Below are 57,671 nucleotides of genomic sequence, written 5' to 3' on the forward strand. Positions count from 1 at the left end.
TCGGTGATCGTGGTCACCGCTGGCGTCGGATTCGGCACCAGGTTTTCGAAATTGCCACCGGTGGCCCCAGTGATCGTCGTCGTAACGGTGCTGCCATTGTTATAGACGTCATTGGCCGCAGTCGGCACGTTGACCGTGCCGACGGTTTCGCCAGCCGCAATGGTGATGGTCGAGCCGTTCGACAGGGTGACGGTTACCGGGGTTTGCGCCGGGTTGGTCAGCGTCGCGGTGTAGGTGATCTGCCCGCCTTCAACGATGTTGTTGGTGGCGGTCAGAGTCAGGCCGGTGTTGTCGACCGAGTCGGTGATCGTAGTGACCGCTGGCGTCGGATTCGGCACCAGGTTTTCGAAATTGCCACCGGTGGCCCCAGTGATCGTCGTCGTAACGGTGCTGCCATTGTTATAGACGTCATTGGCCGCAGTCGGCACGTTGACCGTGCCGCTAGTCTGGCCAGCGCCAATGGTAATGGTCGAGCCATTCGACAGCGTGACGGTTACCGGCGTCTGCGCCGGATTGGTCAACGTCGCGGTATAAGTGATCTGCCCGCCTTCGGTCACGTTCGAGCCAGCCGTCAACGTGACGGTGGTGGTGTCGACGGTGTCGGTGACTTGCGTGGTGGCCGGGGCGGTCGGCGGGGTCACTGTGATGCCGTTGCCGCCGGTGGTGCCGGTGACGGTCACGTCGATCTGCGTCGGGTCGTTATATACAGTGTCGTTTGGCGCCAGCGGCACGTTGACGGTGCCAGTAGTGGAACCGGCCGGGATGACGATCACCGCACCGTTGGACAAGGTGATGGTCAGGTCGCTCAGCGGTGCCTGGGTCAGGGTCGCGGTGTATACCAGCACGCCACCGGCTTCGGTGATGGTCGGTGTGGCGCTGAGGCTCAGGGTCGAGTCACGCAGCGCGTTGGTAGTGGTATCGGTGGTCAGGCCACCCGTGGTGTCCTGGGTAATTTGCCCGGCGGAATTGATGCCTGCCGTGGGAAAGCCAATGGTCGGATCGACGCGGCCAGCGGTGGCATCGAGCATTACGAAGCTGTGACCGCCACCGGCAGCACCGCCGGTACCTGCGGCGGTCGGGCCGGCAGCGGTTGACTCAAGGGCGGTGGTCGGGTCGACACCGGCGGCGATGGCTTGCTGCAGTTCTTCAACCGACGGCGCAGCCTGTGCAGTGGCTTCGGCCAGATCGGTGCTGGAGTCAGGAGTGCTGGCGCTCCACTGGGTGTCGCGGCCCAGATCGAGCATGCGGCCATCGGCCAATTCCAGCGACACCGCGCCGGACAGACCGGTATCGATCTGATCACCCACATACAGGCGATCGCCTTCAACGAGTACGCGACGCACGCCCTCTGGGGACACCACGAAAACCTGACCGACAATGCTTTTGACGATGGCAACAACACTGCTCATTGAAGACTCTCCGGGTGTCGCATTCAGTTGACTTCCATGGACCTGACGGGCGTCGGCGCCACTTCAGTCTGGACGTATATCTATAAAATGGATAACTTGTTGACGCTGCATTTCGTCAATAATCTGGCTTGATATTTTCGCGATTAACTTTATGCCAAACTATTGACCTTATGGGTGCCATCCTAAACAATCGCCCCACTAATGTCACATTGATATTTCCGCGGCGACCTGTCCTTCAGCGTGTCATCCAGTTCCTTTTTTGAACTTTCCGACATACGGTCTTTCGGGTTGCCATCATCCGACGCAGCGCCACGTTTCTGCTGTGATTCAAGACAAGAAGTTCCGGGAAAATTCCAACCATGCGTTCGCTTTTGCTCCTTGCCGCCCCCTTCGCTCTCGCCGCCTCTTTTGTACAAGCACAATCCTTACCAGAAGCCATGCAACAAGCGATGGATGTCCATCCGGAGATCCAGGCGGGGGTCAACAGTCGATTGGCCGCGGATTATCAATTAAAGGCTGCGAAAGGGGGATACCTGCCCAAGGTCGATCTGCTGGGCGGATATGGACGCGAAGGCACCGACAGCGTGACGACCCGCGCGAACGGCGGCGGCAATCACTGGGAGACACTGAACCGCAGTGAGTCAAGTTTACGTCTCTCGCAAATGGTTTTTGACGGTTTTGCGACGTCCAACGAAGTTGCGCGTCAACAAGCCAACGTCAGTTCCCGAGCTTATTCTTTGCTTGGCACCTCCGAACGCACCGCGCTGACCGTTGCTCAGGTCTATCTCGATGTACTGACCCGTCGCGAATTCGTACGTCTGGCCGAGGAAAACCTCAAGAGCCACCAGCGCATTTACGATCAGATCCAGTTGCGCACCCAGCGCGGCGTCGGCAGCGGTGCCGACCTCGATCAGGCCGAAGCGCGCATGGCCCAGGCCCGCAACAATCTGATCACCGAGCAGACCAACCTCGCCGACGCCGAAACCAACTTCCTCAGTGCCGTCGGCCAGATGCCCGATCAACTCGAACCCCCGGCGCCGTTCATGGCGATGATGCCGGCCAACCTCAACGAAGCCCGCGCGCAGATGCTGGAAAACAGCCCGATCCTGCGCTCGGCCGAGTCGGATATCGCCGCTGCCGAAAAACAGTACTCCACCGCCAAATCAACGTTCTACCCGCGCTTCGACGCCGAACTGGGTCGTACCGCCGACAACGATCTTGACGGCCAGAACGGCCACAACAACGAATGGCAGGCCATGCTGCGCATGCGCTTCAACCTCTATTCCGGTGGCAGCAACAAGGCCGACCTGGAATCCAAGTCGTACCTGGCCAACCAAGCGCTGGACATCCGCAACAACGCCCTGCGTCAGTTGAACGAAGAGCTTGGCCTGGCCTGGAACGCCCTGAACAACGCCAACGCTCAGGTGCCTATCGCCCAGCAATACGTTGATCACAGCACCTCGGTGCGCACCGCCTACCAGCGTCAATTCAGTCTTGGCGAGCGGACGCTGCTGGACTTGCTCGACAGCGAAAACGAACTGTTCACCGCCTCGCGGCGTCTGGCGGAAATCAAGAACATTCAGTTATTTACTCAATACCGAATCAAGGCGACCATGGGCCAATTGCTCAAAAGCCAGGGAGTGGTCGCACCGTTGGCATCCGTTGTGCAGAACGACGTGAAGCCCAAGGTCCAGCTGCCTGGGATGAATTGAGATTATCCCTTTCAACTGTTGAAGAGTGCCGAGCGTGGAATCAGAAGTCAGTCGAGTTCAACTCAGCCATGATCCACGCGCGTTGCATGACGACCCGTTGCTCGATGGCCTGCTCGCTTTGTGCATGCTGCACCAGAAGCCTGCCAGCGCGGCGATGCTGACCACCGGTCTGCCGCTGCCCAAACAACGCTTGAGTGTCGAGTTGCTGCCACGTGCAGCGGCCCGCGCCGGGCTGCAAGGTCGGGTGCTGCAGCGCAAGCTCGAAGAAATTCCGGCGATCGCCATGCCCGCGCTGTTGCTGCTCAAGGATGGCCGCAGTGCCGTCCTGCTTGGCTGGCAGGGCGATAACGATGCGCGATTGCTGCTCAGCGAAAGCGACGGTGGCGAATCGGTAGTCAGCCGGGAACTGCTGACCGACGATTACACCGGCAAAGTGTTCTTCGCCCAGCCGCAGCACAAATTCGACGTCAACCACGGCACACTGATCCCGCGTGCGCGTTCATGGTTTCGCGACACCCTCAAGCGTTCGCGCTGGCTCTACGCCGATGCGATCGCCGCCAGTTTTCTGATCAACATCATCGCCATGGCCGCGCCGCTGTTCGTGATGAACGTCTACGACCGCGTGGTGCCGAACCAGGCCGAAGCGACTCTATGGGTGCTGGCGCTGGGCATCACGGGCGCCTACATCTTCGACCTGATTCTCAAGAGTCTGCGCAGCTTGTGCCTGGACCTGGCCGGGAAGAAAACCGACCTGATCATCTCCGCCACGCTGTTCGAGCGCATCGTCGGCATGGCGATGAAATACCGCCCGGCGCGGGTCGGCAGCTTTGCCCAGAACATCCATGAGTTTCAGAGCCTGCGCGACTTCCTCGCCTCGCTGACCCTGACCAGTCTGATCGACCTGCCGTTCACCATCCTGATTTTCATCGTTATCGCCATCCTCGGCGGGCATCTGGTATGGATTCCGGTACTGGCGTTCCCGATTGCCCTGCTGATCGGCTACGCCTTGCAGAAGCCGCTGATCGCGACCATGGAACGCACCATGGCGCTGGGCGCCGAGCGCCAGTCGAGCCTGATCGAAACCCTTGCCGGGCTCGACGCGGTCAAGGTCAACAACGCCGAAAGCGAGCGCCAGTATCAGTGGGAGCAGACCATCGGCACCCTCAGCCGCCTCGAGCTGCGGGTGAAAATGCTCTCTGGCCTGGCGATGAACATCACCTTGCTGATCCAGCAACTGGCCGGGGTGATCATGATCGTCTTCGGCGTGTACCAGATCATTGCCGGCAACCTGAGCATGGGCGGGCTGATCGCCTGCTACATGCTCAGTGGCCGCGCGCTGAGTCCGCTTGCTTCGCTGTCCGGCCTGCTGACGCGTTACCAACAGGCGCGAGTCACCATGACCTCGGTCGACCAGATGATGGAGCTGCCGCAGGAGCGCAATTTCGAAGAGCGCCCGCTGAGCCGCAAGGTTCTGCAGGGCGCCATCGAATGCCGCCAGCTCAGTTTCACCTATCCGGATCAGCAGAACCCGGCACTGAAGAACATCAACCTGGTGATTCGTCCCGGGGAAAAGATCGGCATCATCGGTCGCAGCGGCTCGGGCAAGAGTTCCCTGGCAAAACTGCTGGTCGGCCTGTATCAACCGGACGACGGCGCATTGCTGGTCGACGGCGTGGATATTCGCCAGATCGACGTCAGCGAACTGCGCTACAACATCGGCTACGTGCCACAGGATATTCAACTATTGTCCGGCACCCTGCGTGACAACCTGGTGTCTGGCGCGCGTTATGTCGAAGACGAGCTTGTCCTGCAAGCCGCCGAACTGGCTGGCGTCCACGAATTCGCCCGTCTGCACCCGCAAGGCTATGAACTGCAAGTCGGCGAGCGCGGGCAGAACCTCTCCGGCGGTCAACGGCAGAACGTCGCGCTGGCCCGGGCGCTGTTGCTCAATCCGCCGATTCTGCTGATGGATGAGCCGACCAGTGCGATGGACAACACCGGCGAAGAACGCCTCAAGCAACGCCTCGCGGCGGTGATTGAAAACAAGACCGTGGTGCTGGTCACGCACCGGGCATCGCTGTTGTCGCTGGTCGATCGCCTGCTGGTGATTGATCGCGGGCAGATTCTCGCCGACGGCCCGAAAGCCGCCGTGATGGAAGCGTTGAAGAAGGGGCAGATCAGTGTTGCTTAAGTCCGGTGTCAAGGAGTCGATCCGTCGCTACTTCAAGGGCTCTGCCTCGCTGCAGGGCCAGCCGCTGCCGGAGGTCAACAAGGCGCTGATCGAAGACGCCCCGCGCGTCGTGCGCCTGACTATCTGGGCGATCATCGGCTTCTTCGTGTTCCTCATGCTCTGGGCCAACTTCGCGGTGATCGATGAGGTGACCAAGGGCGACGGCAAGGCGATTCCGTCGTCGAAGATCCAGAAAATCCAGAACCTGGAGGGCGGTATCGTCTCCGAGCTGTTCGTCAAGGAAGGCCAGATCGTCGAGGCCGGCGCGCCGCTGATTCGTCTCGACGACACACGATTTGCCTCAAACGTCGGCGAAACCGAGGCCGATCGCCTGTCGATGTTGTTGAGGGTCGAGCGTCTGAGCGCGGAAGTCGATGACCGGCCGCTGAATTTCCCTGAGGACGTACTCAAAGCGGTGCCGGGTCAGGCGAAAAGCGAAGAGTCGCTGTACATCAGCCGCCGTCAGCAACTGCACGACGAGATCGGCGGCTTGCAGGAGCAGTTGATCCAGCGTCAGCAAGAGCTGCGTGAGTTCAGCTCCAAGCAGGCGCAATATCGTCAGCAACTCGGCTTGCAGCGTCAGGAAATCAACATGTCCGAGCCACTGGTGGCGCAGGGCGCGGTCTCGCCGGTGGAAGTGTTGCGGCTCAAGCGTGCCGAAGTGGAAACCCGTGGTCAGCTCGACGCTACAACGCTGGCGATCCCGCGTGCCGAGTCGGCGATCAAGGAAGTGCAGCGCAAGATCGACGAGACCCGTGGCAAATTCCGTAGCGAAGCGCTGACCCAGCTCAACGAAGCACGCACCGATCTGAACAAGGCCCAGGCCACCGGCAAGGCGCTGGAAGACCGCGTCAGCCGTACGCTGGTCACTTCGCCAGTGCGCGGTATCGTCAATAAATTACTGGTCAACACCATCGGCGGGGTGATCCAGCCGGGCAGCGACATGGTCGAAATCGTGCCGCTGGACGACACGCTGCTGGTCGAAGCCAAGATTCGCCCGCAGGACATTGCCTTTCTGCACCCGGGGCAGGAGGCGATCGTCAAATTCACCGCCTATGACTACACCATTTACGGCGGGCTCAAGGCGCAGTTGGAGCAGATTGGCGCCGACACCATCACCGACGAAGACAAGAAAACCACCTACTACGTGATCAAGGTACGCACCGAGCGCAGCCATTTGGGCACGGATGAAAAGCCACTACTGATCATCCCGGGGATGGTCGCGTCGGTGGATATCATTACCGGCAAGAAGTCGGTGTTGAGCTATTTGCTCAAGCCAATCATCCGAGCGCGGGCTGAGGCGTTGCACGAGCGCTAGATCTTCAGCGCTGCTGATGGCCCCTTCGCGAGCAAGCTCGCTCCCACAGTTTTTTGCGCCGAACACACAACAGTGTTCCAACCCAAAATTCTGTGGGAGCGAGCTTGCTCGCGAAGGCGTCAGTGAAATCGCCACTTCCGGCCAATTTGTGACACAAAACGTCACTCGCCGCGCAAATCCATCCCTCACCATTCGCCATATCGTTATTCATTAACGGTATTTAATTTCAGATTCTTATAGCTATAAAGTCACCCTCCTGCGTACCTGCCGACCAATCGGCGCGCCGCACGACCTGAACCGACACGCAATTGGCGTGAGTGTCTGATCGACGTGCGCGCCCGTGAGCGCGCCGTGCGTGGGAGATGATTGATGTCCGCTGCTACTGCCACCGAAAGCGCCGCAACTGCCGCGCCACAAGTTTTCGAAATCCGCCCGTTCAGCGGTGCCGTTGGCGCCGAGATCATTGGCCTCGACCTCAGTCGGCCGGTCAATGATCAGGACTTTGCGCGCATTCACCGCGCGCACCTGGATCACCATGTCGTGGTCTTTCGCGACCAGCAGATCACCCCGCAACAGCAAATCGACTTCAGCCGCCTCTTCGGCGTGTTGCAGATCCACGTGCTCAAGCAGTTTCTGTTGGCCAATCACCCGGAAATCCTCATCGTTTCCAACATCATCGAGAACGGCCAGAACATTGGTCTCGGTGACGCCGGCAAGTTCTGGCATTCGGATCTTTCCTATAAAGAACTGCCGAGTCTCGGCTCGATGCTGCACGCCCAAGAGTTGCCCTCCGAGGGCGGCGACACGCTGTTTGCCGACATGCACAAAGCCTGGGACGACCTGCCCGCTGCGTTGCGCAATGCGGTTGAAGGACGCTTCGCTGCGCACTCCTACACGGCGCGCTACAGCGAGACAAAATTCGAAGGCAACTGGCGCCCGACCCTGACCCCGGAGCAACTGGCCCAGGTCGCCGAAGTGGTGCATCCGGTGGTGCGTACCCATCCGGAAAACGGCCGCAAGGCACTGTTCGTCAGCGAAGGCTTTACCACGCGCATCATCGGCCTGCCGGAGGACGAGAGCCGTCAGTTGCTCGCCGAACTGTTTGCCCACAGCGTGTTGCCGCAAAACATCTACCGCCATCAGTGGGAGCCCCACGATCTGGTGTTCTGGGATAACCGCTCGCTGATCCACCTCGCCGCTGGCTGCCCAGCGCACCTGCGCCGCAAGTTGTATCGCACGACCATCCAGGGCGACGCGCCTTTCTGATTTGCCGGAGATCGACCATGAACGCCCCTTTGCCAGGCCACGCGGCCAGCAACCCGATCGCCGCTGCCCAAGCGCTGCTTGCGGTCGATCACGTCAGCCTTGAGTACCGCACGCCGCAGCGTGTGGTGCGCGCCACCCATCAAGTCAGTTTCGCCGTCGACCCGGCCGATCGTTTTGTCCTGCTTGGCCCGTCCGGTTGCGGTAAATCGACCCTGCTCAAAGCCGTCGCAGGGTTCATCCAGCCTTGCGAAGGCGAGATCCGTCTGCAAGGTCAACGGGTCGAGGCGCCGGGGCCAGACCGGATCGTGGTGTTCCAGGAATTCGATCAATTGCCGCCGTGGAAAACCGTGAAGCAGAACGTGATGTTCCCGTTGCTCGCCTCGCGCACCTTGAACAAGAAAGACGCTGAAGAACGTGCGCTGCACTACCTGGAAAAGGTCGGCCTGGCGGCATTCGCCGATGCCTACCCACACACCCTGTCCGGCGGCATGAAAGCGCGGGTAGCGATCGCCCGGGCCTTGGCAATGCAGCCAAAAATCCTGTTGATGGATGAACCCTTCGCCGCACTCGATGCACTGACCCGCCGCAAGATGCAGGAGGAATTGCTGCTGCTATGGGAAGAGGTGCGTTTCACCCTGTTGTTCGTCACCCATTCGATTGAAGAAGCACTGGTGGTGGGCAATCGCATCCTCTTGCTGTCGCCGCATCCGGGCCGGGTGCGCGCCGAAGTGCACAGCCATCAATACGATCTGCACAGTCTCGGTGGCGTGGCGTTTCAGGAATCGGCGCGGCGTATTCATCGTCTGCTGTTCGATGAAGGTCAGGCGCTGGAGACCGAGCGTGAACATGACTTCAACGATATTCGCATCGCCTATTGAGCGGCCAGGAGGATGACCCGATGAGCCATTCATCATCTGTGCGTGAAGAATTCGAAACCGTGCTTGAGCCACTGACCGAAGTACCGGTCGAGCGTGAATTGCCGCTCGGCACGCGGCTGTGGCAACAGAGCTGGCTGCGCAAAAGCCTGATCCTGATCGTCCTGGCGATCGTCTGGGAAGTGGTCGCGCGGATTCAGAACAACGACCTGATGCTGCCGGGTTTTTTGCAGACGACGCAGGCCCTGTTCGACGGCCTGCTCAGCGGCGAGCTGTTGGCCAAGGTGTGGATCTCGCTGGTCGTGCTGATCAAGGGTTACCTGATCGGTATCGTCCTGGCCTTTGCTCTGACCACGTTGGCTGTCTCGACCCAGCTGGGCCGCGATCTGTTGAGCACGATGACTTCGATGTTCAACCCGTTGCCGGCGATTGCCCTTCTGCCACTGGCGCTGCTGTGGTTCGGGCTGGGGCAGAACAGTCTGATTTTCGTGTTGGTGCATTCGGTGTTATGGGCGCTGGCACTGAACACCTATGCCGGATTTCTCGGCGTGTCCGAGACGCTGCGCATGGCCGGGCGCAACTATGGTCTGAAGGGGTTGCGTCTGGTGTTGTTCATCCTGATCCCGGCGGCGCTGCCTTCGATTCTCGCCGGTTTGAAGATTGGCTGGGCGTTTGCCTGGCGCACGTTGATCGCGGCCGAACTGGTGTTTGGCGCGACCAGTGGCAAGGGCGGGTTGGGCTGGTACATCTTTCAGAATCGCAATGAGCTGTACACCGACAAGGTGTTTGCCGGGTTGGCAGTGGTGATTCTGATTGGCTTGCTGGTGGAGAATCTGGTGTTTGACACCCTCGAGCGTGTGACCGTCAAGCGTTGGGGTATGCAGCGCTGACCTGAAAAGATCGCAGCCTTCGGCAGCTCCTACATGCAAATGCAATCCCTGTAGGAGCTGCCGAAGGCTGCGATCTTTTGATCTGCTAGCATTGCGCGCAGATCAATCCAGATCAGCCAAGAGTGCTCAGCATGCAACTCCCGGACATGAACCTTCTGGTCGCCCTTGATGCCTTGCTCGACGAGGGCAGTGTGGTCGGCGCTGCACGGCGCATGAACCTCAGCCCGGCAGCCATGAGCCGCACGCTGACGCGGATCCGCGAAGCCATCGGCGATCCCGTTCTGGTACGCGCCGGACGCGGTCTGGTGCCGACGCCCAAAGCCCTCGAACTGCGTGAACAGGTTCGTGACGTAGTCGAACAGGCGGCGCTGCTGTTCCGCTCTGCTGACACTGTGGAGTTGGGCACCTTGCGGCGGCGCTTCAGCATTCGCGCCAATGACTTCTTCGTCGGCGTCTACGGCGGCAAGTTGTTCGATACGCTCGACCAGCTCGCCCCGCACTGCGAGCTGCGCTTTGTCCCGGAAGGCGACGGCGACGACGAGGCGTTACGCGAAGGACGCATCGACTTGAGCGTCAGCAATACCCGTCCCGTTACGCCGGAAGTGAAAGTGCAGAACCTGTTCTCCACGCACTTCGTTGGGCTGGTGCGTGAGAATCACCCGTTGCTCGACGGTGAAATCACTGCCGAGCGTTATGCCGGGTTTTCACATATCAGCATGTCGCGCCGAGGTATCGCCAGAGGGCCGATCGATACGGCGTTGAATGCCTTGGGCCTGGAACGCCGGGTGGCGGTAATTGCACCCAGTTTCCATGCGGCGATGTTTGCCTTGCCGGATTCCGACCTGATCCTGCCGGTGCCCAAGGAAGCGCTGCTCAGCGTGCGGCGACTGGGCCTGAAGCTGCGGTCCTTCGACCTGCCGGTCCCGCTGCCCATGCTGATGCTGACCCAGGCCTGGCACCCGCGGTTCGACAAGGATCCGGCCCACCGCTGGCTGCGCGAAACCCTCAAGGCCTGCTGCGATGAAACGTGGCTGGCGGCGCAGCCATAAATCATCAGACACCAAAGATTTCCTGTGGGAGCGAGCCTGCTCGCGAAAGCGGTGTATCAGTCGCCACTGCGGTGACTGACCCGGCGTCTTCGCGAGCAGGCTCGCTCCCACATGGATATTAATCGTTGTGTCTTATGCACTTATAACCTGCCAATAAGTCAATTTTCGTCATCCCCAAGCCCCACTAAAATGCTCCGGTATTTCACCCCCGGAGTTTTTCATTCATGACTTCCCTGACGGTCACGGCGCCCCTTGCCGCGACCAGCCCGGCCACGGCGGCGACGCCACCGGTGTTCGGGGCGCGGATCATCATTGGTCTGTTTGGCGTGCTATTGGCCGTGCTGGTCTCTGGCCTCAACGAGATGGTTACCAAAGTCGCGCTGGCCGATATTCGCGGCGCGCTGCACATCGGTTATGACGAAGGCACCTGGCTCGTCGCCAGTTACACCGCCACCTCGGTCGCGGCCATGGCGTTCGCACCGTGGTGCTCGGTGACCTTCTCGTTGCGCCGCTTTACCCTCTGCGCAATCGGCCTGTTTACCGTGCTTGGCGTGCTGTGCCCGTTCGCCCCGAATTACGAAAGTCTGTTGTTGATGCGCATCCTCCAGGGCTTGGCAGGCGGCGCGCTTCCGCCGATGCTGATGACCGTCGCACTGCGTTTCCTGCCGGCGAACATCAAGCTGTACGGACTGGCCGGCTACGCCTTGACCGCGACGTTCGGCCCGGGCCTTGGCACGCCGCTGGCCGGTCTGTGGACTGAATACGTCGGCTGGCAATGGACCTTCTGGCAGATCATCGTGCCGTGCCTGATCGCTATGGCCGCCGTGGCCTACGGCTTGCCGCAGGATCCGCTGCGGCTGGAGCGCCTCAAATCGTTCAACTGGAAAGGTTTGCTGCTGGGCTTTCCGGCGATCTGCATGCTGGTGATCGGTCTGTTGCAGGGCAATCGGCTGGACTGGTTCGAGTCGAGCCTGATCTGCGCCTTGCTCGGCGCCGGTTCGCTGCTGCTGGTGGCGTTCCTGATCAATGAATGGTCGCAGCCGATTCCGTTTTTCAAGTTACAGATGCTCGGCATCCGCAACCTGATGTTCGCACTGATCACTTTGGCAGGTGTGCTGATCGTACTGCTGGCGGTGGTGCTGATTCCGTCTAGTTACTTGGCCCAGGTGCAGGGTTATCGCCCGGCGCAGACCGCGCCGATCATGCTCATCGCCGCGATGCCGCAACTGGTTGCATTGCCATTGGTGGCAGCGCTGTGCAATTTGCGCTGGGTCGATTGTCGCTGGGTGCTCGGCATTGGTCTGGGCATGCTCGCGCTGTCCTGCCTGGGCGGTTCGCATCTGACCTCGGCGTGGATCCGCGACGATTTCTACGTTCTGCAATGGCTGCAGATTTTCGGCCAGCCGATGGCGGTGTTGCCGTTGTTGATGCTCTCCACCGGCAGCATTACGCCGATGGAGGGGCCATTCGCTTCGGCGTGGTTTAACACCGTGAAAGGCCTGTCGGCGGTGGTGGCGACCGGTGTGATCGAAGCACTGACCACCTCGCGCCTGCATTTCCATTCGACCATGTTGGTCGACAGCCTCGGCAACTCGCCGTTGGCCGACCGCAGCGATCCGGGCCTTGCTCACCGTCTGCACGAGCAGGCGGTAGTGCTGACTTCGTCCGATCTTTACGTGTGCATGGCCGGCGTTGCCGTGGCGTTGATTCTGCTGATTTTCTGGCTCCCGACGCGGATTTATCCACCGCGCGCGCCGACCTGATAGCTGCATTGAAACTGAAGGTTTTTATGACTCAATCCAAGCAAAAACTCGCGGTAGCTGTGGCTGCCGCATTGGCAGTGGGCGTGCTGGTGTATCTGGCGATGCCCGGGCTGTTCGGCAAACGCACCGAGCAAACCACCAATGACGCTTACGTCTCGGCCGATTACACGCTGGTGGTACCGCGCGTGGCCGGGTTCATCAAACAGGTGCTGGTCGAAGACAACCAGCAGGTCAAGGCCGGGCAGTTGCTGGCGCTGATCGATGACCGCGATTTGCGCGCCGCGGCGGAAGCGGCGGATGCGCAAACCCTGGTCGCGCGAGCGCAGTTGCAGAACGCCAACGCGACTCTGGAACGGCAGGCTTCGCTGATTGCTCAGGCGCAGGCTGCAGTGGTCTCGGCCAAAGCGCAAATGGCCTTCGCGCAGCAGGAACTGAACCGCTACAACCACCTCGCCGGGGTTGGCGCAGGTACTGTGCAGAACGCGCAACAGGCGCGCACGCGGATCGATCAAGCCTCGGCGAGCCTCGATACTGCAACCGCAAAACTGGCGGCCGAACGCAAGCAGGTCGAGATTCTCACTGCCCAGCGCAACGCCGCCGAAGGCAACCTGAAACACGCGCAGGCGGCGCTGGAAATCGCCAGTTTCAACCTCTCCTACACCCGCATCACAGCGCCGCAAGACGGCATGATCGGCGAGCGCGCGGTGCGAGTCGGCGCCTACGTCACGCCAGGGAGCAAACTGTTGGCGGTGGTGCCGTTGCATCAGGCCTATGTGGTCGCCAACTTTCAGGAAACCCAATTGACCGACGTGCAGCCGGGGCAGGATGTACAAGTGCGGGTGGATAGTCTCGGTGGTGAGGCCCTGACTGGCCGCGTCGAGAGCATTGCGCCGGCAACGGGCGTGACGTTCGCGGCAGTGAAGCCGGATAACGCGACGGGCAATTTCACTAAAGTGGTGCAGCGGATTCCGGTGAAGATTGTGCTGGAGCCGGGCCAGCCACTGGCCGAGCGGTTGCGGGTGGGGATGTCGGTCGAGGCGAGTATTGATACCGCCAGCTCAATGGCGTCCGGGCGCGAGGTGACGCAGCGATGATCGGTGTTGAATCGGCTGTCGCCTTCGCGAGCAGGCTCGCTCTCACAAGGGCACCGCATTCCAAATGGTGGGAGCGAGCCTGCTCGCGAAGCCGACAGTGGCATCAACTCACCCTGAGTGCCTTGCTTGCAGTAACTCTCAGCGCCTGCACTGTCGGCCCGGACTTCCAAAAGCCCCAAGCTACACAAATTGCCGACTGGGCCAAACCCAGCCAGTCCGCCGCTAGCAAAGCCGTCAGCGAACCGCTGAACGAACGCTGGTGGGAAATCTTCCACGATCCGCAGCTTTCCGCGCTCACCCAGCGTGCGCTCAACAGCAACCTCGACCTCAAGCTGGCCAGCAGCCGTCTGCAACAAAGCCGCGCCGCGCGCCAGATAATCACCGCCGAACGTTATCCGAACAGTACCGCCACCGGCAGCTACGGGCGCAAACGCAACAGCGGCAAAGGCCTGAACGATCCGTCGGGGAATAACGGTGATTCGGCCTTCAACCTGTGGGATGCCGGTTTCTCGGCTTCCTGGGAGCTGGATTTCTGGGGCCGCGTGCGCCGTGAAACCGAAGCCGCGGATGCCAATCTCGAAGTGGCGGAAAATGATCGTCGTGGTGTGCTGCTGACAGTGCTCGCCGACACCGCGCAAAACTACATCCAGCTGCGCGGCGTGCAGAACACCCGCGCCGTCACCCAGCAGAATCTCGACGTCGCCCGGCACAGTCTGAAGCTCTCGCAGCTGCGGCTGGCCGATGGCGTGGCGACCGATCTGGACGTCGCCGAAGCCGCCGCGCAAGTCGCCGCCATCGATGCACGTCTGCCGGCACTCGAGCAGCGCCAGGCGCAACTGATCAACGCGATCAGTCTGTTGCTGGGCGAACCGCCGCAGGCCCTCGCGCAAACGTTATCCACAGAAGCGGCAGTGCCGCAGTCACCGTCGCAAGCCGCCATCGGCCTGCCATCGCAATTGGCCGAACGCCGGCCGGATATCCGCCAAGCCGAAGCGCGTCTGCACGCCGCCACCGCCAACATCGGCGTGGCCAAAGGCGATTTCTACCCACGCATCACCCTGTCCGGCAACCTCGGTTCGCAGGCGATGCAACTCAGCGATTTTGGCTCCTGGGGCTCGCGCGCCTTTGGCATTGGCCCGCAGTTCAGCTTGCCGTTGTTCGACGGCGGTCGCTTGCGCGGCATGCTGCAACTGCGCGAAGCCCAGCAACAAGAAGCTGCCATCGCCTACCAGCAAACCGTGCTGCGCGCTTGGCATGAAATCGACGACCAACTGACCGCCTACAACGCCAGCCAGCGCCGTCGCGACAGCCTCGCCGAAGCCGTGCGCCAGAACCAGATCGCCCTGCGCACCGCGCAACAGCAGTACGTCGAAGGCGTGGTCGATTTCGTCAACGTCCTCACCGTGCAGAGCGCGCTCCTGGCGACACAAGAGCAGTGGGTGGAAAGCTCAACCGGCGTTTCCCTGGGGATGGTCGGCTTGTACAAGGCGTTGGGCGGTGGATGGCAATCGGTCTATCCGGCAGCGCAACTGGCTGCAGGCTCGCCGGACGTCGCCAGGCCCTGAACCCACAGCGACAGCTATGATCAACTCCACTGCAGCAAACGGCGTGACGCCTGACCTGAATTACAGAGGAGTGCATCATGGAAAATCCGCAGCACAGCCTACCGGCCCTGTTCAAACAACTCGGCCTCGCTGACGACCCGATCAGCATCGATCAGTTCATCGCCAGCCATTCACCGCTGAAACCGCAGTTGCATCTGGCCGACGCGTTTTTCTGGACGGAAAGTCAGGCGCAGTTTCTGCGCGAGGAGATTCTGGATGATGCGGATTGGGCGGAGGTGGTGGATCAGTTGAATGCGATGTTGCGGAAGGGGCGGGTGGGATGATCAGGCTGAACCTTTGCGACTCTGTCACGGCAGCAATTGATAAGCTTCGATATCGACCGAAATTTCGATCGCATTCGAGGTCCTTACCGTGCAAAGAGTTTTCGCCGATATGGCTGTCAGTATTTCCGAACTGAAGAAAAATCCTTCTGCCGTTCTTAAAGGCGCAAACGCCGGTGCTGTGGCAATACTCAATCACAACCGGGTCATGGGCTATATGGTGTCGGCCGACGTTTACGAAGCGTTGGTCGAGCGGCTTGATGATCTTGAGCTTATGCAGATTGCGCGTTCTCGAGATCACGAAACACCCATGCCGGTAAATCTGCATGACTTATAAGCTTGAGTTTCTGTCGTCTGGAAACAAACTGCGTCATTGGTCGCCCGAGCAATACCCGAAAGAGACTTGCCGTGTAAAAAAAATTGTAGGAAAAGGCCGAAATGTAAAAAAAACATGCCTACTGTAAAAAAAACTGGGCTTTAATCGTCGCAGTAGATTTTTTCTGTGGAAGATGACGATGCCAACTGTTGGATATGCCAACCTGCGGGACGCTTTAAAGCTCAAGGCGTTTGCTCCCAAGCGCGTTGCGATGATCAAACCGGTCACCCGAATTACCTTGATCGGTGATTGTCTTGCTGTTCCAGCCGCCGTCGCGCCTGCACAGGGATCAACGCTCGGGCACATTCTGTTTGCGCTAAAACATGAAGGAATAAACCTGTGCATTCTTGCCCAGGCCGTGGAATCTGTTGAAGCGAGCGATCTGTTAAGTGAGCTTGGCAGATCCCCGAATGGGGTATACATCCGTAAAGCCTGTTTTCTATGGGAAACCTTCACTGGCAAACAGTTGGATTACTCCGTTCCGGTTCGAGGTAGCGTCGTCGCCTTGTTCGACCCCAAACGCTACGTGACCGGACCAGCTGTTCGGAATAGTCGCTGGCGAGTCGATTTCAATGGTTTGGGGTCATTGCATTACTGCGCCACCGTTGAGCGAACGGTGAAGCTACAGGAGCTGATCGATCTGGACATCATTAGACGAGCCCAGGTTTTCATGGCAACGTTGCCGCCGGAGATGATGGATCGGGCAATCAATTGGGCCTACCTGCATGAGACTCGCGATTCCTTCGCTATAGAAAAAGAAGAGCCCAGCGAAGAAAAGTCGCGGCGCTTTGTTCGACTTCTGCGTCAAGCTCACGAGCGTACAGAGCTGAGCGAGGACTATCTGGTCGAGTTGCAAAACAGCACGGTCTCGAATCCCTTCGATAAAGCAGTGCTCTTCCGTCATCAACAGAATCATTTGCACAATGGCTTGAGAGGCGCCGCCGGAGTCAGTTACGTGCCGCCAGCTCCGCAATTGTGTCGTGAGTTGATGGAGGATTTGATGGCTTTCGCCAATCACTCGGCGAAGCAGGTGGATCCGCTCATAGCAGCTGCGGTTGTTGCGTTTGGATTTGTTTTTCTTCACCCGTTCATGGATGGCAACGGTCGGCTCTCACGCTTTCTGATTCACCAGACTCTTTGCCAGTCCGGTGCTCTGCAAAACGGTTTGTTGTTACCCGTCTCCGTGGCGATGAAGCATGAGGAATCCAGCTATCTGGAAGCGCTGAAGGAGTTCTCCAAACCAGCTAGAGAGTTCTGGAATGTCACTTGGCTGGACTCCGATGAGATGACGTTCGATTTCATCGGTCACGACGCTATCTACCGATTCTGGGATGCTACTCAATGCGCAGAATTTACTTTGCAGATGGCCTTGCGGGCACTGGAAGTGGAGTTACGCGAGGAGACCGCGTTTCTTGAAAAATACGATTTCGTCATCAAAGCGGTGAATGACCGTTTCGATGTTCGGGGAAGCGATCTTTCGAAATTGGTAATGATGTGCCTGGACAACGCTGACAAGGTTTCAAAGCATCGCCGCAAGCAATTTCAGTACAGCGTGCCGGAGGAGGTGTTCGACTACATCGAGGAAATGTCATCAGGCTATGGCGGCTGACGATTCTGCTTTGACCAAGCGCTTGGGCCATGCCGGATGTTGTGGCAGGCGCTTGATCAGGGTATTCGCCGCGAGTATTTCAAAGATTTGTTTCAAAACTTGACTGAAAATCCTCTCCAATGCGATATTGATAGTTAGCAAACTAACAGTGTCCGTTATCCCGTGTCCGATTCCCTCGACAGTCTCCAGATGAACATCAGCAGCGCCATGGTGGTGGCCGCCCGGCATTGGCGGAAGATCTGCCAGACCACGCTGGTCAACTATGGAATTTCCGAAGCCTGCGCCGTGCCGTTGCTGATGATCGGCCGCTTGGGCGAGGGCGTGCGTCAGGTGCAGGTGGCGCAGGCGGCCGGGATGGAGAGCCCATCGCTGGTGCGTCTGCTCGATCAGCTGTGTCAGGCCGGATACGTACGTCGTACCGAAGATGCCCAGGATCGCCGCGCCAAGTGCCTGAGCCTGACCGACACCGGCCGCGAGCTGGTGCAGGCGGTGGAGGTCGAGCTGGTGCGCTTGCGTCATGAGGTGCTGGAAGGCATCGAGCGCAGTGATCTGGAAGCCACGCTTCGGGTACTCAGGGCTTTTGAGGCGGCGAGTTCGCCTGTGGTGGTCAATTCTTGAACGGTTTTTTCACTGGCATTCCGCCGGCCCGTGACTGGTTTTACGGGATTCGTACCTTTGCAGCGTCGATGATTGCGCTGTATATCGCCTTGCTCATGCAAATGCCGCGTCCGTATTGGGCGATGGCCACGGTGTACATCGTCTCCAGCCCGTTTCTCGGCCCGACCAGTTCCAAGGCTCTATACCGGGCAGCGGGCACGTTTCTCGGGGCGGCGGCGGCAGTGCTGTTCGTGCCGATGTTCGTGCAAAGCCCGTATGTGCTGGTGGTCGTCATCGCGTTGTGGACGGGCATCTTGTTGTTCATGTCCTTGCATCTGCGCACGGCTAACAGCTATGCACTGATGCTGGCCGGTTACACCTTGCCGTTGATTGCCCTGCCGGTGGTGGATAATCCGCTGGCGGTGTGGGACGTGGCCGAGGCGCGCACCGAAGAGATTTTCCTTGGCATCGCCGTGGCTGCGGTGGTCGGCGCGATGTTCTGGCCGCGGCGCCTGGCGCCGGTGTTCAATGATGCGGTGAGCAAGTGGTTCGCCGACGCGACGAGCTACAGCCTCAAGTTTCTCAATCGCGATGTGCAGCCGGAAGAAGTCACCGCGCTGCGCATGGCCATGGTCGCCAACTTCAACAGCCTCGAATTGATGATCGGCCAGTTGCCCCACGAAGGCGCGCGGCCGCAGACGGTGCGCAACACCAAGGAATTGCGCGGACGGATGATTCATCTGCTGCCGGTGATCGATGCGCTTGAGGATTCGCTATACGCCCTGGAACGGCGCACCCCTGAACTGGTGGAAAAATTCCAGCCGTTGCTCACAGCCACCCGTGAATGGCTGAGCCATGCGGATGCTGATCTCGCGCGCTGGCAAGCACTGCGCGATCAGCTCGACGCGCTGCAGCCGAGCGCCGAAGCGCTGGAGGAGCGCAAACAACTGCTGTTCTCCAACGCGATCTACCGCCTCGGTGAATTCATCGATCTGTGGCAGGACTGCCGCAGCCTGCAGGATGCGATTCTCTGCGAGCGTCAGGACAGCTGGCGCGCAGTCTACCGGCATTGGCGCCTCGGGCGTTTGACGCCGTTCATCGATCGCGGGCTGATGCTGTACTCGGTGGCCTCGACCATTCTGGCGATCATCGTCGCTTCGGTGCTGTGGATTCTGCTCGGCTGGCCGGATGGCGGCAGCGCGGTGATTCTGGCGGCGGTGGCGTGCAGCTTCTTCGCCTCGATGGACGACCCGGCGCCGCAGATTTACCGGTTCTTTTTCTGGACCGGCATGTCGGTGTTGCTCGCCAGCCTTTATCTGTTTCTGATTCTGCCCAACCTGCACGATTTCCCCATGCTTGTGCTGGCGTTTGCCGTGCCGTTCATTTGCATCGGCACGCTGACCGTGCAGCCGCGTTTTTACCTTGGCATGCTGCTGACGCTGGTCAACACCTCGTCGTTCATCAGCATTCAGGGCGCATACGATGCGGACTTTTTCGCTTTCGTCAATTCCAACCTCGCCGGACCGTTGGGGCTGTTGTTCGCCTTTATCTGGACGCTGGTGGCGCGGCCATTCGGTGCCGAGCTGGCGGCCAAGCGCCTGACCCGATTCAGCTGGAAAGACATTGTCAGCATGACCGAACCGGCCAGCCTCGCCGAGCACCGGCAACTGGGCGTGCAACTGCTTGATCGGCTGATGCAGCACCTGCCGCGTCTGGCCCTTACCGCTCAGGACACGGGCATCGCGCTGCGCGAAGTGCGTGTCGGTCTGAACATGCTCGATCTGCTCGCCTACACGCCGCGCGTGACCGGTGTGGCGAATGCCTTGTTGCAGCAAGTGGTGGCCGAGGTCGGCGAGTATTTCCGTGCCTGCCTCAAGTCCGGCGAACGCTTGCCGGCGCCGAGCGGTCTGCTGATGACGCTGGACCGTACCCGCCGTGCGCTGAATGGCCAGGGCGACGATGAAACCCGTCTACACCTGTTGCACGCCTTGAGCGGTTTGCGTCTGGCCTTGCTGCCGGGCGTTGAATTCGTCTCCAGCGCCGAGCCCGAAGCACCGCTGCCCGATGGAGCGCCCCTATGATCGGTGATCTGGATATCAGCGGCATCTTCCTGCCGACCCTGCTGGTGCTGATGGGCATCACCTATGTGCTGTTTTTGCTGGTGCATGGCGTGCTGCAGCGCCTGCACTTTTACCGTCTGGTCTGGCACCGGGCATTGTTCAACGTGGCGCTCTACGCCGTGCTGCTGTACGGCGTGGACTCACTCAGTCGATACCTGATGACATGAAAAAACCGTTTCTGACTATCGGTCGCGTGGTCCTGACCCTGCTGATCGTGACTTTTGCCGTTGTACTCGTCTGGCGCATGGTGATGTATTACATGTTCGCGCCGTGGACCCGCGACGGCCACATTCGTGCCGACATCATCCAGATCGCCCCGGACGTATCCGGGCTGATCCAGCAGGTTGAAGTGAAGGACAACCAGTTGATCAAGCGTGGTCAGGTGTTGTTCAGCATCGATCAGGACCGCTTCAAACTGGCCCTGCGCCAGGCCAGGGCCGCCGTCGCCGATCGCGAAGAAACCCTCGCCCAGGCGCAGCGTGAAGCCAAACGTAACCGTGGCCTCGGCAATCTGGTGCCGGCCGAGCAACTGGAAGAAAGCCAGTCGCGGGTGGCCCGTGCGCAATCGGCGCTGGCCGAGGCGTTGGTGGCGGTCGACAGTGCGCAGCTCAACCTCGATCGCTCGGTGATCCGCAGCCCGGTCGACGGATACGTCAACGACCGCGCGCCGCGTCCGCAAGAGTTCGTCACCGCCGGGCGTCCGGTGTTGTCGGTAGTCGACAGCAATTCGTTCCACATCGATGGCTATTTCGAAGAAACCAAACTCGACGGCATTCACGTCGGGCAGTCGGTGGATATCCGCGTGATCGGTGACCGTGCCCGGTTGCGTGGGCATGTCGAAAGCATCGTCGCCGGCATCGAAGACCGCGACCGCACCAGCGGCAGTAACCTGCTGCCCAACGTCAACCCAGCGTTCAGCTGGGTGCGCCTGGCGCAGCGGATTCCGGTGCGCATCGCTTTCGATGATGTACCGGCCGACTTCCGCATGATCGCCGGGCGCACCGCCACCGTGTCGATCATCGACGATCAACCCCAGGAGCCGCAGCCATGAGCAGGACCTGGTTGATCGCCGGGTTGGGCGTGATGCTCTCGGCCTGTCAGATGGTCGGCCCGGATTATCAGGTGCCCGCCGACGCAGCGGTGCAGCGCAAGGATATTCAGGGCGAGCTGGCAGTCGCTGGCAAACCGGTGGTCTCGGCGCCGGTGCCGGCAGACTGGTGGCGACTGTATAAAGACCCGCGCCTCGATCAACTGGTGCAGCAGGCCATGGCGTCCAACACCGACCTGCGAGTGGCGGCAGCCAATCTGTCGCGGGCGCGCGCTCAGGTGGATGAAGCCGAGGCCGCTGGCGGTTGGAGCGGCGGGGTGAAAATGGGCGCCCAACGTCTGCAGGAGTCCGGTCAAGCGTTCCTGCTGCCGGAGAAAGTGCCGGTGGATAACGTCGGCGACATCGGCATCAGCGCCTCGTATCAGTTTGACCTGTGGGGCACCCTGCAACGCGGCATCGAAGCGGCGAAGGCCAATGCCGACGCGACCCAGGCCGCCGCCGACACTGCGCGCATCACCCTGGTGGCAGACGTGGTTCGTGCCTACACCCAGGTCTGCGCCGCCAACGAAGAGCGGGAAATCGCCGAGCATTCCCTCGATTTGCAGTCGCAGAGCACCACACTGATTCAGCGTCTGCGTGACGCCGGGCGTGGCGATGAAACCCAGGTCACCCGTTCGCAAACCCAATTCAAATCCCTGCGTGCCGATCTGCCGCGCTATGAAGCGGCGCGTCAGGCGGGATTGTTCCGCCTGTCGATGCTGCTGGCCAAACCGCTCGAACAATTGCCGGCGGGCACGGCCAGTTGCGCCGAGTTGCCGAAAATCGCGCAACGGGTGCCGGTCGGTGACGGCGCCGCACTGCTCAAGCGCCGCCCGGATATTCGTCAGGCCGAACGCCGTCTCGCAGCGGCAACTGCCGGCATCGGTATCGCCACCGGCGAGCTATACCCGGACATCAGCATCGGTGCAACCATCGGCACTGTCGGTCTCATTGACGACCTGGGTGATCCGTCGACCAACCGCTGGGGCTTCGGCCCGTCGCTGAGCTGGAAAGTGCCGACCAACGGCGCCCGCGCGCGCATTCGTGAAGCCGAAGCCAACACCCAGGGCGCCCTGGCGCATTTCGACGGCGTGGTGCTCAACGCCATCCGCGAGTCCCAGACCGGTCTGGCCCAGTACAGCGCGTTGCTGCAGCGCCGCGATGCGCTGGCCGAAGCCGAGCAGTCGGCGAAGCTGGCCGCCGAGCAGACCCACCGCTTCTTCCAGGCCGGACGCGAGTCGTTCCTTGCCGACTTGCAAGCGACCCGTACCTACACCGATGTCACCGCGCAACTGGCCGCTGCCAACACCCAGGTCGCGATGAGCCAGATCGATTTGTTCCTCGCCCTGGGCGGTGGCTGGGAAAGCGGACGAACGAACACCTCGGGCGCCAGCAAACCCTGAGGCCGTTGCTATGCTTTGAAGTGTTGGAGGGGCGCCCCATGCCAAGCGCTCCTGCAATGCACATTGCTCGTGCTGGCCCAGGGGAAACCAATAATGAAAAACCCTTACGCTCTCGGCTTCTGGTGCGCTCTGGTCGCACTGGTGCTGCTCTCGGCCACGTATTTCTACGGGATCATGCTGGCCCACCAGATCGACACGGCAATGGTTTTCCTCGACAGCGCCGTTGCCCTCATCGCGGTGATGGCGATCGTCGTCGTCGCGTGGACTTCGATCCAGGTGCAGCGGGTCAAGAAGCGCCAGCTCGAGCGGGGTAAAATGCTCGTGCTGATCTGGGACACCAAGGTCGCCCTGCGCCGGGTCGAAACCGTGTTCGACCGTTATTTCTGGGGCAGCTACTGGCAGCCCGGACGCACCTTCGCCGAAGTCATGGGCGAACTCACCGGCACGCCGCTGGAAAAAAGCCTCGAAGCCCTGAAGAAGCAATGCCTGGAGCTCGACAAGCAGATCGCCGACGAAGGCTGGCACTGGCTCAACAATGCCCGGGAATTGTCCGACGTCGCCACAGCCATGGCTCGCGAACGCTATCAGCTGGATTTCTGCGATGTGCGGGCGGAGGCGCCGGGCGGGGCGGTGATCGATCGGGATTTTGAAGTGCTGGTGTACACCTGGACGGCACGGCTGAAGAGTTTTGATCATCAGCTGGATGAGATCGAGGTTCAATATTCCTGAAATCAAAAGATCGCAGCCTTCGGCAGCTCCTACAGGACAATCGCATTCCAAATGTAGGAGCTGCCGAAGGCTGCGATCTTTTTGCTCTCCCAAGTGTCCATAGACACTCTTTAACCTTTAAACATTGGGCCGTCCCCGCGCCCGGTGCTAATCTCCACCGCTCAATTGCGCACAGTCGAGCCGCGACCCGATCCCGGGTTCAAGGAAGACGACTTCATTCACCGCCACGGAAATCGATCGGGTCATTCATGAATAAATCAGCAGGCGTGCTTCTCGGAATTGTTGTGGCCATCGGCGCCATCAGTGTTGGTGGGGCGTGGTACACCGGAACCAAGATCGAAGGCGTACTGAACAACGCCGTCAACAACGCCAACAAAGAGCTGCAAACCGCCATGGCCGGCTCCAACGGCACCGCATCGCTGGAGCTGGTGTCGCTGGAGCGCCACACCTTCACCAGCACCGCGCACTATCGCCTCAAAGGCGAAGGCGAGATGTTCGGGGATGCCCCGGTCGAACTGCTGTTCGTCGACCACATCGAACACGGCCCGCTGCCGTTCTCGCGTCTGGTGTCGTTGAAGTGGTTGCCGGTCATGGCCACCAGCAACTACGAACTGGAAAAGAGCCCGGCCACGGAAAAATGGTTTGCCGCCACCAACGGCGTCGCGCCGCTCAAGGGCGTGACCAACATCGGTTACGACGAATCGACCACCAGCACCCTCAATCTGGTGCCGTTCGAAACCGCGCTGGATGAGCAGTCGAGCCTGAAGTTCTCCGGCCTGAGCATGGACATCTCCGCCAGCGCGCAGGCGCAGAAGGTCAAGGCCGATGGTTACATGGACAATCTGAAACTGGTCACCGTGTCTGAAGACCAGGCGCCGGTGCAGGTCGAACTGAACGGCCTGACCCTGGCCAGCAATCTTGCCAAGAGCAGCTACGGCTACTACACCGGGGAAAACACCCTGGAAGTGACCAGCAGCAAAACCGCTTTCGGCGCCAAGCCGATGGTGCTGGGCGTGAAAAACTTCGAAATGAAGAACCGCACCGAAGAAAACGGCAGCAACGCCTCGGGCCGGGCCGACTACAAAATCGGCGAAGTGACGCTCAACGACAAGAAAGTCGGATCGGCAGCCATGGCCATGAGCCTGAAGAACCTCGACATTCCTTCGACCCTGTCGCTGATGCAGATCTACCAGACCAAGTTGCAGCCGTACGAAAAAGCCGCCGCTGAAGCCGCTGCGCAGGGTCTGCCAGCACCGGAGCTGAACCTGACCGAAGCGGAAAACGCCCAGGTCAAAGCCGATCTGCAAAAACTGCTGGCCGCCGGCCCGCAACTGGCGCTGGAGAATCTCTCGTTCAACACCGCCAACGGCGAAAGCCGCGCCAATCTGGTGATCGACCTGACCAAGCCGCAATCGATGGATCTGCCGCCGGATCAACTGGGCAAGCAGCTGATCGCGCTGCTCGACCTGAATATTCAGGTGTCCAAGCCGATGCTGGTCGATCTGCTCAGCGTGCAGGCGCAACTCGATGGCCAGACTGACGCCAAAGCCATCGTCGATCAGTCAAAGGAAGCGGCGGACATGTTCGCCGGCATGGCGGTCGGCTCGCAACTGGCTGTCGCCGACGGCACCAATGTGGTGACCAAGCTGCACTACGCGGCCAATCAGGTCGAATTCAATGGCCAGAAGATGACCGTCGAGCAGTTCATCGGCTTCCTCATGAGCAAGTTTGCCGGCGTCACCCAAGAGCAATAACCCACCGCGCGCCCTCCAGACGCCCGGCCCCTGTGTGAACAGGCGCCGGGCGTTTTGCTGTCCGGGTTTTATACGCTCTGACTGATTCTGAACAATTATTGCGATGTGAAAATTCGTTCTCGCTTGCGTGCAGACTGCCTCACCAAGCTTGGCCGAAGGCTGTTTCTGTCGGCCACCGTTACGAATGGGCAAGGAGGGCATTGCGACCCGGCTGGCCATGTAAGGATGCTGACGAATGCCGCGTATAGATGGTCCTGTATTACATCGTGGTTTGCGCCCTTTGTTCCGATTGGCCCTGTGCAGCCAGTTGCTCTGGCCGCTGCTGGCGTTGGCCGACGCACCCTACGACGAGATGGTGCGCGATGCCCGGGCCGGGCATTACACGCCTGCGTTGACGCTGTTGCGTCAGGTGCCGCCGGGCCAGGCCAGCGACGGACAGGTCAGCGACCATCTGCAAATCGCCAGTTGGGCCGGGCTCGATGCCGAAGTGGTCAAGGTTTATGAAACCCAGGGCCGCGACCGCGTCCTGCCGGTTCAGGCGCTGACCGCTACAGCGCGTGCCTATCGCAACCTCAAGCGCTGGGATCAGGCCACCCAGGTGTACAACAAGGCGCTGGCGCTGGAGCCGGACAACGCCGACCTGCAACTGGGCCTGGCCCTGACTCAGGCCGATGCCGGCAAACCCGACCAGGCAGTGACCCGCGCCCAGGCGCTGGTGGCAGCCAAACCCGATGATCCGTCACGGCGCCTCGCCCTGGGCTACGCCCTTGGTCGTGCCGGCAAACACTACGACGCACTCTTCGAGTTCGATCAGGCTTTTATCCGCGCCGGCAACAAACCGGAAGTGGCTCGCGAGTACGTGGTCGCCCTGCAAAAGGCCCGTCTGCCCGAGCCAGCGTTGCGCCTGGCCAGCCAACGCCCCGGCCTGCTCGATCCAGTCACTCTGCGTCGCCTCGAAGGCGATCTCGCTGCCGAACGCGTCCGTTTGGCCGAACTGGCCACCCGCAGCGAAAAGGAACGCTACGTCATCGCCGATCGCGCGCTGGCCGACTACGACAAACTGCTCGCCACCTGGACACCCGACGCCACCGCCCACGACGACGTGACGCGCTGGCGCATCGACCGCATGGGCGCACTCAAGGCCCGCGCGCGCACCGCCGAGGTCATCAGCGATTACCAGAAGCTGCAAGCCGAGGGTGTGCAGATTCCGACCTACGCCCTGCGTTGGGTTGCGGCGTCTTATCTCGATCAGCGCGAGCCGGAGATCGCCACGCAGCTTTATCGCCAGGTGCTCGCCGCCCCGGACGCCGATGTTGGCGATCGTCTCGAAGACACCACTGCGCTGTACTACTCGCTGCTGGAAAGCGACCGCGCCGACGAGGCGCGCAAGGTCGCCGAAGACGCAGCCAAATCCCAGCGTCCGCGCGTCGAGCTCAAGGGCCTGCCGATCGGCAATCCCAACGATGAGTGGATGGACGCCCAGCAACTCGCGGCCCAGGCCGGTACGTACAGTGCCGACTTGCCCCACGGCGAGAAGCGCTTGCAGACCCTGGTCGAACAGGCGCCGGGCAACCTTGGCTTGCGTCTGGCCCAGGCCGATCTGTACCTCGCTCGCCAGTGGCCGCGCCGGGCCGAAAATCAGCTCAAGGAAAGCGAGAGCATGGCGCCGCGCGATGTGGGCCTGGAAGTGGCGCAGGCGCGTACCGCGATGGAACTGCAGGAATGGCGGCAGAACGATGCACTGGTCGACGACGTGGTCGCGCGCTATCCGGACAACCGTCAGGTGCAGCGTCTGGCTCGCGAGCGCGAGGTTCATGACATGGCCGAGCTGCGCGTCGAAGCCTACGGCGGCAAGGCCAACGGTGGCGGCAGCGGCGATGCCGGTGCGGTCAGCGGCAGTCGTGATTTTGGTATCCAGAGCACCCTGTACAGCCCGCCGATCAACGAAGACTGGCGGGTGTTTGCCGGCGCCGGTTACGCCACCGGTGATTTCGCCGAAGGCACCGGCCACCACCGCTTCCAGCGTGTGGGCCTGGAACGGCGCACCCGTGACATGACCCTCGAAGCCGAAGTGTCGAATCATGACTATGGCTTCGGCGACAAGCAGGGCGCGCGACTGGCGATTGCCCGCGATATCAACGATCACTGGCAATACGGCGGCAGCCTTGAATACCTGTCGGCCGAAACGCCGTTGCGCGCGCTCAACAGCGACATCAAGGCCAACGGCGGCAGCGCGTTCCTGCGCTGGCGCGCCAATGAAAGCCGCGAGTGGCGCGTGTCGGTCAGCCCGTCGCACTTCAGCGATGGCAACAACCGCGTAGAAGCCTTACTGACCGGGCGCGAGGGTATCTACAGCGCGCCGAACATCCAGGTCGACGCCGGCCTGGAAGTGGGCACCAGCCACAACTCGAAATCCGACGACGTGCCGTACTTCAATCCGAAATCCGATTTCAGCGTGATGCCGCTGCTCAACGTCAACCACGTGCTCTACCACCGCTACGAGACTTCCTGGAGCCAGCAATTCCAGGCCGGTGCAGGCACTTACAGCCAGCGCGACCATGGCACCGGCGGCATGGCATTGCTCGGTTATGGCCAACGCTATGCCTGGAACGACGTGTTCGATGTGGGCGCCATGTTCAGTGTGATCAACCGGCCCTACGACGGTGATCGGGAAACTGATCTGCGTCTGCTCGTCGACCTCACTTTCCGCTTCTAGAAGAGTTTGAAGATGCCTTTTATCTCGCCTTTCATCCTTCTGCTGGGAGCGCTGCTGATCAGCGCCTGCGCCCAGCAAGCCCCGGCCTTCGCGCCACCCTCCGAGCGCCCGCCCGTAGCCAGTGAGCAACCGTGGCCGAAAAACCATGTGCTCGGCCTCGCCTATCACGATGTCGATGACCGTGACCCCGATCAGGCGGTGGTGGCGGTGCGTACCGAACGCATGATCGAACAACTCGCCTGGTTGCGTGAGAACGGCTACCAACCAGTGACCGTCGACCAGATCATGGCTGCGCGCAAGGGCGGCCCCGAGCTGCCGGCGAAAGCGGTGCTGCTCAGTTTCGACGACGGTTACGCCAGCTTCTATACCCGCGTGCTGCCGGTGTTGCGGGCCTACCACTGGCCTGCCTTGCTGGCGCCGGTCGGCACCTGGATCGATACACCGCTGAACCAGCCGGTGGATTTCGCCGGCACGCCGCGCAAGCGTTCGGACTTCCTGACCTGGGAGCAGGTGCGCGAGATTTCCAGATCCGGGCTGGTGGAAATCGCCGCCCACACCGACGCCAGCCACAAAGGCATCCTCGCCAACCCGCAGGGCAACCTGCAGCCGGCCGCCGCGACCCGGCGTTATGACCCCGTCAGCAAACGCTACGAATCCGAAGCCGATTTCCAGGCACGCATTCGTACCGACGTGAAGAACATCTCCGAGAAGATCCGTAAGGTCACCGGTCAAAAGCCGCGTGTGTGGGTGTGGCCTTACGGCGCTGCTGACGGCACGTCGCTGACCGTAGTCAGCGAGGAGGGCTATGAAATGGCCCTGACCCTGGACGACGGTCTCGACACCCTCGATAACCTGATGAGCGGGCCGCGTTTCCTCGTCGACTCCGATCCTGACGGTGAGCATTTCGCCAACAGCATCGTCGCGGTGCAGGCCGATCTGGCGATGCGCGTGGTGCATGTCGATCTGGATAACGTCTACGACCCGGATCCGGCGCAACAAGAGATCAACCTTGGCAAACTGGTTCAGCGCATGGCTGACCTGGGCGTCAGCACGGTGTTCCTGCAAGCCTTCGCCGATCCCAAGGGCGACGGTCTGGTGCATTCGCTGTACTTCCCCAACCGTCACCTGCCGGTGCGCGCGGACCTCTTTGACCGTGTCGCCTGGCAACTGCGCACCCGCGCCCATGTGAAGGTCTATGCGTGGATGCCGGTGCTGAGTTTCGAGCTGGATTCAAAGCTGCCGCGCGTGACCCGCTGGGACCCGAAAACCGGTACCACATCGGTCGATCCGAAGCAGTACAAACGCTTGTCGCCATTCAATCCCGAGGTTCGGCGGATCATCGGTGAAATCTACGAAGACGTGGCGCGCCTGACCTCGGTCGACGGCATTCTCTACCACGATGATGCGGTGCTTTCGGATTTCGAAGACGCCACACCTGAAGCGTTGAAGGCCTACGTCGCCCAGGGGTTGCCCGGCTCGATCGCGGCGCTGCGCGACGATCCGGCGGCCATGCAACGCTGGACGCGGTTCAAGAGCCGTTACCTGATCGACTTCACCAACGAACTGACCGCCAAGGTTCGCGCCATTCGCGGCCCGCAGGTACTGACTGCGCGCAACATCTTCGCTGAACCGATGCTCAATCCCGACAGCGAAGCGTGGTACGCACAGAATCTCGATGACTTCCTCGCCACCTACGACTGGACGGCGCCGATGGCGATGCCGCTGATGGAAAACCAGACCCTGGCAGAGTCCGGCCCGTGGCTGGAAGCGCTGGTCGCCACGGTGAGGAAACGTCCCGGTGCGCTCAACCGCACGGTGTTCGAATTGCAGGCGCGGGACTGGAAGAAAAAGGATCAGGCCGACATCGATGCCGCGCATCTGGCGGACTGGATGGGCCGCCTCAAACGTCAGGGCGCAACCAGTTTCGGCTACTACCCGGATAACTTCCTCGACGACCTGCCGGACCTGAAAACCGTAAGGCCTGCACTCTCCAACAAATGGAATCCATAACATGCTGGATAGACTGTTAGCCCTGCTTGTTCTGGCAATCGTCCTCGGCGTTCCGCTGGGGCTGATCTTCCTGGTAACCGGCCAGTTCCTGATGTCATTCGTGTTCTTCTACCCGCTGTTCATGTCCGGGTTGTGGATCGCCGGCGGCCTGTATTTCTGGCTGCACTGGGAGCGCCACTGGCCATGGCAGGACGACACGCTGCCGCCGCCGCTGGAAGGCGAGCCGCTGATTTCGATCCTGATCCCTTGCTACAACGAAGGCGATAACGCCGCTGATACCATCCATGCGGCGCTGGCGCAGCATTACCCGAACATCGAAGTCATTGCGATCAACGACGGCTCCAGGGACAACACGGCTGAAGTCCTCGACGCGCTGGCCAAGGAAGATCCGCGCTTGCGGGTTTTGCATCTGGCGGAAAACCAGGGCAAGGCTGTGGCCCTGCGCATGGGTGCGATTGCTGCGCGCAGTGAGTATCTGGTGTGCATCGATGGCGATGCGTTGCTGGCGCCGAACACCGCGGCTTACCTGGTCGCACCGATGCTGGATAACGCGCGCCTCGGTGCGGTGACCGGCAACCCGCGCATCCGCACACGTTCGACGTTGATCGGGCGGGTGCAGGTCGGCGAGTTCTCTTCGATCATCGGACTGATCAAGCGCACGCAACGGGTGTTCGGACGCATCTTCACCGTCTCCGGTGTGATCGTCGCGTTCCGCCGCACCGCATTGAACCGGGTCGGCTACTGGAGCCCGGACATGATCACCGAAGACATCGATATCAGCTGGAAGCTGCAACTGGATCACTGGAGCATCTTTTACGAACCGCGCGCGCTGTGCTGGATCCTCATGCCGGAAACCCTCGGCGGCTTGTGGAAACAGCGTCTGCGCTGGGCTCAGGGCGGCGCCGAAGTGCTGTTCAAGAACATTCGCGGCATCTGGCAGTACCGCCATCGTTACCTGTGGCCGCTGTTGTTCGAATACTGCCTGTCCACCGGTTGGGCGTTCACCTTCCTGCTATCGGTGATTTTCTGGGGCATGGGCAAGTTCATGGTCATGCCGGAGGCGATCGCCGTGAATCATCTGATGCCGCCAGCCTTCACCGGGCTGTTGCTGGCGGTGGTCTGCCTGCTGCAGTTCGCCGTCAGCATCATCATCGATCGCCGTTATGAACCAGGTCTGAGCAAGACCCTGTTCTGGGTGGTCTGGTATCCGCTGGTGTTCTGGCTCGTGAGTCTGCTGACCACCCTGGTCAGTTTCCCCAAGGTGTTGTTCAGCCAACACAAAAAACGCGCGCGCTGGGTCAGTCCTGATCGGGGCATCCGACCGCTCGGCGACGATCAGGAGGAGGTCATCAAATGAAAATCATCCGGACTCGCCAGCGACCCTTTCTGGTGGTGATCGACGTCATCCTCACCGTGATGGCCTGGGTTGGCCTGCTGTTTCTGTTGGCGCGCGGGTTATGGCCATTGGTCGAAACGACCGGCGGGCCACGCATCGACCATTCGGCGTTCGATGCCCTGGGCACCTTGCAGGTTTATCTGTGGGTGGCGCTGGTCAACGCGTTGATCCTGGTCGGCTGGGCGCGTTATCAACAACGCAAAAGCCGCAGCTTCGCCCAGCGCCGCTTGCCGTCGCCGGTGATTGGCGATGAGGGATTGAGCAAAAGCTTCAAGCTGTGTGATGAGCGTTTGCAGAAACTGCGCGCGCCTGGGGTAATGACCATTCACAACGATCAGGATGGCGATATCAGTCACGTGGAAACGCATTTCTGGCCAGTTCAGCAAGGGACGCTACCGCCGCCGCTGGCGCCATTGGAGCATCCGCGGGTGATTTTTCTGCATGCCGAGGACGATGACCAGCGCGAACCGGAGAAGCGCCCGACCTGATCTCCACGCAAACCCTGGAGGAGCTGGGTAGGAGCTGACGAGTGCAACGAGGCTGCGATCTTTTGATCTTGTTTTTAAAAGATCGCAGCCTCGTTGCACGCGTCAGCTCCTACACCGCTCCTACGGATGATTGTCAGGCCTGAATCAGCGTCCAGGCTTCTTTCATCGGTAAAGGTTGTTTCATCCGCTCGGCCAGCATCGCCATTGCGCGTTGCCTGTCGCACGCCACCGCCGCGACGACGATGCCGTTCTTCGCGAACAGGCCAATGAATGGCGGCTTTTCCGGCTCGCCGTTGAACTCGACTTCGTCCCATTCTGCAGCGTGACCGAGATAGTCATAGTTCTTGCCGAAGTGATAGGTCCAGAAGAACGGCACATCCAGATAATGCTCCTCGCCGCCCAGCATGTTGGCGGCGGCAATGCGCGCATGTTGCTGGGCCAGGCGCCAGTGCTCGATACGCGTGGGCTGCCCGCTCAGCGGGAACGTGGCGATATCACCGACGGCCCACAAACCATCAGCCACGCGCATACCGTCATCGACGCGCAAGGATTGGTCGTCCTCTTTGGGTAATGAGTCGAACGCCTTGGTCGCCGGATGAACGCCGACTCCGGCGAGAACCAGATCTGCCGCCAGGCGCAAACCATTGTCCAGCAGCACGGCCTCGACCTTGTCTTCGCCGAGGATTTGCGCGGCTTCATGTTCGTTGATGAATTTCACCCCATGCTCTTCGTGCAGTGCGCGGATCGCCTTGCCCACGGCTTCGCCGAATTGCTTGGCGAAGGGGGTCGAATGGCGTGCCAGGACGGTGATGTCGAGGCCGTATTCGCGCAGGGCCGATGCACATTCGAGCGCAATGAAACTGTCGCCGATGATCACCGCGCGCTGACCGGGTTGGGCGCCTTGCATGATCTGCTCAGCCTGGGCTTTCGAACGCAGCACGAAAACGTTGGCCAGTTCTGCGCCGGGCAGTTTCAGCGGATTGGGCGCGCCGCCGGTAGCGAGTACCGCGGCGTCGTAGCGCAGGATTCCACCATTGTTCAGGTGAAGCGTTTTGTCTGGGGCGTCGAGTGAAGTGACTTCGCCTCGCACGCGTTCGATGCGTTGCGCTTGATAGAACGCCTCATCGCGCAGGGGCGGGGTTTCTTTCGCCGACATTTCCCCGGCGAGAACAAATTTGCTCAATACCGTGCGGTCGTATCCGGCATCAGGTTCGCCGTCGACCATTACGATGCGCCCGCCAAAACCTTTCTCCCGCAGCGCCGCCGCGCAAGCCGTGCCTGCCGCCCCGGCGCCGACCACGACGAACGTTCTCGGATCGTCGGCGGGCGGGGTGTGCGGATCGGGCAAAGGCTGGTCATCGACCCAGACTTCATCACCGCGCAATTCCAATGGATAACGCTTGAGACTGTCGAGCGACGGCGGCTCGCACAGCCCGCCGTCCTCGGCGCGATACGCGGCTTTATGCCAAGGGCAGACCAGACGTCCGTGACACAGCGCGCCCTCGGCCAACGGCGCACCGGCATGCGGGCAGAGACCCTGAAACGCACGCAATTCCCCGTCGGCACGCAGCAGGACAAGCTTGCTGTCGCCGATTTCAACTTGCAGGCCACGGTCATGCGGGACATCGGTGAAGCGGGCGACACGGTGCAGGGACATCTTCGGCTTCCTCGCAGGTATTTCTCTTGTGAGTTGGCGTATCCGCGCCAGGTTCAGCCATTTGCTACTGCCAAGGCACCAACGGTACAGCTATAGTTTGCGGGCCGACGACGGCCTCACTGCACAAGGTGCTCCCGGATGACCCGATTGACCTCTCTCAACCCATGGCTGGCGGCCATCGCCGTGACCCTTTGCGTGCAGTTCCCGGCGCAGGCCCAGGAGCGCTTCACCCTGAGCATCCCCGGCGTGTCGGATAACCGTCTGTTCACCTCGGCAGCGGCCAGCGATGCGCCTGGGTGCGGCGGCAAGAACCAGTCGCCGGCGCTGAGCTGGAACGCCGGCCCGGCCGGTACCCAAAGCTACGCCATCGTCATGCACGACCCGGACGGCCAGAAGGGCCTGGGTGTCGATCACTGGATTCACTATGGGATCAAACCCACCACCCACCAGATCGCGGCCGGCGTCGGCGCCAAATCCGCGCTCGAAGGTGTCGGTGGCACCAACAGCAAAGGCAACACGCACTACATGGGCCCGTGCCCGCCAGTGGGCGACAGCGCGCACCATTACATCATCCAGATCTACGCCCTCGATCTCGCCCCGGACGCTCTGCCTGCCGGCCTGACCCGCGCCGAACTGATGGAAAAAATCAAAGGCCATGTGCTGCGCAACAGCAGCGCGGTGCGGCGTTATCACCGCTGATTGTGTGCCGCTCACGGGCGGCGGACTGCCCCGAATCCCCAGTCATTTGGCATTGCCCCGCGAAAACGCGCACTATCGAGCTATTGCCAATGCGCTGGAGGACCCCGTGGCAGCAAAAATCGACCGCATCGCCCAGCTACTCAACTGCCCGGAAAAGGGCGAACAAATGCGGCGTGCAGTGACCGAATCGCGTAAGGAATTTCTGCTGAACCAGCCGGAAGAAGACCTCGTTGATGAAGACGAGGTGTTCGATGAGGTTGAGGAGGAGGGGGATGACGACGATGAATATGATGAGTTTGACTGGACGACGGAGTGACGTCGGTCCAGCGTTTTTGCCATCGCCCACAAAAAAGCCCCGGACCATCACAGTCCGGGGCTTTTTCGTTTGATTCATGGCGCACCAGGCGGGATTCGAACCCACGACCCCTGCCTTCGGAGGGCAGTACTCTATCCAGCTGAGCTACTGGTGCAGCGGGCGACATCATACCTAGGTCGGCTCGGGGCGTCCATGCCGGTTTTGGCGGGTTTTGTCAGTGTGCGTGTCGGCGCGAATTGCTGCATTCCATAAAGCGGTAACGTCCTGCAAAACCCTCGCTTGGCGCTTTGCCGAGGCTGTTCTAAGGTTTCTGCGCAGCGACGGGATTCGGCACGTTGATCTGAAAAACGGCATTTTTGTTCTTTTTTTCGAACGACCTATTGTCCTTTACCCCCTTTGAACCTACGATCCGTTTGAGATTTCAAACGCTCGTTGAGGGGATGTTGCAGCGCAGTTGCGCCCGATCGCGCACTGTTCACGCGCCACAGTCCGCTCACTGATTTCCCTGACGGCAGCCTTGCGAGGCGCCTTTCTACAATCATAATTTGCTCCGCGCAGGCCGCGGTGCTGTTAAGGAAAGCCGACATGCAGCTTAAAGACACCCAGTTGTTCCGCCAGCAAGCCTTCATTGATGGCGCTTGGGTCGATGCGGACAACGGTCAGACGATCAAGGTCAACAACCCGGCCACCGGCGAAATCCTCGGCACCGTGCCGAAGATGGGCGCCGCTGAAACCCGCCGCGCCATCGAGGCCGCCGACAAGGCGCTGCCGGCCTGGCGTGCGTTGACCGCCAAGGAGCGTGCCGGCAAGCTGCGTCGCTGGTTCGAGCTGATGATCGAGAACCAGGACGACCTCGCGCGCCTGATGACCCTCGAGCAGGGCAAGCCGCTGGCCGAAGCCAAGGGCGAAATCGTTTACGCCGCGTCGTTCATCGAGTGGTTCGCCGAAGAAGCCAAGCGCATCTACGGCGATGTGATCCCGGGCCACCAGCCGGACAAGCGCCTGATCGTGATCAAGCAGCCGATCGGCGTCACCGCCGCAATCACCCCGTGGAACTTCCCGGCGGCGATGATCACTCGTAAAGCCGGCCCGGCACTCGCCGCTGGTTGCACCATGGTGCTCAAGCCGGCTTCGCAAACCCCTTTCTCCGCTTTCGCCCTGGCTGAACTGGCTCAGCGTGCGGGCATTCCGGCGGGTGTGTTCAGCGTAGTCTCCGGCAGCGCCGGCGACATCGGCAGCGAGCTGACCAGCAACCCGATCGTGCGCAAACTGTCCTTCACCGGCTCGACCGAAATCGGTCGCCAGCTGATGGCCGAGTGCGCCAAGGACATCAAGAAAGTCTCGCTGGAACTGGGCGGCAACGCGCCGTTCATCGTGTTCGACGACGCGGACCTGGATAAGGCCGTCGAAGGCGCGATCATCTCCAAATACCGCAACAACGGTCAGACCTGCGTCTGCGCCAACCGTCTGTACATCCAGGACGCGGTCTACGATGCGTTCGCCGAGAAGCTGAAAGTAGCTGTGGCCAAACTGAAGATCGGCAACGGTCTGGAAGACGGCACCACTACCGGCCCGCTGATCGACGAAAAAGCCGTGGCCAAGGTCCAGGAGCACATCGCTGATGCGGTAAGCAAAGGCGCGACCGTACTGGCGGGCGGCAAGGCGATGGAAGGCAACTTCTTCGAGCCGACCATCCTCACCAACGTGCCGAAAAACGCGGCCGTGGCCAAGGAAGAAACCTTCGGTCCGCTGGCGCCGCTGTTCCGCTTCAAAGACGAAGCCGAAGTGATCGCGATGTCCAACGACACTGAATTCGGTCTGGCCTCGTATTTCTATGCGCGCGACCTGGGTCGGGTGTTCCGTGTCGCTGAAGCGCTGGAATACGGCATGGTCGGCGTCAACACCGGGCTGATCTCCAACGAAGTCGCGCCGTTCGGCGGCATCAAGGCCTCGGGCCTGGGCCGTGAAGGTTCCAAGTACGGCATCGAAGACTACCTGGAAATCAAATACCTCTGCCTGGGCATTTAAGCCGGGAAAGGGATTGCTGCAAACGCAAAGGGCACGAGAGCGCTGTCCCTTTGCGTCGTTTCAACCCGTAATTTCTCTGCGGCCGGGAACGCCGTGGCAGTCGATCATCGCATGCTGTCACCGCCGATTCCTCCCGCTTCATCCTTGAACCACGCCGCCCGATGAGCGGCGAATGAGGACTGTAATGAGCAAGACTAACGCTGAACTGATGGCCCGCCGTACCAATGCCGTACCTCGTGGCGTCGGCCAGATTCATCCGATCTTCGCCGAGTCGGCCAAGAACGCCACCGTGACCGACGTTGAAGGTCGTGAGTTCATCGACTTCGCCGGCGGCATCGCCGTACTCAACACCGGCCACGTGCACCCGAAAATCATCGCCGCCGTGACCGAACAGCTGAACAAGCTGACCCACACCTGCTTCCAGGTGCTGGCCTACGAGCCGTACGTAGAACTGTGCGAAAAAATCAACGCCAAGGTGCCGGGTGATTTCGCCAAGAAAACCCTGCTGGTCACCACCGGTTCCGAAGCGGTGGAAAATGCCGTGAAGATTGCCCGTGCCGCCACTGGCCGCGCTGGCGTGATCGCGTTCACCGGTGCTTACCACGGTCGCACCATGATGACCCTGGGCCTGACCGGTAAAGTCGTACCGTACTCGGCCGGCATGGGCCTGATGCCAGGCGGCATTTTCCGCGCGCTGTACCCGAACGAACTGCACGGCGTGAGCATCGACGATTCGATCGCTTCGATCGAACGCATTTTCAAGAACGACGCCGAGCCGAAAGACATCGCGGCAATCATCATCGAGCCGGTGCAGGGCGAGGGTGGTTTCTACGTCGCGCCGAAGGAATTCATGAAGCGTCTGCGCGCGCTGTGCGACCAGCACGGCATCCTGCTGATCGCTGACGAAGTGCAGACTGGCGCTGGCCGTACCGGCACCTTCTTCGCCATGGAACAGATGGGCGTTGCCGCCGACCTGACCACCTTCGCCAAGTCCATCGCTGGCGGCTTCCCGCTGGCCGGTGTCTGCGGCAAGGCCGAATACATGGACGCCATTGCTCCGGGTGGCCTGGGCGGCACCTACGCCGGTAGCCCGATCGCTTGCGCCGCTGCGCTGGCGGTGATGGAAGTGTTCGAAGAAGAGCAACTGCTGGATCGCTGCAAGGCGGTCGGCGAGCGGCTGGTCACCGGCCTGAAAGCCATCCAGGCCAAATACCCGGTGATCGGTGAAGTGCGCGCCCTGGGTGCGATGATTGCGGTCGAGCTGTTCGAGAACGGCGACAGCCACAAGCCAAACCCGACCGCTGTGGCAGCTGTTGTGGCCAAGGCGCGTGACAAGGGCCTGATCCTGCTGTCCTGCGGCACCTACGGCAATGTGCTGCGCGTGCTGGTCCCGTTGACCTCGCCGGACGAGCAACTGGACAAAGGTCTGGCGATCATCGAAGAGTGCTTCTCCGAGCTCTGATCGGTCGGTGTGACCTGATCGACAAAAACCCGCTTCGGCGGGTTTTTTTACGCCCTTTGAAACACATCCGATGTGTTGGCGCTGTAACGAATGCCCAGCATTGGCTAAGGTTCAGGCATTGCAAGGAGAGCGCGCATGACTGCCGTTGATTTACCCGCCGTACCCAGGGTGTTGATTGCCGAGGCTGACCCCTGGTCCCGCGACCTGCTCAAACAAGTGCTGCTCAACGTGCGTTGCGATGCGCGGCTGGATTTATGTGCCGACGGCCAGCAGGCGCTGTCGTTGCTCGGCGAGGTGCCGTATGACCTGGCCATCGTCGATTGGGAGCTGCCCGGCATCGATGGCTTGCAAGTGCTGCGCAGCCTGCGCCAGCGCAAACGCAATCCGCCGCTGCCATTCATTCTGATGAGCAGCCGCAACGACAGCGCCAGTGTTCGCGAAGCGATTCCGCTGGCGCCGACGGCGTACCTGACCAAGCCGCTGAACATGGAAGGCCTGACCGAGCGCTTGCAGGGTTTGCTGCTCGATGCAGGCGAGACCGTGGTCTGCGAAGTGCCGACGCTGGCACCGGGCATGACCCTGTCGGTGTTTCTGGAACGTCGCCGCGAGCAGGCCGAGGGCGCGCCGCTGATGACCGATGTGCAAGTGGCGGTCAAGCGCAGCCTCAATCCCGAGGGGCTGGATCTGAAGCTGCTGGAGCAGGAAGTCCGCACGGATCCGCAGATCACCGCTGTGCTGATCGCGGCCGCCAACAGCGCCGCGCAGCACCATGGCGCCCCGGTGCAGACGCTGGCACAGGCGCTGCATCGACTCGGCACCGGGCAGAGCATGAACCTGATTCTCGGCTTGGCGCTCAAACGCAGCGCGCGGCTAAGCAACCCGTGCCTGGCGGACTACGCCGAGCGCTACTGGGGATTGTCACTGCACACGGCGGAATACGCCCGGACCCTGGCGCGGCTGCTTGATCTGGATCAGGAGCGCTGCTACTGCGCTGGCATGCTGCATCGACTCGGTGACCTGGCGCTGCTGCGCTGCTTGCAGGAATGGCAGCAGGCCGGCGGTGCACTGGACGAGTTGGAAGAGGTCGGCGAAGCGTTGGCGAAGTTTGGCGCGTCTTACGGCTCGGCATTAAGAACTCGCTGGCGTCTGCCGCTGGAACTGCGCGAGCTGATCGCTTCCGTCTACCAGTTGGGTGGCGGGGTCTATAGTCGCGAGGCGCTGGTGATGAACATGGCGGCGCAGATGGCGCGGCTGACCGAGCATGAAGGCGTCGAGGAACTGGCGAAGAGCCGCACGGCGCGGTTGCTCAAGATCGGCTTGCCGGAGTTGCTGCGGCTGCGTAAATGACAGATCACCACATGCCGGAGTGGGAGCGAGCCTGCTCGCGAAGGCGGTGTGTCATTCAGATTTGAATGACGTGACTGAACGCTTTCGCGAGCAGGCTCGCTCCCACAGGGATTGCGGCAGCCGCAAAGTCCGGGTCAGGCAGAGATAATCCGGTTCTTGCCCTGCCGTTTCGCCTCGTACATCGCCGCATCGGCCCGGGCGAACAGATTATCGAGGCTCTTGTCTTCGTCGGTGAGATTGGTCAGCCCCTGGCTCACGGTGATGCTGAATGCTTGTCCGTCATGATTGAAGCGCAGCCTTTGAATCTCCTGCTGCAATCGCTCCGCTACTTGAACGGCCATGTCCGGCGCACACCCCGGGAACACCGCTGCGAACTCTTCTCCGCCAATGCGCCCGAACAGGTCGCCGCGACGCAATGACCCGCGTCCGCACTCGGCGATCCGTTGCAGTACGTTGTCGCCTTCGGGGTGGCCGTAGCTGTCGTTGATCACCTTGAAGTCGTCGATGTCCAGCAGCAGGAATGCCAGTGGTGAGCCTTGGCGGCGAGCCTCGGCGAACTCACGGTGGGCACACTCGAAGAAGTGACGACGGTTGCTGCTCTGCGTCAGCACGTCGGTGGTAGCCAGACGTTGCAGCTCGGTTTCCATGTGCTTTTTGTCGGTGATGTCCTCGGCGATGCCGACGATGATCACCGGCTGCCCGGGCTCGTCCTGACGATTGATAAAGCATTTGTCGCTGAGCCAGCGCACCTGGCCATCGGCCGCCATGATGCGGTATTCGCGATCTTCTACTGCGCCCTTGTGCAGGACTTCGGCGAGACTCTGTTCGGCGTACTCAAGATCGTCGGGGTAGATGCTGTCGCGCCACTGGTTGTAGTCGGCCAGCAAAAGCGCTGCGGAGCGCCCGAAGATTCGTTCATAGGCCGGACTGACATACAACACCTGCCGGGTTTCCCAGTTGAAGGCCCAAAGCACGGCGTTGACGCTGACCAGTAGCGAACTGATCAACTGTTCGCGCTCGCTCAGGCGCGCGACTTCGCCCTGCGCGTGCATCAGCGCCATCAGCGTTTGTGCGGCCTCGGGCCATTGGGTGAAGGATGTGTCTTTCTGGTTGTTGTTGACCATCGGCACAGATCTCAAAGGGCGCGCCGCAAATTCGACAACGGCCACAGAACAGCCCGCCGGGATGGCGAAGTGTCTTTGAGATAGGGGATTTTCGGCGAAGTTCCCGGCCATTACCGAGTCCCGCCGGGCGGCGAGCTGTAGGAGCTGACGAGTGCAACGAGGCTGCGATCTCTTGATCTTCAGAATCAGAAGATCGCAGCCAGTGCCGGATTAAACCGCCGCAGGACGCAGCGAGTAGGTTTTCAGTTGATCAGCAAAATCACGCAACGACTGGATGCCACTGGCCTCGGCCTCGTGAATCCATTCCTTGATGGCGGCGAGCATGTCGTGCCCATTGGAGCTGGTCTTGACCCAGATCTGCTGCAGGGCCAGGCGTTTCTCGTAAATGACTTTCAGCGCCTGGCTGTGTTCGAGCATGGTCTGGATACGCAGGTGATGACGGTCTTCCAGCAGGCTGGTCTCCCGCGACAGCAGACGTTTGGCCCGGTGGAACTGGTGACGTACCGAATGATCGACCTTGGCCAGCTCTTGCTTGACCAGCGGGCCGATCACCAATTTGCGGTACTGGGCCATGATCTGAAAGCGGTTGTTGAGGATCGCCATGGCGGTGTCCATGTCCAGGCTGCCCTTGCCTTCGACGCGGTGGGCGATTGGCGCGACCCGCTGCACCTTGGCCAGACGCAGGAAGCAGAACACTTTGATCCACGCCCAGCCGAGATCGAATTCCCACTTCTTCACCGACAGCTTGGCCGAGTTGGGGTAGGTGTGATGGTTGTTGTGCAGTTCTTCACCGCCGATCAGGATGCCCCACGGCACCAGATTGGTCGCCGCGTCGCGGCATTCGAAGTTGCGGTAGCCGACGGCGTGGCCCAGACCGTTGATGACGCCAGCGGCCCACACCGGAATCCACATCATCTGGATCGCCCAGATGGTGATGCCGATGGTGCCGAACAGCAGCAGGTCGATCACGCCCATGAGCGCCACACCGAGCAGCGGATAGCGGCTATACAGGTTGCGTTCGATCCAGTCTTCCGGGCAGTTCTTGCCGTAGATACGCAGGGTTTCCGGGTTCTGCGCTTCGCTGCGGTACAGCTCGGCACCGGTGCGCAAAACGGTGGACAGACCCTTGATGACCGGGCTGTGCGGGTCATCTTCGGTTTCGCATTTGGCGTGGTGTTTGCGGTGGATGGCGGTCCACTCGCGAGTGTTCTGCGCCGTGGTCAGCCACAGCCAGAAACGGAAAAAGTGTTTCAGGCCCGCATTCAGCTCGAGCGAGCGATGGGCCGAATAACGGTGCAGATAAACCGTGACAGCAACAATCGTCACGTGAGTCATCAGCAGGGTGACCGCGACCAGTGACCAGGCCGACAAGCCAAGAAAACCTTCGTACCACATAGGCTATAGGGCCCTCGAAAAAGATAAAAACAGCCGTTGCATTATCACTGAGCCCACAGATAAAACCAGTCACCCTTTCAGATAAGAAGTCGCTGAATGTTTCTTGGCCTATAATCCCGACTTTTTTGTAGGGACATGGACGACCGAATGTCTGCGACATACCGCGATGCCTTGCGTGCAGCGCTGCTCTATCTGGTACTGGCCGCTGTGTGGCTGCTGGTTACTGATCACTTATCAAGCAGATTCTTCGATGACTCCAGTGATCTGGCCCGCTGGCAACTGATCAACGGTTATCTACTGATCGCTGTCAGCGCCGGGCTGATTTTTCTCGCCAGGGCGCGTCTGTGCCGGTTTCTCGGCATCGGTGCGCGTTTGCGCGAGCGCCACGTTGACCGTGAGCGCCTGCGCCAGGCGGCCGCTGTGTTCGACTGCACTCGCGAAGGCGTATTGGTTACCGATCATCGGGGCCAGATCGTCCACGTCAATCGCGCCTTCATCGAGATCACCGGTTATCGGCGCGAGGAGGTGCTCGGCCAGCAACCCAGCCTGTTCAAGTCCGGACATCATCCGCCGGGCTTTTACCAGGCGATGTTCGCTGCCCTTGAAGCCGAAGGTGAATGGAGCGGTGAGATCTGGAACCGGCGCAAGACCGGCGAGATTTATCCACAGTGGCAGACCATCCGGGTGATTCACGATGATTTCGATCGGCTCAGCCATTACGTAGCGGTGTTTTCCGATATCAGCGCGATCAAGAATTCCGAGTCTGAGTTGAAACACCTGGCGCACCACGATCCGTTGACCGATCTGCCCAATCGTCTGTTGTTCAGCGACCGCGCCGAACAGGCGCTGGCGTCGGCGCAGACGCACAAGCGTGGCTGCGCGCTGCTGCTGCTCGATCTGGACCATTTCAAGATGATCAATGACAGTCTCGGGCATAACGTCGGCGATCGGCTGTTGAAAGCGGTGGCGGTGCGCTTGCAGGCTTTGTCGGGCCCCGGCATTACCCTGGCGCGACTGGGCGGTGATGAATTCGCCATTCTGCTGGAAAGTTGTCCACAGCCAGCGCAGGCGGCGGCACTGGCGCAACGCATTCTGGATGCGTTCAAGCAGCCGATGGTGTTCGACGGTCATCAACTGTTCATCGACGCCAGCATCGGCATCAGCCTGTTTCCCAGTGACGCATTGAGCGCCGAACAGTTATTGCGCAATGCCGACAGCGCGCTGTTCAAGGCTAAAAGCAGCGGGCGCAATGGCTACGCGTTGTATACCGAAGAGCTCACCGCGCACGCCCAGCAACGGGTCGAGATCGCTTTTGAACTGCGCCGCGCGCTGGAACAGCAGGAGCTGCGCGTCCATTACCAACCGGTCCATGACCTGCAAACCAGCCGCCTGATCGCCGTCGAGGCTCTGGTGCGCTGGCAGCATCCGCAGCGCGGTCTGGTGTCGCCGGCGGAATTCATTCCGATTGCCGAGCGCACCGGCCTGATCGCCGACATCGATGCGTGGGTGATGCAACAGGCCTGTCGGCAGATGTGCCAATGGCAGCAAAGTGGCGTGATGCTTTCATTCGTTGCGGTGAATGTCTCGTCGCGCCTGTTTGCCCGGCGGGAGCTGTACCAGCAGGTGGCGCAGGTGCTGCATGACACCGGGCTGGATCCGGCGTATCTGGAGCTGGAAGTCACCGAAAGTGCGGTGATGGACGATCCGGAAGTGGCGCTCGAGCAGATGCATCGCTTGCGCGAGCTGGGTGTGCGCCTGGCCATTGATGATTTCGGCACCGGTTATTCTTCGCTGCTGCGACTCAAGCGCCTGCCAGTGCAGAAACTCAAGATCGATCAGGGCTTTGTTGCCGGATTGCCTTGGGACGAAGATGACGCGGCAATTGTCCGGGTGATCATCGCACTGGCGCGGAGCATGGGCATGCAGGTGCACGCCGAGGGGATCGAACAGGTCGAGCAGGCGGCGTTTTTGCTTGAGCAAGCGTGTGATCTGGGGCAGGGCTACTGGTTTGGCCGGCCAGTTCCTGCGCAGGATATCGATTGGGCGAGAGCACCTGTGATTGGGTAAAAAATCAAAAGATCGCAGCCTTCGGCAGCTCCTGCACCGATCCATGCAGGCGCTGCCGAAGGCTGCGATTTTTTGATTGGCCAACGCGCAAACCCTTGTTGCACCACATAGTGAATTTCCAGTTATATAAACATTCTTAAATAGTATTTTTAAGAATATCTGTGCCTCTCTTATATTGCTCCCACGCCGAACGCAGTGTCGCCCACTGCCAGGCAAATCCCCTTCAAAGGAGCAGCACCATGAGCGCATCCCTTCGCAGCGTTGACGGTCAGGACGAAAGCACCATCTTGCGTGAAATCCAGAGCGCTCTGCGCGATCTGCGGTTCGGCGCGGTGGAGATCACTGTGCACAACGCGCAAGTCGTACAGATCGAACGCAAAGAGAAATTCCGTTTGCAGCAACCCGGTAAACAACCGGGCTGAGCTGAAGATCAAAAGATCGCAGCCTTCGGCAGCTCCTACAGGGGGGCTTTGCGTAGGAGCTGCCGAAGGCTGCGATCTTTTAACCGCGGGCAAGCCGATTTTCGCAATACATAAAAAAAGCCACCACCAAGAATTCCAGGAGCTTTCACCATGTCGTCGATTCGCCGTTACGCTTTGGCCGCGCTGGCCAGTGCCGTGTTTGCCGGTTCCGCGGTTGCCAAGGATTATGAGCTGCTCAACGTGTCCTATGACCCGACGCGCGAGCTGTATCAGGAATACAACGCCGAATTCATCAAGTTCTGGCAGCAGGATCATGCCGGCGACACGGTGAAAATCCAGCAATCCCATGGCGGTTCGGGCAAGCAGGGCCGTGCGGTGATCGATGGTCTGCGCGCTGATGTGGTGACTCTGGCACTGGCCGGGGACATCGACGAAATCGCCAAACTCGGCAAGACCCTGCCGGCCGACTGGCAGAAACGTCTGCCGGAAGCGAGCACCCCGTACACCTCAACCATCGTGTTCCTGGTGCGCAAGGGCAACCCGAAAGGCATCAAGGACTGGAGCGATCTGGTCAAGAACGACGTCTCGGTGATTACGCCGAATCCGAAAACCTCGGGTGGTGCACGCTGGAACTTCCTCGCAGCCTGGGCTTACGGTCTGAAAGCCAGCGGCGGCAGTGAAGAAAAAGCCAAGGAATACGTGCAAACCCTGTTCAAGCACGTGCCAGTGCTGGACACCGGTGCACGCGGTTCGACCATCACGTTCGTCAACAACGGTCAGGGCGACGTGCTGCTGGCCTGGGAAAACGAGGCATTTCTGGCGCTGAAAGAAGACGGCGGCGCGGACAAGTTCGATATCGTCGTACCTTCACTGTCGATCCTCGCCGAACCGCCAGTGGCGGTGGTCGACAAGAATGCCGAGAAGAAGGGCAACGCGCAGATCGCCGAAGCCTATCTCAAGCACCTGTACAGCCCGGCCGGGCAGGAAATCGCTGCGAAAAACTTCTATCGTCCACGTGACAAGGACGTAGCGGCCAAGTACGCCCAGCAGTTCCCGAAACTGGAACTGGTGACCATCGACAAGGACTTCGGCGGCTGGAAAACCGCACAACCGAAGTTTTTCAACGACGGTGGCGTGTTCGACCAGATCTATCAGGCGCAGTAATCTGACTTCAGCCACAACATTGAGCCTGAAGCCAGGCGCGGAAAATGTGGGAGCGAGCCTGCTCGCGAAAGCGCAGTGTCAGACGACGTAAAGTTGCCTGATACTCCCTCTTCGCGAGCAAGCTCGCTCCCACATTGGTGCGTTCAGCGGAATGCTTTTTAACCAGGGACTTTTATGTCGCGTCGTATCTCCCCCGTCATACCCGGCTTCGGGCTGACGCTGGGTTACACCTTGGTGTACCTCAGCCTGATTGTGCTTATCCCGCTGGCGGCGATGTTTGTCCACGCCGCCCAGCTGACCTGGGATCAGTTCTGGACGATCATTTCCGCACCGCGGGTGCTGGCGGCGTTGAAGCTGAGCTTCGGTACCGCGCTGTGTGCGGCGATCATCAACGGCATCATCGGCACGTTGCTGGCCTGGGTGCTGGTGCGCTACACCTTCCCCGGACGCAAGGTCATCGACGCGATGATCGATCTGCCGTTCGCCCTGCCGACCGCCGTGGCCGGTATCGCCCTGACGGCGCTGTATACCCCGACCGGTCTGGTCGGGCAGTTCGCCGCCGACCTCGGTTTCAAGATCGCCTACACCCCGCTGGGCATCACCCTTGCACTGACCTTCGTGACCCTGCCGTTTGTGGTGCGCACGGTGCAGCCGGTGCTGGCCGATATTCCCCGTGAAGTCGAAGAAGCGGCGGCCTGCCTTGGTGCCAAGCCGTTGCAAGTGTTTCGTCATATTCTGCTGCCGGCGCTGTTGCCTGCCTGGCTGACCGGTTTCGCCCTGGCCTTTGCACGCGGTGTCGGCGAGTACGGGTCGGTGATTTTCATTGCCGGCAACATGCCAATGAAAACCGAGATCCTGCCGCTGTTGATCATGGTCAAACTCGACCAGTACGATTACACCGGCGCCACCTCCATCGGCGTGCTGATGCTGGTGGTTTCCTTCGTCCTGTTGCTGCTGATCAACTTGCTGCAGCGGCGCATCGAAACCCCATAAGGAGGCGCGAACATGTCCCAATCGTCTATTGCGGCCGCGTCCTCGGCCAACGCGGCGCGCCGTGGCAGCGCCACTTCCCGGCGTATCCTGATCGGCCTCGGCTGGCTGATTTTTGCGCTGTTTCTACTGCTGCCGCTGTTCATCGTCGTATCGCAAGGTTTGAAGAATGGCCTCGGCGCGTTTTTCACTGCGATCTTTGAACCCGATGCATTGTCGGCGCTGAAGCTCACGGTGATCGCCGTGCTGATCTCGGTGCCACTGAACCTGGTGTTCGGCGTCAGCGCCGCGTGGTGCGTGAGCAAATACTCGTTCCGTGGCAAGAGCATGCTGGTCACCCTGATCGACCTGCCATTCTCGGTGTCGCCGGTGATCGCCGGTCTGGTCTACGTGCTGATGTTCGGCGCCCAGGGCCTGTTCGGGCCGTGGTTGCAGGATCACGACATCCAGATCGTCTTCGCCCTGCCGGGCATCGTCCTGGCGACGATTTTCGTCACCGTGCCGTTCGTGGCCCGCGAGCTGATCCCGTTGATGCAGGAACAAGGCACCCAGGAAGAGGAGGCCGCGCGGCTGCTCGGCGCCAATGGCTGGCAGATGTTCTGGCACGTCACCGTGCCCAACATCAAATGGGGCCTGATCTATGGCGTGGTGCTGTGTACCGCGCGGGCCATGGGTGAGTTCGGTGCGGTGTCGGTGGTTTCCGGGCACATTCGCGGGGTGACCAACACCTTGCCGCTGCACGTCGAGATCCTCTACAACGAATACAACCACGTGGCCGCGTTCGCCGTGGCGAGCCTGTTGCTGATCCTGGCGCTCTTCATCCTGCTGCTCAAGCAGTGGAGCGAAAACCGTATCAACCGCCTGCGCGCCAGCGCCGCGGAGGAATAATTCATGTCGATCGAAGTGCGTAACGTCAGCAAGAATTTCAACGCGTTCAAGGCGCTGGACAATATCAGCCTGGACATCCACAGCGGCGAGCTGGTCGCATTGCTCGGTCCATCGGGCTGCGGCAAGACCACCTTGCTGCGCATTATTGCCGGACTGGAAACTCCGGATCAGGGCAACATCGTCTTCCACGGCGAGGACGTTTCCGGCCACGACGTGCGTGATCGCAACGTCGGCTTCGTGTTCCAGCACTACGCGCTGTTCCGCCATATGACGGTGTTCGACAACGTCGCGTTCGGCCTGCGCATGAAACCGAAAAACCAGCGCCCGAGTGAAAGCCAGATCGCCACCAAGGTTCACGAATTGCTGAACATGGTGCAGCTGGACTGGTTGTCGGATCGCTACCCGGAGCAGTTGTCCGGCGGTCAGCGTCAGCGCATCGCCTTGGCCCGCGCCTTGGCGGTGGAGCCGAAAGTGCTGCTGCTCGACGAGCCGTTCGGCGCCCTCGACGCCAAGGTGCGCAAGGAGCTGCGCCGCTGGCTGGCGCGGCTGCACGAAGATATCAACCTGACCTCGGTATTCGTCACCCACGATCAGGAAGAGGCGATGGAAGTCGCCGACCGCATCGTGGTGATGAACAAGGGTGTGATCGAGCAGATCGGCTCACCGGGCGACGTATACGAAAACCCGGCCAGCGATTTCGTTTATCACTTCCTTGGCGACTCGAATCGCTTGCTGCTGAGCGACGACAACCACGTACTGTTCCGCCCGCACGAAGTGTCGTTGTCCAGGCATGAGCTGGAGGATCACCATGCCGCTGAAGTGCGCGATATCCGCCCATTGGGCGCGACGACGCGGGTGACCCTGAAAGTAGAGGGGCAGACGGATCTGATCGAGGCCGAAGTGGTGAAAGATCACGACAGCCTGATCGGCCTGGCCAAGGGTGAAACCCTGTTCTTCAAACCGAAGATCTGGCAGAAAGTCGCCAGCCTCTAAAAGCAAAAGATCGCAGCCTTCGGCAGCTCCTACAGGGGAACGCATTCCAACTGTAGGAGCTGCCGTAGGCTGCGATCTTTCAAGCGGCCTAAGCCGCCGCTTTCCGATTCGGATTGACTCGCACCACCCCTGCCCGCGCTTCAATCTGCGCTTTCAACTCCTGGCGCATCCCCAGCAGAAACGCCAGCTCAGCCACAACAAATAACGGCCCGACGATCAGCCCGCTGATGTCATCGACGAACGCCGGTTTGCGCCCTTCATAGTGATGCCCGACAAACTGGATCACCCAGCCGATTACAAACATCGCCAGCCCACTGCTCAGCCAGACCAGGGTGCTCTGCTGCGCCAGTGCATGTCCGGTCCAGACCGACAGGCCCATCAGCACTGTCATCAACACGCCGAGCTTCAACTCCAGACGCAGGTAAAACCACGCCGAGGCCAGCGCGACGACAACGGCGGGAGATAGCCACAACCCGCCCAGCGACCATTCCGGCCGCGACAACAACACGGCCACGGCCACCACAATCAGCGGAATGCCGATAAAGTGGCTGGCGATGTTGCGTGGGTCGCGGTGGTAGGCGGCGTATTGACTGAGGTGGTCGACGAGGCTTTTCATTGTTGTTCCTCCAGTGGGGTTGATTGCATCATCCCTCGGGATCCGCGTTCGCTCTGTCGGGCAGGCGACACTCCAGGAGTGGTTATGCAAATTCGTGCACGGTTGCTCAGCGGCCAGTGGTTCAGTCATCTGCCGCTGTCCTTTCAGGATAGTCTGCTGGCGTTGGCCCGGGAGCGGCGGTTGACGGCGGGGCAGCGGTTGTTCCAGCGCGGCGATGCGCCGTGCGGTCTGTATGCAGTGCTCGGTGGCGCCGTGCGCATTGGCGCGGTGAGTGAGCAGGGCAAGGAAGCGCTGTTGAGCCTGGTGGAGGCACCGCACTCGAGATCTGTCTGTTCGATGGTCAGCCGCGCACCCATGATGCCTATGCGGTCGGGCCGTGTACCTTGCTGAATATTCCGCAATCGGCGTTGCTTGAATTGCTCGACGAACAGCCGCGGTACTGGCGGCATCTGGCACTGCTGATGAGCCACAAATTGCGCCTGGCCTTCATCAATCTCGAACAGTTGAGCCTGCTGCCGGCCCCGGCACGCTTGGCTCATCGCTTGTTGATGATCGCCGAAGGCTACGGCGAACTCGATGCGCCCCGCCGGGTGCTGCAACTGCCGCAGGAGCAATTGGCGGCGATGCTGTCGCTGTCGCGGCAGACTACCAATCAGATTCTCAAGGATTTGCAGGGGCAGGGGATTATTGGTCTGGCTTACGGCGAGATCGAAATCCTCGATAGCGCAAGATTGCGTGCCTTGGCCACGATCTGAAACGCGACTGCCATCCCTGTGGGAGCGAGCTTGCTCGCGAATGCGGTGAGTCATTCAACAGAAATGCCGGCTGACCTGACGCCTTCGCGAGCAAGCTCGCTCCCACAAGGATTATGGGCGTGGCTCAGGAACCACGATACGTCGAGAAACCGTACGGGCTGAGCAGCAGCGGGATGTGGTAGTGCTGGTCGGTCTGCTTGACCTCAAAGATCACCGGAATTTCCGGGAAGAACGTTTCGTGTTTGATCTTCTGGTAGTACTCGCCGGTCTTGAACACCACGCGGTATTCACCGGCTTCAAAAGGCTGTCTGGCCGGGAACAGTTCGGCGATCCGCCCTTGTTCGTTGGTGGTGCCTTGCGCCAGCGGTTGCCAGTGGTCGCCGATGTGTTTTTCCAGGGTGACGTTGACGCCCGGCGACGGCAGGCCGTTTTCCAGATTGAGCACGTGCACGCTCAGCGGATTGCCAGCGGCCAGCGTCAGGCCCGAAACGGCGCTCAGGCCAAGGGCGGCGAGGGTCATGCGCAGGGTGGTCATGGTGGATCTCCTTAGTGGGAACGGGTGATGGTCAGGCCGGCTTTGTCGGCGGCGGCGAGGGCGCAGTTTTCGTCTTGCTCACCGCCGCCGGAACCGGCCACGCCCATGGCGCCGACCAGTTCGCTGCCGGCGAACAGCGGAATGCCGCCGCCGAGCAACAGCAATTCGTCGAGAGTGTTGAGGTTGGCGGTTTCCGGGTTGTTGCGGGCGCGCTCGGCGAACAGCCGCGTCGGTGTCTTGGTCGACAGCGCGGTGTAGGCCTTGCGCTGGCTGGCGGCGGTGTTGTGCGGGCCGACACCGTCACCCCGCAGGGTCACCAGCAGATTGCCGCCACGGTCGAGCACCGACACCGTGCCGGTGCAAGAGCTCATCGCCTTGTCGGCCAGCCAGCGTGCGGTTTTCAGATCGAGATCGGCGTGACGCGGCAGTTCAGGCGTGGCGATGGCGGCGCCGCTGAGGCCGAGCATCAGGCTGGCGACAAGGTATTTGACGGTCATGTGCAGGCTCCAATGGGAAGACCTGAACCTTAACCGGCGTACTTCGTCAGAACCCCGTCAGGCAGATTACAAGTTTGTAATGGGCAACGGCGCCGAACACGCCTAGCCTGTGTGCCTGATCAATCGAGGTGTGCCATGCGTTTGCTGGTCGTAGAAGATGAAGCCAAAACCGCCAATTTCATTGCCAAGGGCCTGGGCGAGTCGGGATTCGCCGTGGACGTGGCGCTCAATGGTCTCGATGGCCGCTATTTTATCGAGCAGCAGGAATACGACCTGATCATCCTCGACGTCATGCTGCCCGGCCTCAATGGTTGGCAATTGCTGCAACTGATCCGCCAGCACGGCGCCACACCAGTGCTGTTTCTCACCGCCAAGGACGCCATTGAAGACCGCGTCCGTGGGCTGGAACTGGGCGCCGACGATTACCTGCTCAAACCCTTCGCCTTCGCCGAACTGCTCGCGCGGGTGCGCACGCTGCTGCGACGCGGGCCGCTGCGCGAAGCCGAGTCCTACAGCATCGCCGATCTGGAAATCGATGTGCTGCGTCGCCGCGTCAGTCGGGGCGGGCAGCGCATCGCGCTGACCAACAAGGAATTCGCCTTGCTGCAATTGCTCGCCAGTCGCCAGGGCGAAGTGCTGTCGCGCACGCTGATCGCTTCGCAGGTGTGGAACCTGAATTTCGACAGCGACACCAACATGGTCGAAGTCGCGGTTCGTCGCCTGCGCGCCAAGGTTGACGACCCGTACATGCCCAAACTTATCCACACCGTGCGTGGCGTCGGTTATCAACTGGAAGCGCCAGACAATGTGGAGTAGATCGATCGCCTGGCGTCTGGCATTGGCGTTCGCCACGGTCTGCGCCTTGGTGCTGAGTGCCATCGGCGTGTTCCTCTATCGCTCGCTGGCCTCAGAATTGGCCTTTCGTGACGACATGGCCCTGCTCGGTCGCCTCGAGCAAGTGCGTGCCTTGCTTGCCGACAGCGACAGCCTCGACGCGCTGCAGGCGCGGCCACGTCTGTATCAGAACATGCTTGGCAATCTCGACAGCCTGCTGCTGGTACGTCGGGCTGGCGGCTCCAGCGTGATCGCGATCAACCCGCGCCAGCGCGAGTTGCCGGTACTCACTGCGTTGCCGCGAGAACAACTGCCGCAGCGCCGCGACGTGCTCACCTGGCGGGCCCGCGACGGTGCCGAACTGGCGCTGCTGTCCGGACAGGCCCAAGGCCCCAACGGGGAAGTGCTGACGGTGATCGCCGGCAAAGTGCTGAGCGAGCGCGAGCAGATGCTCGGCAGTTATCGCCTGCGTTTGTACCTGTCTGTCGGCCTCGGCGCGTTGCTCGCTTTTGCCTTGGGATTGCTGTTGCTGCGCCGGGGACTGCAGCCGTTGCGCCAGTTGAGCGAAGCGGTGCGCAGCATCGATCTGCGCAGTCTCGATCGACGCCTGCCCGCCGAGGGCACGCCGGCCGAACTGCGCGAGCCGGTGCTTGCGCTCAACGGCATGCTGGCGCGGCTGGACGACAGCGTGCAGCGCCTGTCGCAATTCTCCGCCGACCTCGCCCACGAAATACGCACGCCGCTGCACACCTTGCTCGCCAGCAACGGCCAGGCCCTGAATCACCCGCGCAGCGCTGCGGAATATCAGGAAGTGCTGGCCTCGAACATGGAAGAATTCGAACGGCTCAAGCGCATGGCCGAGAACCTGATGTTCCTTGCCCGCGCCGAACAGGCCGAACGTGCTCTCAATCTGCAAGCACTGGACTTGTACAACGTCGGCGACGAGCTCTGCGATTACTTCGAAGCCCTCGCCGATGATCGCGATCTTCAACTGCAAAACCGCATGCACGGTGAATTGCCCGCCGACCAGCAACTGCTGCAACGCGCCCTCGGCAACCTTTTAGCCAACGCCGTACGCCACGCCGACCCCGGCAGCCTGATCAGCCTGCGCCGCCGCGATGAACCGGGTATGTGTTGGCTGCAAGTGCACAACCAAGGCCCGGTCATCCCGCCTGAGCATCTGGGCAAACTGTTCGACCGCTTTTATCGCGTCGATCCATCGCGAGCCGAACCAGGGGATTCGGGCGGGTTGGGGCTGGCGATAGTGCAGTCGATCATGCAGTTGCATGGCGGGCGGGTGCGGGTGAGTAGTGATGCTGACGGCACCGTGTTCGAGCTGGGCTTTGTAGTGAATTGAAGGGCGCAATCGCGAGCAGGCTCACTCCTGCAATTGGAATGCGTTTCTCCTGTAGGAGTGAGCCTGCTCGCGATGGCGCCGGATCAAACAAAGGTAATTTCAGCTCAACGCAACCCATCGCGAAACTGCCCCGGCGTCATCCCCGTCCAGCGCTTGAACGCGCGGCTGAAGCTGCTGGTATCGGCAAACCCCAATAGATAACTCACCTCACTCAAGGAACACTGCGGATCGCGCAGGTGCAGCAGCGCCAGATTCTCCCGGCTTTCGTTGAGCAGGGTGTCGAAGCGACAGCCTTCGTCCGCCAGATGCCGTTGCAGGCTGCGCAGGCTCAGGTGCAAGGCCTGGGCGATGCGTTCGGCGCTCGGTTCGCCTTCGGGCAATTGTTCTTCAATGGCATCGCGCACCTTGCGCTCCCAGGTCAGCGGTTTGAGCTGGGCGAGGGTGCGCTTGAGTACGGCCTCGTTATGCTCGGCGAGTTCCGGGTTGGCGTCATCGAGGTGGCTGTCGAAGTCGGTGAGGGCAAACTCCAGGCGGTCTTCGGCGGCGGAAAAATACACTGGCGCGCGGAAGACTTTGTGCCATTGCTGGGCGTCGCTCGGCTCCGGGCGACGCAAGTACACCGCCAGCGGTGCGTAGTCGCGGCCGAGGCGATTGCGGCAGGTGCGCACGTAGATTGCGGTGAACGCATCGATGGCTTCGAATGCCGGCGCGGGGTGGCCTGGCGGGATTTTCAGGCGGAACTGATAGCGGTCTGCGCGGCGGCTCAGTTCCAGCTCCAGGGCATCGCTGACCACCGGGTGATAGCGCACGATGCGCTCGAACACCTCGCGCAAGCTGCCGCTGGCCACCAGCGCATAACCCAGCGCGTGGAAGGTGGTCGGGCTGACGAAACGCGACACGCGCAAGCCCAGCGCCGGATCGCCGCTGGCCTCAACGGCGAGCCCCCACAGGCGTGTGGTGCCTGACAGCGGATAACGCGCGTTGGGATCGTCCATCAGTGTCGGGTCGAGCCCGGCTTGCTGGCACAGGACAAGGCTGTCCAGTCCCAGCGCGTCGAGTTGCTTGCGCAGGGCACGGGTCCAGCTGGCGAGGGAGGTCGGTTCCTTCATGCAGATTGGCGCGTCCGGTCAACAGGTTGGCGTTCCTGGCTAGCGCGGTTAAAGCGCCGGCGAGGCACGATGCACACATCTTAGACCCGAGGATGGAAGCATGGACGGTACTTCTGCAAGCCCCCAACGTCTCAATGCCGCGCAACGCTCGGCGTATATTCGTGAAGTAGTGCTGGCCAAAGGTGTGCAATTGCGCGAGCGCTACCCGATTCTCCAGCACCAGGATGCCCTTGGCGCGGGGATTCTGGTGTTTGCCCTGGCCGGGATGATCGGTTCGGCGGCGCTGTACATCACTGGTCATATGGCATGGTGGGTGTGCCTGTTGCTCAATGGGTTTTTCGCCTCGCTGACCCATGAGCTTGAGCACGACCTGATCCACAGCATGTATTTCCGCAAACAGCGCGTGCCGCACAACCTGATGATGGGCCTGGTCTGGCTGGCGCGGCCGAGCACGATCAACCCGTGGATTCGTCGCCATTTGCATCTCAATCATCACAAGGTCTCCGGCACCGAAGCTGACATGGAGGAACGTGCGATCACCAACGGCGAGCCATGGGGTTTTGCGCGGCTGTTGATGGTGGGTGACAACGTCATGTCGGCGTTCATCCGCATGCTCAGGGCCAAGACCTGGGCGCACAGGCTGAGCATCGGCAAACGCGTGCTCAAGGTCTACGCACCGCTGGCGCTGCTGCACTGGGGCGCGTGGTATGTGTTTCTCGGCTTTCACGCGGCCAACGGTATTGCCTGGCTGCTGGGCTCGCCAATCGAGTGGTCGGCCACCACGCTGTCGGTGATGCAGGTGATCGACATCGCCGCCGTGGTGATCATCGGCCCGAACGTGCTGCGCACTTTTTGCCTGCATTTCATCAGCTCGAACATGCATTACTACGGCGACATCGAACCGGGCAATGTGCTGCAGCAGTGTCAGGTGCTCAATCCATGGTGGCTGTGGCCGCTGCAGGCGTTCTGCTTCAACTTCGGCAGCAGTCACGGGATTCATCATTTTGTCGTGAAGGAGCCGTTTTACATTCGTCAGATGACCGTGCCGGTGGCGCACAAGGTGATGCGCGAGATGGGCGTGCGGTTCAACGATTTCGGCACGTTTGGCCGGGCCAACCGGTTTGTTCGTCAGGTCGCAATGGTGAATGAAGAAGTGCGTACCGCTCGGGTTTGATGGGTTGTCATCAAGGGCCCCTTCGCGAGCAGGCTCGCTCCCACAGTTGTAATGCGATCCACTGTGGGAGCGAGCCTGCTCGCGAATACGATCTGTCACGATATCAATCCGGCTGAAACGGCGAAGCACTCAGGATCACCCCGGTCTCCTCGACATACCGCTGCCAATGCCCGATCAATGCACTGAGTTTCTGCGGCTGACTCAACGCCAGATCATGAATCTCCCCCGGATCGCTCGCCAAGTCATACAGCTGCCAGGTTGCCGGCCCGACCGGCCCGGGAATGAACACCGCTTTCCACGAGCCCTGGCGAATCGCCCGGCGCCCGAACAATTCCCAACCGGTCACGGTGTGCTCGTCATGCACCTGCGCGGTCTCGCCGGACAAAAAGCCCAGCCACGACTTGCCGCGCAGTGGCGCCACCGCTTTGCCTTTCCACTGTTTGCCCGGGTGCCGCACGCCAGCCAGATCAAGGATGGTCGGAGTGATGTCCATCACAGTGCCGAAGCCATGGCTGATCTGCCCTTTGAGCGGCAGTTGCGGATAGTGCAGCAGCGCCGGCACGCGAATTCCACCCTCGGTGGTGAAGGCCTTGAACAATCGTGATGGCGCGGTCGCCACCTGCGCCCAGTTCGGACCGTACCAGACATAGGAGTTGGCTCGGCCAATGTTGTCGAGGCTGTTGTCGTAGTGCTGGTTCAGGTAGGTCATCAGCTCCGGGCCGAACTTGGGGAACGCTTCCAGCAGCGCGCCTTCGGCACCGTTGTCGGACATGAACAGGATGAACGTGTTATCGAGCTGACCTTGCTGGCGCAGGTAATCGACGACCCGGCCGATGTTCCAGTCCATGCGCTCGACCATCGCCGCGTAGACCTCCATCGCTCGTGCGGAAATCTGCTTTTGCTCGTCGCTCAAGGCGTCCCACTGTGCGCTGAGCTGAATCAGCGGATGCGGTTCGACATCTGCCTCGATAAGGCCCAGCGCCTTGAGTTTTTCCAGACGTTCAAGGCGCAACACTTCGGGGCCCGCGTCGTAGCGGCCACGGTATTTTCCGACGATGTCTGCGGGCGCCTGTAGCGGCCAGTGCGGTGCGGAGAAGGGCAGATAGGCGAAGAACGGCCGGCTCTGATCGCGTTCCTTGAGGTATTGCAGCAGCTTGTCGCCGAAGGCATCTGACGAATAGAAATCCTTGGGCAACTCGTCGAGAAACCGATCATCCTCGATGTACAGCGCCGGAGTGGATTTCAGCAAGCCCGGCGTCTGCTCATCGTAGGTCGGCTCGAAACCATAGTGGTTGGCGGCGCCCGGCAACAGCGAAAACGAGCGCTCGAAACCCCGCGCATGCGGCGCCAGTTCGGCCTTCAGACCGAGGTGCCATTTGCCGCTCATCAAGGTCTGATAACCGGCCTCGCGCAGCAGCTCGGGCAGGGCGACAACGCGGTCGTTGAGGTAGCCCTCGTAGCCGGGTTTGCCGATCAGTTCCGGGGTCAACGCTTCGGCCATGGTGCCGATGCCGGCGATGTGGTGATCGGTGCCGGTGAGCAGCATCGAGCGCGTCGGCGAGCAGGTCGGTGCGGTGTGAAAGTCGGTCAGACGCAGGCCATTGTGGGCCAGCGCATCGAGGTTCGGCGTGGCGATTTCGCCGCCGAACGCGCCGATGTCGGAAAAGCCTAGATCGTCGGCCAGAATCACCAGGAAATTGGGACGTTGCGGCATCGCGAAACTCCTGTTCAGCAGGCAATGAACGTCAGCGGCAGATCGCGGATCTGCACCGGTGCGCTCGGTTGGTAATGGTCATCACTGGTCAGTTCGTGCAGCAGTTCTTCGCGCAACTGATGGAAGTCGAAACTGCTGCGCTGGCGCGGGTGCGGCAGGCCGATATCGACCACTTGCTTGATCCGCCCGGGCCGCGGCTCCATCACCACCACGCGATCGGCGAGAAAAATCGCTTCCTCGACATCGTGGGTCACCAGAATCGTGGTGATCTTCGCCCGGTCGCGGATCGCCAACAGCTCGTCCTGCATTTGCTGACGGGTCAGTGCATCGAGAGCACCGAAGGGTTCGTCCAGCAGCAGGATTCGCGGGCTGGCAACCAGGCCACGGGCGATCGCCACGCGCTGGGCCATGCCGCCGGAGAGTTGATGCGGATAAGCCTCCGTGAAATCGCTGAGGCCGACCAGCGCGATAAAGTCTTTGATGCGTTGTTGTTTCTGCGCCCCGCTCAGCGGTTCGTTGACCAGCCCGAGACCGATGTTGTCGGCGACGCTCAGCCACGGAAACAACCGGTGCTCCTGGAAAACGATGCCGCGCTCGCCGCCGATACCGCTGACGGCTTTGCCATCGACGCTGATCTGCCCGCGAAACTCGGTGTCGAGACCGACCAGCAGACGCAGCAGGGTGGATTTGCCGCAGCCGCTGGAGCCGACAATGGCGACGAACTCGCCTTCGCTGATGTCCAGGTTGAATTC

48 protein-coding genes, 1 tRNA gene and 2 pseudogenes (1 of these 51 running past the window's edge) are annotated in these 57,671 nt (G+C 60.9%); 39 read left to right on the top strand and 12 right to left on the bottom strand.

Annotation, left to right across the window (positions count from 1 at the left end):
• Positions 1-1,409: retention module-containing protein (locus tag VNV36_RS11400; protein WP_325717847.1), on the bottom strand; the 1,409-nt coding region annotated here is incomplete at its 3' end.
• 359 nt (positions 1,410-1,768) lie between these two features.
• On the opposite strand from VNV36_RS11400, the gene VNV36_RS11405 reads away from it, so the two are divergent.
• The 24 genes from VNV36_RS11405 to pgaD all read left to right on the top strand — a co-directional run bounded on the left by VNV36_RS11405 (position 1,769) and on the right by pgaD (position 31,776).
• Positions 1,769-3,121, top strand: coding sequence for a TolC family outer membrane protein (locus VNV36_RS11405; protein ID WP_325717848.1), 1,353 nt, complete (start codon positions 1,769-1,771; stop codon positions 3,119-3,121).
• A 34-nt stretch (positions 3,122-3,155) separates the two neighbouring features.
• Positions 3,156-5,312 carry a type I secretion system permease/ATPase gene (locus VNV36_RS11410; RefSeq protein WP_325717849.1) on the top strand — a complete coding sequence of 719 codons (2,157 nt, stop codon included), beginning with the start codon at positions 3,156-3,158 and terminating at the stop codon, positions 5,310-5,312.
• Positions 5,302-6,669 carry an HlyD family type I secretion periplasmic adaptor subunit gene (locus tag VNV36_RS11415; protein ID WP_024011116.1) on the top strand — a complete coding sequence of 456 codons (1,368 nt, stop codon included), beginning with the start codon at positions 5,302-5,304 and terminating at the stop codon, positions 6,667-6,669. Before VNV36_RS11410 ends, VNV36_RS11415 begins: the two co-directional genes overlap by 11 nt.
• Positions 6,670-7,038: 369 nt before the next feature.
• Positions 7,039-7,935 carry a TauD/TfdA dioxygenase family protein gene (locus tag VNV36_RS11420; protein WP_325717850.1) on the top strand — a complete coding sequence of 299 codons (897 nt, stop codon included), beginning with the start codon at positions 7,039-7,041 and terminating at the stop codon, positions 7,933-7,935.
• Between the two features lie 17 nt (positions 7,936-7,952).
• The gene (locus VNV36_RS11425) at positions 7,953-8,813 is read left to right on the top strand and encodes an ABC transporter ATP-binding protein (RefSeq protein ID WP_325717851.1); all 861 of its coding nucleotides are present in this window, start codon (positions 7,953-7,955) and stop codon (positions 8,811-8,813) included.
• 20 nt (positions 8,814-8,833) lie between these two features.
• Positions 8,834-9,700: an ABC transporter permease gene (locus VNV36_RS11430; RefSeq protein WP_325717852.1), complete on the top strand. Its 867-nt coding sequence runs from the start codon at positions 8,834-8,836 to the stop codon at positions 9,698-9,700.
• 131 nt (positions 9,701-9,831) lie between these two features.
• Positions 9,832-10,749 carry a LysR family transcriptional regulator gene (locus tag VNV36_RS11435; RefSeq protein WP_325717853.1) on the top strand — a complete coding sequence of 306 codons (918 nt, stop codon included), beginning with the start codon at positions 9,832-9,834 and terminating at the stop codon, positions 10,747-10,749.
• A 224-nt stretch (positions 10,750-10,973) separates the two neighbouring features.
• Positions 10,974-12,512, top strand: a complete 1,539-nt coding sequence (locus VNV36_RS11440; protein WP_325717854.1) for an MFS transporter — start codon at positions 10,974-10,976, stop codon at positions 12,510-12,512.
• A 26-nt stretch (positions 12,513-12,538) separates the two neighbouring features.
• Positions 12,539-13,606 carry an HlyD family secretion protein gene (locus VNV36_RS11445; RefSeq protein ID WP_325717855.1) on the top strand — a complete coding sequence of 356 codons (1,068 nt, stop codon included), beginning with the start codon at positions 12,539-12,541 and terminating at the stop codon, positions 13,604-13,606.
• Positions 13,603-15,171, top strand: coding sequence for an efflux transporter outer membrane subunit (locus tag VNV36_RS11450; protein ID WP_325717856.1), 1,569 nt, complete (start codon positions 13,603-13,605; stop codon positions 15,169-15,171). Before VNV36_RS11445 ends, VNV36_RS11450 begins: the two co-directional genes overlap by 4 nt.
• A gap of 77 nt (positions 15,172-15,248) precedes the next feature.
• Positions 15,249-15,494: a DUF2789 domain-containing protein gene (locus VNV36_RS11455; RefSeq protein WP_325717857.1), complete on the top strand. Its 246-nt coding sequence runs from the start codon at positions 15,249-15,251 to the stop codon at positions 15,492-15,494.
• An 88-nt stretch (positions 15,495-15,582) separates the two neighbouring features.
• A complete protein-coding gene (locus VNV36_RS11460; protein ID WP_253497765.1) occupies positions 15,583-15,828 on the top strand; it encodes a type II toxin-antitoxin system prevent-host-death family antitoxin in 246 nt (81 codons plus the stop codon).
• A 178-nt stretch (positions 15,829-16,006) separates the two neighbouring features.
• Positions 16,007-17,476 carry a Fic family protein gene (locus tag VNV36_RS11465; protein WP_325717858.1) on the top strand — a complete coding sequence of 490 codons (1,470 nt, stop codon included), beginning with the start codon at positions 16,007-16,009 and terminating at the stop codon, positions 17,474-17,476.
• A gap of 189 nt (positions 17,477-17,665) precedes the next feature.
• The gene (locus VNV36_RS11470; RefSeq protein WP_325718007.1) at positions 17,666-18,094 is read left to right on the top strand and encodes a MarR family winged helix-turn-helix transcriptional regulator; all 429 of its coding nucleotides are present in this window, start codon (positions 17,666-17,668) and stop codon (positions 18,092-18,094) included.
• A complete protein-coding gene (locus tag VNV36_RS11475; RefSeq protein WP_325717859.1) occupies positions 18,091-20,154 on the top strand; it encodes an FUSC family protein in 2,064 nt (687 codons plus the stop codon). The genes VNV36_RS11470 and VNV36_RS11475 overlap by 4 nt, the downstream gene beginning before the upstream one ends.
• A complete protein-coding gene (locus VNV36_RS11480; protein ID WP_016772264.1) occupies positions 20,151-20,360 on the top strand; it encodes a DUF1656 domain-containing protein in 210 nt (69 codons plus the stop codon). The genes VNV36_RS11475 and VNV36_RS11480 overlap by 4 nt, the downstream gene beginning before the upstream one ends.
• Positions 20,357-21,244: an efflux RND transporter periplasmic adaptor subunit gene (locus VNV36_RS11485; protein ID WP_325717860.1), complete on the top strand. Its 888-nt coding sequence runs from the start codon at positions 20,357-20,359 to the stop codon at positions 21,242-21,244. Before VNV36_RS11480 ends, VNV36_RS11485 begins: the two co-directional genes overlap by 4 nt.
• A complete protein-coding gene (locus VNV36_RS11490) occupies positions 21,241-22,683 on the top strand; it encodes an efflux transporter outer membrane subunit (protein ID WP_325717861.1) in 1,443 nt (480 codons plus the stop codon). The genes VNV36_RS11485 and VNV36_RS11490 overlap by 4 nt, the downstream gene beginning before the upstream one ends.
• 93 nt (positions 22,684-22,776) lie before the next feature.
• Positions 22,777-23,412: an NADH:ubiquinone oxidoreductase subunit N gene (locus VNV36_RS11495; RefSeq protein ID WP_325717862.1), complete on the top strand. Its 636-nt coding sequence runs from the start codon at positions 22,777-22,779 to the stop codon at positions 23,410-23,412.
• A gap of 248 nt (positions 23,413-23,660) precedes the next feature.
• Positions 23,661-25,166: a YdgA family protein gene (locus tag VNV36_RS11500; protein WP_325717863.1), complete on the top strand. Its 1,506-nt coding sequence runs from the start codon at positions 23,661-23,663 to the stop codon at positions 25,164-25,166.
• Positions 25,167-25,401: 235 nt separating this feature from the next.
• Positions 25,402-27,882 (top strand): poly-beta-1,6 N-acetyl-D-glucosamine export porin PgaA, encoded by a 2,481-nt coding sequence (gene pgaA, locus VNV36_RS11505; RefSeq protein ID WP_325717864.1) that lies wholly within the window; start codon positions 25,402-25,404, stop codon positions 27,880-27,882.
• A gap of 12 nt (positions 27,883-27,894) precedes the next feature.
• Positions 27,895-29,892: a poly-beta-1,6-N-acetyl-D-glucosamine N-deacetylase PgaB gene (pgaB, locus tag VNV36_RS11510; RefSeq protein WP_325717865.1), complete on the top strand. Its 1,998-nt coding sequence runs from the start codon at positions 27,895-27,897 to the stop codon at positions 29,890-29,892.
• 1 nt (position 29,893) lies between these two features.
• Entirely contained in the window at positions 29,894-31,249 is a 1,356-nt protein-coding gene (pgaC, locus tag VNV36_RS11515; RefSeq protein ID WP_325717866.1) for a poly-beta-1,6-N-acetyl-D-glucosamine synthase, read from the top strand.
• Positions 31,246-31,776 (top strand): poly-beta-1,6-N-acetyl-D-glucosamine biosynthesis protein PgaD, encoded by a 531-nt coding sequence (gene pgaD / locus VNV36_RS11520; protein WP_325717867.1) that lies wholly within the window; start codon positions 31,246-31,248, stop codon positions 31,774-31,776. The genes pgaC and pgaD overlap by 4 nt, the downstream gene beginning before the upstream one ends.
• A gap of 133 nt (positions 31,777-31,909) precedes the next feature.
• On the opposite strand, the gene VNV36_RS11525 is transcribed toward pgaD, so the two are convergent.
• A complete protein-coding gene (locus tag VNV36_RS11525; RefSeq protein ID WP_325717868.1) occupies positions 31,910-33,433 on the bottom strand; it encodes an FAD-dependent oxidoreductase in 1,524 nt (507 codons plus the stop codon).
• A gap of 138 nt (positions 33,434-33,571) precedes the next feature.
• Between VNV36_RS11525 and VNV36_RS11530 the strand changes: the two genes are divergently transcribed.
• Positions 33,572-34,132 (top strand): YbhB/YbcL family Raf kinase inhibitor-like protein, encoded by a 561-nt coding sequence (locus VNV36_RS11530; protein ID WP_016772253.1) that lies wholly within the window; start codon positions 33,572-33,574, stop codon positions 34,130-34,132.
• Between the two features lie 46 nt (positions 34,133-34,178).
• Entirely contained in the window at positions 34,179-34,448 is a 270-nt protein-coding gene (locus VNV36_RS11535) for a hypothetical protein (protein ID WP_325717869.1), read from the top strand.
• Positions 34,449-34,525: 77 nt separating this feature from the next.
• On the opposite strand, the gene VNV36_RS11540 is transcribed toward VNV36_RS11535, so the two are convergent.
• Positions 34,526-34,602, bottom strand: a tRNA-Arg gene (locus VNV36_RS11540).
• Positions 34,603-35,033: 431 nt separating this feature from the next.
• Between VNV36_RS11540 and gabD the strand changes: the two genes are divergently transcribed.
• From gabD to VNV36_RS11555, 3 genes are all read left to right on the top strand, one after another.
• Positions 35,034-36,476: an NADP-dependent succinate-semialdehyde dehydrogenase gene (gabD, locus tag VNV36_RS11545; RefSeq protein ID WP_024011131.1), complete on the top strand. Its 1,443-nt coding sequence runs from the start codon at positions 35,034-35,036 to the stop codon at positions 36,474-36,476.
• 184 nt (positions 36,477-36,660) lie between these two features.
• Positions 36,661-37,938, top strand: coding sequence for a 4-aminobutyrate--2-oxoglutarate transaminase (gene gabT, locus VNV36_RS11550; protein WP_016772251.1), 1,278 nt, complete (start codon positions 36,661-36,663; stop codon positions 37,936-37,938).
• A 135-nt stretch (positions 37,939-38,073) separates the two neighbouring features.
• Positions 38,074-39,285 carry an HDOD domain-containing protein gene (locus tag VNV36_RS11555; protein ID WP_325717870.1) on the top strand — a complete coding sequence of 404 codons (1,212 nt, stop codon included), beginning with the start codon at positions 38,074-38,076 and terminating at the stop codon, positions 39,283-39,285.
• Positions 39,286-39,419: 134 nt separating this feature from the next.
• On the opposite strand, the gene VNV36_RS11560 is transcribed toward VNV36_RS11555, so the two are convergent.
• The gene (locus VNV36_RS11560; RefSeq protein WP_325717871.1) at positions 39,420-40,409 is read right to left on the bottom strand and encodes a GGDEF domain-containing protein; all 990 of its coding nucleotides are present in this window, start codon (positions 40,407-40,409) and stop codon (positions 39,420-39,422) included.
• A gap of 210 nt (positions 40,410-40,619) precedes the next feature.
• Positions 40,620-41,804 carry a delta-9 fatty acid desaturase DesA gene (gene desA, locus VNV36_RS11565; RefSeq protein ID WP_325717872.1) on the bottom strand — a complete coding sequence of 395 codons (1,185 nt, stop codon included), beginning with the start codon at positions 41,802-41,804 and terminating at the stop codon, positions 40,620-40,622.
• Between the two features lie 147 nt (positions 41,805-41,951).
• Between desA and dibA the strand changes: the two genes are divergently transcribed.
• From dibA to VNV36_RS11595, 6 genes are all read left to right on the top strand, one after another.
• Positions 41,952-43,871 (top strand): phosphodiesterase DibA, encoded by a 1,920-nt coding sequence (gene dibA, locus VNV36_RS11570; protein ID WP_325717873.1) that lies wholly within the window; start codon positions 41,952-41,954, stop codon positions 43,869-43,871.
• A gap of 239 nt (positions 43,872-44,110) precedes the next feature.
• Positions 44,111-44,293 carry a sulfur starvation response protein OscA gene (oscA, locus tag VNV36_RS11575; RefSeq protein WP_007917682.1) on the top strand — a complete coding sequence of 61 codons (183 nt, stop codon included), beginning with the start codon at positions 44,111-44,113 and terminating at the stop codon, positions 44,291-44,293.
• A 150-nt stretch (positions 44,294-44,443) separates the two neighbouring features.
• Complete coding sequence (locus tag VNV36_RS11580) at positions 44,444-45,457, top strand: sulfate ABC transporter substrate-binding protein (RefSeq protein WP_325717874.1); 1,014 nt, start codon at positions 44,444-44,446, stop codon at positions 45,455-45,457.
• 174 nt (positions 45,458-45,631) lie between these two features.
• Entirely contained in the window at positions 45,632-46,450 is an 819-nt protein-coding gene (cysT, locus tag VNV36_RS11585; RefSeq protein ID WP_007952818.1) for a sulfate ABC transporter permease subunit CysT, read from the top strand.
• Positions 46,451-46,462: 12 nt separating this feature from the next.
• Positions 46,463-47,335 (top strand): sulfate ABC transporter permease subunit CysW, encoded by an 873-nt coding sequence (gene cysW / locus VNV36_RS11590; RefSeq protein ID WP_008055400.1) that lies wholly within the window; start codon positions 46,463-46,465, stop codon positions 47,333-47,335.
• 3 nt (positions 47,336-47,338) lie between these two features.
• Positions 47,339-48,328 (top strand): sulfate/molybdate ABC transporter ATP-binding protein, encoded by a 990-nt coding sequence (locus VNV36_RS11595; RefSeq protein WP_325717875.1) that lies wholly within the window; start codon positions 47,339-47,341, stop codon positions 48,326-48,328.
• A gap of 88 nt (positions 48,329-48,416) precedes the next feature.
• Here VNV36_RS11595 and VNV36_RS11600 read toward each other — a convergent pair whose 3' ends face one another.
• Positions 48,417-48,944 carry an Mpo1 family 2-hydroxy fatty acid dioxygenase gene (locus VNV36_RS11600; RefSeq protein ID WP_325717876.1) on the bottom strand — a complete coding sequence of 176 codons (528 nt, stop codon included), beginning with the start codon at positions 48,942-48,944 and terminating at the stop codon, positions 48,417-48,419.
• 84 nt (positions 48,945-49,028) lie between these two features.
• Here VNV36_RS11600 and VNV36_RS11605 point away from each other — a divergent pair.
• Positions 49,029-49,699: pseudogene (locus VNV36_RS11605) on the top strand (Crp/Fnr family transcriptional regulator).
• 16 nt (positions 49,700-49,715) lie between these two features.
• Here VNV36_RS11605 and VNV36_RS11610 read toward each other — a convergent pair.
• The 3 genes and pseudogenes from VNV36_RS11610 to VNV36_RS11620 form a co-directional block, all read right to left on the bottom strand.
• Positions 49,716-49,814: pseudogene (locus tag VNV36_RS11610) on the bottom strand (metal ABC transporter ATP-binding protein); the annotation flags it as partial.
• Between the two features lie 9 nt (positions 49,815-49,823).
• Positions 49,824-50,234, bottom strand: coding sequence for a hydroxyisourate hydrolase (uraH, locus tag VNV36_RS11615; protein WP_325717877.1), 411 nt, complete (start codon positions 50,232-50,234; stop codon positions 49,824-49,826).
• An 11-nt stretch (positions 50,235-50,245) separates the two neighbouring features.
• Positions 50,246-50,731, bottom strand: coding sequence for a GlcG/HbpS family heme-binding protein (locus VNV36_RS11620; RefSeq protein ID WP_325717878.1), 486 nt, complete (start codon positions 50,729-50,731; stop codon positions 50,246-50,248).
• 135 nt (positions 50,732-50,866) lie between these two features.
• Here VNV36_RS11620 and VNV36_RS11625 point away from each other — a divergent pair, with 135 nt between their 5' ends.
• Together VNV36_RS11625 and VNV36_RS11630 are read left to right on the top strand one after the other, a co-directional pair.
• Positions 50,867-51,547, top strand: coding sequence for a heavy metal response regulator transcription factor (locus tag VNV36_RS11625; protein WP_325717879.1), 681 nt, complete (start codon positions 50,867-50,869; stop codon positions 51,545-51,547).
• Positions 51,537-52,922 (top strand): heavy metal sensor histidine kinase, encoded by a 1,386-nt coding sequence (locus VNV36_RS11630; protein ID WP_325717880.1) that lies wholly within the window; start codon positions 51,537-51,539, stop codon positions 52,920-52,922. Before VNV36_RS11625 ends, VNV36_RS11630 begins: the two co-directional genes overlap by 11 nt.
• Positions 52,923-53,026: 104 nt before the next feature.
• Here VNV36_RS11630 and VNV36_RS11635 read toward each other — a convergent pair whose 3' ends face one another.
• Positions 53,027-54,031, bottom strand: a complete 1,005-nt coding sequence (locus tag VNV36_RS11635) for an AraC family transcriptional regulator (RefSeq protein WP_325717881.1) — start codon at positions 54,029-54,031, stop codon at positions 53,027-53,029.
• Positions 54,032-54,131: 100 nt separating this feature from the next.
• Here VNV36_RS11635 and VNV36_RS11640 point away from each other — a divergent pair, with 100 nt between their 5' ends.
• On the top strand, positions 54,132-55,205 hold the full coding sequence (locus tag VNV36_RS11640) for a fatty acid desaturase (protein ID WP_325717882.1): 1,074 nt from the start codon (positions 54,132-54,134) through the stop codon (positions 55,203-55,205).
• Between the two features lie 103 nt (positions 55,206-55,308).
• Here the strand turns inward: VNV36_RS11640 and VNV36_RS11645 are convergent, their stop codons facing one another.
• Together VNV36_RS11645 and VNV36_RS11650 are read right to left on the bottom strand one after the other, a co-directional pair.
• Positions 55,309-56,919, bottom strand: coding sequence for an arylsulfatase (locus VNV36_RS11645; protein WP_325717883.1), 1,611 nt, complete (start codon positions 56,917-56,919; stop codon positions 55,309-55,311).
• 14 nt (positions 56,920-56,933) lie between these two features.
• A protein-coding gene (locus tag VNV36_RS11650; protein WP_325717884.1) for an ABC transporter ATP-binding protein crosses the window boundary here: on the bottom strand, positions 56,934-57,671 show its 3' portion. The gene runs 78 nt beyond the window's last position; 738 of the gene's 816 nt are visible here — the last part of the coding sequence; the start codon falls outside the window, past its right edge — the gene reads right to left on this strand; the stop codon is at positions 56,934-56,936.

Origin of the sequence: Pseudomonas sp., from assembly GCF_035554175.1 — a bacterium.
Lineage (GTDB): Bacteria > Pseudomonadota > Gammaproteobacteria > Pseudomonadales > Pseudomonadaceae > Aquipseudomonas.

Excerpts from the sequence above, each read along its gene's own strand:
- cysT (WP_007952818.1), top strand. The coding sequence starts at position 45,632 with ATGTCGCGTCGTATCTCCCCCGTCATACCCGGCTTCGGGCTGACGCTG.
- VNV36_RS11560 (WP_325717871.1), bottom strand. The coding sequence starts at position 40,409 with ATGGTCAACAACAACCAGAAAGACACATCCTTCACCCAATGGCCCGAG.
- uraH (WP_325717877.1), bottom strand. The coding sequence starts at position 50,234 with ATGACCACCCTGCGCATGACCCTCGCCGCCCTTGGCCTGAGCGCCGTT.
- VNV36_RS11625 (WP_325717879.1), top strand. The coding sequence starts at position 50,867 with ATGCGTTTGCTGGTCGTAGAAGATGAAGCCAAAACCGCCAATTTCATT.
- desA (WP_325717872.1), bottom strand. The coding sequence starts at position 41,804 with ATGTGGTACGAAGGTTTTCTTGGCTTGTCGGCCTGGTCACTGGTCGCG.
- VNV36_RS11495 (WP_325717862.1), top strand. The coding sequence starts at position 22,777 with ATGAAAAACCCTTACGCTCTCGGCTTCTGGTGCGCTCTGGTCGCACTG.
- VNV36_RS11525 (WP_325717868.1), bottom strand. The coding sequence starts at position 33,433 with ATGTCCCTGCACCGTGTCGCCCGCTTCACCGATGTCCCGCATGACCGT.
- VNV36_RS11440 (WP_325717854.1), top strand. The coding sequence starts at position 10,974 with ATGACTTCCCTGACGGTCACGGCGCCCCTTGCCGCGACCAGCCCGGCC.
- VNV36_RS11580 (WP_325717874.1), top strand. The coding sequence starts at position 44,444 with ATGTCGTCGATTCGCCGTTACGCTTTGGCCGCGCTGGCCAGTGCCGTG.
- VNV36_RS11640 (WP_325717882.1), top strand. The coding sequence starts at position 54,132 with ATGGACGGTACTTCTGCAAGCCCCCAACGTCTCAATGCCGCGCAACGC.
- VNV36_RS11470 (WP_325718007.1), top strand. The coding sequence starts at position 17,666 with ATGAACATCAGCAGCGCCATGGTGGTGGCCGCCCGGCATTGGCGGAAG.
- pgaA (WP_325717864.1), top strand. The coding sequence starts at position 25,402 with ATGCCGCGTATAGATGGTCCTGTATTACATCGTGGTTTGCGCCCTTTG.
- VNV36_RS11595 (WP_325717875.1), top strand. The coding sequence starts at position 47,339 with ATGTCGATCGAAGTGCGTAACGTCAGCAAGAATTTCAACGCGTTCAAG.
- VNV36_RS11555 (WP_325717870.1), top strand. The coding sequence starts at position 38,074 with ATGACTGCCGTTGATTTACCCGCCGTACCCAGGGTGTTGATTGCCGAG.
- VNV36_RS11450 (WP_325717856.1), top strand. The coding sequence starts at position 13,603 with ATGATCGGTGTTGAATCGGCTGTCGCCTTCGCGAGCAGGCTCGCTCTC.
- VNV36_RS11430 (WP_325717852.1), top strand. The coding sequence starts at position 8,834 with ATGAGCCATTCATCATCTGTGCGTGAAGAATTCGAAACCGTGCTTGAG.
- cysW (WP_008055400.1), top strand. The coding sequence starts at position 46,463 with ATGTCCCAATCGTCTATTGCGGCCGCGTCCTCGGCCAACGCGGCGCGC.
- gabT (WP_016772251.1), top strand. The coding sequence starts at position 36,661 with ATGAGCAAGACTAACGCTGAACTGATGGCCCGCCGTACCAATGCCGTA.
- VNV36_RS11530 (WP_016772253.1), top strand. The coding sequence starts at position 33,572 with ATGACCCGATTGACCTCTCTCAACCCATGGCTGGCGGCCATCGCCGTG.
- VNV36_RS11620 (WP_325717878.1), bottom strand. The coding sequence starts at position 50,731 with ATGACCGTCAAATACCTTGTCGCCAGCCTGATGCTCGGCCTCAGCGGC.
- VNV36_RS11425 (WP_325717851.1), top strand. The coding sequence starts at position 7,953 with ATGAACGCCCCTTTGCCAGGCCACGCGGCCAGCAACCCGATCGCCGCT.
- VNV36_RS11600 (WP_325717876.1), bottom strand. The coding sequence starts at position 48,944 with ATGAAAAGCCTCGTCGACCACCTCAGTCAATACGCCGCCTACCACCGC.
- VNV36_RS11485 (WP_325717860.1), top strand. The coding sequence starts at position 20,357 with ATGAAAAAACCGTTTCTGACTATCGGTCGCGTGGTCCTGACCCTGCTG.
- VNV36_RS11645 (WP_325717883.1), bottom strand. The coding sequence starts at position 56,919 with ATGCCGCAACGTCCCAATTTCCTGGTGATTCTGGCCGACGATCTAGGC.
- VNV36_RS11435 (WP_325717853.1), top strand. The coding sequence starts at position 9,832 with ATGCAACTCCCGGACATGAACCTTCTGGTCGCCCTTGATGCCTTGCTC.
- VNV36_RS11445 (WP_325717855.1), top strand. The coding sequence starts at position 12,539 with ATGACTCAATCCAAGCAAAAACTCGCGGTAGCTGTGGCTGCCGCATTG.
- VNV36_RS11420 (WP_325717850.1), top strand. The coding sequence starts at position 7,039 with ATGTCCGCTGCTACTGCCACCGAAAGCGCCGCAACTGCCGCGCCACAA.
- VNV36_RS11455 (WP_325717857.1), top strand. The coding sequence starts at position 15,249 with ATGGAAAATCCGCAGCACAGCCTACCGGCCCTGTTCAAACAACTCGGC.
- oscA (WP_007917682.1), top strand. The coding sequence starts at position 44,111 with ATGAGCGCATCCCTTCGCAGCGTTGACGGTCAGGACGAAAGCACCATC.
- VNV36_RS11500 (WP_325717863.1), top strand. The coding sequence starts at position 23,661 with ATGAATAAATCAGCAGGCGTGCTTCTCGGAATTGTTGTGGCCATCGGC.
- VNV36_RS11635 (WP_325717881.1), bottom strand. The coding sequence starts at position 54,031 with ATGAAGGAACCGACCTCCCTCGCCAGCTGGACCCGTGCCCTGCGCAAG.
- pgaB (WP_325717865.1), top strand. The coding sequence starts at position 27,895 with ATGCCTTTTATCTCGCCTTTCATCCTTCTGCTGGGAGCGCTGCTGATC.
- pgaD (WP_325717867.1), top strand. The coding sequence starts at position 31,246 with ATGAAAATCATCCGGACTCGCCAGCGACCCTTTCTGGTGGTGATCGAC.
- pgaC (WP_325717866.1), top strand. The coding sequence starts at position 29,894 with ATGCTGGATAGACTGTTAGCCCTGCTTGTTCTGGCAATCGTCCTCGGC.
- VNV36_RS11490 (WP_325717861.1), top strand. The coding sequence starts at position 21,241 with ATGAGCAGGACCTGGTTGATCGCCGGGTTGGGCGTGATGCTCTCGGCC.
- gabD (WP_024011131.1), top strand. The coding sequence starts at position 35,034 with ATGCAGCTTAAAGACACCCAGTTGTTCCGCCAGCAAGCCTTCATTGAT.
- VNV36_RS11405 (WP_325717848.1), top strand. The coding sequence starts at position 1,769 with ATGCGTTCGCTTTTGCTCCTTGCCGCCCCCTTCGCTCTCGCCGCCTCT.
- dibA (WP_325717873.1), top strand. The coding sequence starts at position 41,952 with ATGTCTGCGACATACCGCGATGCCTTGCGTGCAGCGCTGCTCTATCTG.
- VNV36_RS11465 (WP_325717858.1), top strand. The coding sequence starts at position 16,007 with ATGCCAACTGTTGGATATGCCAACCTGCGGGACGCTTTAAAGCTCAAG.
- VNV36_RS11480 (WP_016772264.1), top strand. The coding sequence starts at position 20,151 with ATGATCGGTGATCTGGATATCAGCGGCATCTTCCTGCCGACCCTGCTG.
- VNV36_RS11630 (WP_325717880.1), top strand. The coding sequence starts at position 51,537 with ATGTGGAGTAGATCGATCGCCTGGCGTCTGGCATTGGCGTTCGCCACG.